The sequence below is a fragment of the Bacillus sp. NPDC077411 genome, assembly GCF_044543425.1.
GTDB classification, from domain to species: domain Bacteria; phylum Bacillota; class Bacilli; order Bacillales; family Bacillaceae_G; genus Bacillus_A; species Bacillus_A bruguierae.
Genome location: NZ_JBITWA010000003.1, coordinates 57672 through 115342, shown reverse-complemented (window position 1 = coordinate 115342; position 57671 = coordinate 57672). Strand labels below are relative to the sequence as shown.

The 57671-nt window shown below is 35.2% G+C and carries 58 protein-coding genes and 4 pseudogenes (2 of these 62 cut by a window edge); 15 read left to right on the top strand and 47 right to left on the bottom strand.

Annotated features, from left to right (window positions below):
• A protein-coding gene (locus ACIGHG_RS06200) for an ANT(4')-I family aminoglycoside nucleotidyltransferase (RefSeq protein WP_413788883.1) crosses the window boundary here: on the top strand, nucleotides 1-18 show its final stretch. It extends 747 nt beyond the left edge of the window; the window shows 18 of its 765 coding nt (coding positions 748-765); its start codon lies off the left edge, out of view; its stop codon occupies nucleotides 16-18.
• A gap of 583 nt (nucleotides 19-601) precedes the next feature.
• Here ACIGHG_RS06200 and ACIGHG_RS06195 read toward each other — a convergent pair.
• From ACIGHG_RS06195 to ACIGHG_RS06185, 3 genes are read right to left on the bottom strand one after another with little or no spacing between them, the layout of a single operon-like run.
• Nucleotides 602-847 (bottom strand): DUF2164 domain-containing protein, encoded by a 246-nt coding sequence (locus ACIGHG_RS06195; protein WP_090913175.1) that lies wholly within the window; start codon nucleotides 845-847, stop codon nucleotides 602-604.
• A gap of 1 nt (nucleotide 848) precedes the next feature.
• Entirely contained in the window at nucleotides 849-1322 is a 474-nt protein-coding gene (locus ACIGHG_RS06190) for a peptidoglycan recognition protein family protein (RefSeq protein WP_336472464.1), read from the bottom strand.
• An 11-nt stretch (nucleotides 1323-1333) separates the two neighbouring features.
• Nucleotides 1334-2137, bottom strand: coding sequence for a protein phosphatase 2C domain-containing protein (locus ACIGHG_RS06185; RefSeq protein WP_336472463.1), 804 nt, complete (start codon nucleotides 2135-2137; stop codon nucleotides 1334-1336).
• A 154-nt stretch (nucleotides 2138-2291) separates the two neighbouring features.
• Here ACIGHG_RS06185 and ACIGHG_RS06180 point away from each other — a divergent pair, with 154 nt between their 5' ends.
• Nucleotides 2292-3101 carry a YitT family protein gene (locus ACIGHG_RS06180; RefSeq protein WP_396547607.1) on the top strand — a complete coding sequence of 270 codons (810 nt, stop codon included), beginning with the start codon at nucleotides 2292-2294 and terminating at the stop codon, nucleotides 3099-3101.
• 34 nt (nucleotides 3102-3135) lie between these two features.
• On the opposite strand, the pseudogene ACIGHG_RS06175 reads toward ACIGHG_RS06180, so the two are convergent.
• Nucleotides 3136-3510 (bottom strand): annotated as a pseudogene (locus tag ACIGHG_RS06175) (VOC family protein).
• A gap of 584 nt (nucleotides 3511-4094) precedes the next feature.
• Between ACIGHG_RS06175 and ACIGHG_RS06170 the strand changes: the two are divergent.
• Nucleotides 4095-5654 (top strand): PAS domain-containing sensor histidine kinase, encoded by a 1560-nt coding sequence (locus ACIGHG_RS06170; RefSeq protein ID WP_396547605.1) that lies wholly within the window; start codon nucleotides 4095-4097, stop codon nucleotides 5652-5654.
• A 278-nt stretch (nucleotides 5655-5932) separates the two neighbouring features.
• Nucleotides 5933-7057 (top strand): IS200/IS605 family element RNA-guided endonuclease TnpB, encoded by a 1125-nt coding sequence (tnpB, locus tag ACIGHG_RS06165; RefSeq protein WP_396547603.1) that lies wholly within the window; start codon nucleotides 5933-5935, stop codon nucleotides 7055-7057.
• Nucleotides 7058-7215: 158 nt separating this feature from the next.
• On the opposite strand, the gene ACIGHG_RS06160 is transcribed toward tnpB, so the two are convergent.
• The 6 genes from ACIGHG_RS06160 to hutP form a co-directional block, all read right to left on the bottom strand.
• A complete protein-coding gene (locus tag ACIGHG_RS06160) occupies nucleotides 7216-7782 on the bottom strand; it encodes an undecaprenyl-diphosphatase (protein WP_336472461.1) in 567 nt (188 codons plus the stop codon).
• Nucleotides 7783-8128: 346 nt separating this feature from the next.
• Nucleotides 8129-9100, bottom strand: a complete 972-nt coding sequence (gene hutG, locus ACIGHG_RS06155) for a formimidoylglutamase (protein WP_396547601.1) — start codon at nucleotides 9098-9100, stop codon at nucleotides 8129-8131.
• Nucleotides 9079-10350 carry an imidazolonepropionase gene (gene hutI / locus ACIGHG_RS06150; RefSeq protein ID WP_396547599.1) on the bottom strand — a complete coding sequence of 424 codons (1272 nt, stop codon included), beginning with the start codon at nucleotides 10348-10350 and terminating at the stop codon, nucleotides 9079-9081. The genes hutG and hutI overlap by 22 nt, the downstream gene beginning before the upstream one ends.
• Nucleotides 10351-10362: 12 nt before the next feature.
• Complete coding sequence (hutU, locus tag ACIGHG_RS06145) at nucleotides 10363-12021, bottom strand: urocanate hydratase (protein ID WP_090913155.1); 1659 nt, start codon at nucleotides 12019-12021, stop codon at nucleotides 10363-10365.
• A gap of 16 nt (nucleotides 12022-12037) precedes the next feature.
• A complete protein-coding gene (hutH, locus tag ACIGHG_RS06140; protein WP_336472457.1) occupies nucleotides 12038-13555 on the bottom strand; it encodes a histidine ammonia-lyase in 1518 nt (505 codons plus the stop codon).
• Between the two features lie 107 nt (nucleotides 13556-13662).
• Entirely contained in the window at nucleotides 13663-14103 is a 441-nt protein-coding gene (gene hutP, locus ACIGHG_RS06135) for a histidine utilization transcription antiterminator HutP (protein WP_336472456.1), read from the bottom strand.
• 395 nt (nucleotides 14104-14498) lie between these two features.
• On the opposite strand from hutP, the gene ACIGHG_RS06130 reads away from it, so the two are divergent.
• Nucleotides 14499-15449 carry a class I SAM-dependent methyltransferase gene (locus ACIGHG_RS06130; RefSeq protein WP_336472455.1) on the top strand — a complete coding sequence of 317 codons (951 nt, stop codon included), beginning with the start codon at nucleotides 14499-14501 and terminating at the stop codon, nucleotides 15447-15449.
• Between the two features lie 83 nt (nucleotides 15450-15532).
• On the opposite strand, the gene ACIGHG_RS06125 is transcribed toward ACIGHG_RS06130, so the two are convergent.
• From ACIGHG_RS06125 to ACIGHG_RS06115, 3 genes are all read right to left on the bottom strand, one after another.
• Entirely contained in the window at nucleotides 15533-16099 is a 567-nt protein-coding gene (locus ACIGHG_RS06125) for a DJ-1/PfpI family protein (protein ID WP_336472584.1), read from the bottom strand.
• A complete protein-coding gene (locus ACIGHG_RS06120) occupies nucleotides 16099-16674 on the bottom strand; it encodes an AAA family ATPase (protein WP_336472454.1) in 576 nt (191 codons plus the stop codon). Before ACIGHG_RS06120 ends, ACIGHG_RS06125 begins: the two co-directional genes overlap by 1 nt.
• Before the next feature lie 115 nt (nucleotides 16675-16789).
• A complete protein-coding gene (locus ACIGHG_RS06115) occupies nucleotides 16790-17482 on the bottom strand; it encodes an aspartate/glutamate racemase family protein (protein ID WP_336472453.1) in 693 nt (230 codons plus the stop codon).
• Nucleotides 17483-17739: 257 nt separating this feature from the next.
• Between ACIGHG_RS06115 and ACIGHG_RS06110 the strand changes: the two genes are divergently transcribed.
• Both ACIGHG_RS06110 and ACIGHG_RS06105 read left to right on the top strand, forming a co-directional pair.
• On the top strand, nucleotides 17740-18039 hold the full coding sequence (locus ACIGHG_RS06110) for a hypothetical protein (protein WP_090913147.1): 300 nt from the start codon (nucleotides 17740-17742) through the stop codon (nucleotides 18037-18039).
• 103 nt (nucleotides 18040-18142) lie between these two features.
• A complete protein-coding gene (locus ACIGHG_RS06105) occupies nucleotides 18143-18574 on the top strand; it encodes a DUF2621 domain-containing protein (RefSeq protein WP_336472452.1) in 432 nt (143 codons plus the stop codon).
• Nucleotides 18575-18720: 146 nt separating this feature from the next.
• Here the strand turns inward: ACIGHG_RS06105 and ACIGHG_RS06100 are convergent, their stop codons facing one another.
• The 5 genes from ACIGHG_RS06100 to ACIGHG_RS06080 form a co-directional block, all read right to left on the bottom strand.
• On the bottom strand, nucleotides 18721-20511 hold the full coding sequence (locus ACIGHG_RS06100; protein WP_396547596.1) for an ABC transporter ATP-binding protein: 1791 nt from the start codon (nucleotides 20509-20511) through the stop codon (nucleotides 18721-18723).
• The gene (locus ACIGHG_RS06095) at nucleotides 20511-21362 is read right to left on the bottom strand and encodes an ATP-binding cassette domain-containing protein (RefSeq protein WP_336472449.1); all 852 of its coding nucleotides are present in this window, start codon (nucleotides 21360-21362) and stop codon (nucleotides 20511-20513) included. The genes ACIGHG_RS06100 and ACIGHG_RS06095 overlap by 1 nt, the downstream gene beginning before the upstream one ends.
• Nucleotides 21363-21368: 6 nt before the next feature.
• Entirely contained in the window at nucleotides 21369-22247 is an 879-nt protein-coding gene (locus ACIGHG_RS06090; RefSeq protein WP_396547594.1) for an ABC transporter transmembrane domain-containing protein, read from the bottom strand.
• A gap of 284 nt (nucleotides 22248-22531) precedes the next feature.
• Nucleotides 22532-23038 carry a CcdC family protein gene (locus ACIGHG_RS06085; protein ID WP_090913143.1) on the bottom strand — a complete coding sequence of 169 codons (507 nt, stop codon included), beginning with the start codon at nucleotides 23036-23038 and terminating at the stop codon, nucleotides 22532-22534.
• Nucleotides 23039-23127: 89 nt separating this feature from the next.
• Complete coding sequence (locus tag ACIGHG_RS06080) at nucleotides 23128-23835, bottom strand: cytochrome c biogenesis CcdA family protein (protein ID WP_396547591.1); 708 nt, start codon at nucleotides 23833-23835, stop codon at nucleotides 23128-23130.
• 772 nt (nucleotides 23836-24607) lie between these two features.
• Here ACIGHG_RS06080 and ACIGHG_RS06075 point away from each other — a divergent pair.
• Entirely contained in the window at nucleotides 24608-25516 is a 909-nt protein-coding gene (locus tag ACIGHG_RS06075) for an EamA family transporter (RefSeq protein ID WP_396547590.1), read from the top strand.
• Nucleotides 25517-25601: 85 nt separating this feature from the next.
• Here ACIGHG_RS06075 and ACIGHG_RS06070 read toward each other — a convergent pair whose 3' ends face one another.
• The 3 genes from ACIGHG_RS06070 to alsR all read right to left on the bottom strand — a co-directional run bounded on the left by ACIGHG_RS06070 (nucleotide 25602) and on the right by alsR (nucleotide 29384).
• Nucleotides 25602-26177: an ABC transporter permease gene (locus tag ACIGHG_RS06070; protein WP_396547588.1), complete on the bottom strand. Its 576-nt coding sequence runs from the start codon at nucleotides 26175-26177 to the stop codon at nucleotides 25602-25604.
• 251 nt (nucleotides 26178-26428) lie between these two features.
• The gene (locus ACIGHG_RS06065) at nucleotides 26429-28318 is read right to left on the bottom strand and encodes an FtsX-like permease family protein (RefSeq protein WP_396547586.1); all 1890 of its coding nucleotides are present in this window, start codon (nucleotides 28316-28318) and stop codon (nucleotides 26429-26431) included.
• A 169-nt stretch (nucleotides 28319-28487) separates the two neighbouring features.
• Nucleotides 28488-29384: an acetoin biosynthesis transcriptional regulator AlsR gene (gene alsR, locus ACIGHG_RS06060; RefSeq protein ID WP_336472443.1), complete on the bottom strand. Its 897-nt coding sequence runs from the start codon at nucleotides 29382-29384 to the stop codon at nucleotides 28488-28490.
• Between the two features lie 322 nt (nucleotides 29385-29706).
• On the opposite strand from alsR, the gene ACIGHG_RS06055 reads away from it, so the two are divergent.
• A complete protein-coding gene (locus tag ACIGHG_RS06055; protein WP_368087040.1) occupies nucleotides 29707-29799 on the top strand; it encodes a putative holin-like toxin in 93 nt (30 codons plus the stop codon).
• Between the two features lie 305 nt (nucleotides 29800-30104).
• Nucleotides 30105-30311 (top strand): DUF3903 domain-containing protein, encoded by a 207-nt coding sequence (locus ACIGHG_RS06050; RefSeq protein WP_336472442.1) that lies wholly within the window; start codon nucleotides 30105-30107, stop codon nucleotides 30309-30311.
• 628 nt (nucleotides 30312-30939) lie between these two features.
• Here the strand turns inward: ACIGHG_RS06050 and ACIGHG_RS06045 are convergent.
• The 8 genes and pseudogenes from ACIGHG_RS06045 to ACIGHG_RS06010 form a co-directional block, all read right to left on the bottom strand.
• On the bottom strand, nucleotides 30940-32703 hold the full coding sequence (locus ACIGHG_RS06045) for an ABC transporter ATP-binding protein (protein WP_396547764.1): 1764 nt from the start codon (nucleotides 32701-32703) through the stop codon (nucleotides 30940-30942).
• A complete protein-coding gene (locus ACIGHG_RS06040) occupies nucleotides 32703-34454 on the bottom strand; it encodes an ABC transporter transmembrane domain-containing protein (protein ID WP_090913127.1) in 1752 nt (583 codons plus the stop codon). The genes ACIGHG_RS06045 and ACIGHG_RS06040 overlap by 1 nt, the downstream gene beginning before the upstream one ends.
• A gap of 126 nt (nucleotides 34455-34580) precedes the next feature.
• Nucleotides 34581-34805 (bottom strand): YneF family protein, encoded by a 225-nt coding sequence (locus tag ACIGHG_RS06035; RefSeq protein ID WP_035436970.1) that lies wholly within the window; start codon nucleotides 34803-34805, stop codon nucleotides 34581-34583.
• Between the two features lie 78 nt (nucleotides 34806-34883).
• Nucleotides 34884-35324 carry a sporulation inhibitor of replication protein SirA gene (sirA, locus tag ACIGHG_RS06030; protein ID WP_336472441.1) on the bottom strand — a complete coding sequence of 147 codons (441 nt, stop codon included), beginning with the start codon at nucleotides 35322-35324 and terminating at the stop codon, nucleotides 34884-34886.
• A gap of 204 nt (nucleotides 35325-35528) precedes the next feature.
• The gene (gene tkt / locus ACIGHG_RS06025) at nucleotides 35529-37529 is read right to left on the bottom strand and encodes a transketolase (RefSeq protein WP_336472440.1); all 2001 of its coding nucleotides are present in this window, start codon (nucleotides 37527-37529) and stop codon (nucleotides 35529-35531) included.
• A 939-nt stretch (nucleotides 37530-38468) separates the two neighbouring features.
• Complete coding sequence (locus tag ACIGHG_RS06020; protein WP_336472439.1) at nucleotides 38469-38897, bottom strand: hypothetical protein; 429 nt, start codon at nucleotides 38895-38897, stop codon at nucleotides 38469-38471.
• A 118-nt stretch (nucleotides 38898-39015) separates the two neighbouring features.
• A complete protein-coding gene (locus ACIGHG_RS06015) occupies nucleotides 39016-40221 on the bottom strand; it encodes an LVIVD repeat-containing protein (RefSeq protein WP_336472438.1) in 1206 nt (401 codons plus the stop codon).
• Between the two features lie 297 nt (nucleotides 40222-40518).
• Nucleotides 40519-40887 (bottom strand): annotated as a pseudogene (locus tag ACIGHG_RS06010) (ArpU family phage packaging/lysis transcriptional regulator); the annotation flags it as partial.
• 316 nt (nucleotides 40888-41203) lie between these two features.
• Between ACIGHG_RS06010 and ACIGHG_RS06005 the strand changes: the two are divergent.
• Nucleotides 41204-41416 carry a hypothetical protein gene (locus ACIGHG_RS06005; RefSeq protein WP_336472437.1) on the top strand — a complete coding sequence of 71 codons (213 nt, stop codon included), beginning with the start codon at nucleotides 41204-41206 and terminating at the stop codon, nucleotides 41414-41416.
• A gap of 45 nt (nucleotides 41417-41461) precedes the next feature.
• On the opposite strand, the gene ACIGHG_RS06000 is transcribed toward ACIGHG_RS06005, so the two are convergent.
• Complete coding sequence (locus tag ACIGHG_RS06000; protein ID WP_396547581.1) at nucleotides 41462-41773, bottom strand: hypothetical protein; 312 nt, start codon at nucleotides 41771-41773, stop codon at nucleotides 41462-41464.
• Nucleotides 41774-41935: 162 nt separating this feature from the next.
• Between ACIGHG_RS06000 and ACIGHG_RS05995 the strand changes: the two genes are divergently transcribed.
• On the top strand, nucleotides 41936-42247 hold the full coding sequence (locus tag ACIGHG_RS05995) for a hypothetical protein (protein ID WP_336472436.1): 312 nt from the start codon (nucleotides 41936-41938) through the stop codon (nucleotides 42245-42247).
• Nucleotides 42248-42908: 661 nt separating this feature from the next.
• On the opposite strand, the gene ACIGHG_RS05990 is transcribed toward ACIGHG_RS05995, so the two are convergent.
• The 4 genes and pseudogenes from ACIGHG_RS05990 to ACIGHG_RS05975 form a co-directional block, all read right to left on the bottom strand.
• Nucleotides 42909-43100, bottom strand: a complete 192-nt coding sequence (locus ACIGHG_RS05990; protein WP_336472435.1) for a DUF3954 domain-containing protein — start codon at nucleotides 43098-43100, stop codon at nucleotides 42909-42911.
• A 78-nt stretch (nucleotides 43101-43178) separates the two neighbouring features.
• A pseudogene (locus tag ACIGHG_RS05985) lies at nucleotides 43179-43265 on the bottom strand (cell division protein SepF); the annotation flags it as partial.
• 7 nt (nucleotides 43266-43272) lie between these two features.
• On the bottom strand, nucleotides 43273-43749 hold the full coding sequence (locus ACIGHG_RS05980) for a coproporphyrinogen III oxidase (RefSeq protein ID WP_336472434.1): 477 nt from the start codon (nucleotides 43747-43749) through the stop codon (nucleotides 43273-43275).
• A 148-nt stretch (nucleotides 43750-43897) separates the two neighbouring features.
• On the bottom strand, nucleotides 43898-44632 hold the full coding sequence (locus ACIGHG_RS05975) for a MerR family transcriptional regulator (protein WP_336472433.1): 735 nt from the start codon (nucleotides 44630-44632) through the stop codon (nucleotides 43898-43900).
• A 180-nt stretch (nucleotides 44633-44812) separates the two neighbouring features.
• Between ACIGHG_RS05975 and ACIGHG_RS05970 the strand changes: the two genes are divergently transcribed.
• On the top strand, nucleotides 44813-46396 hold the full coding sequence (locus tag ACIGHG_RS05970) for a bifunctional metallophosphatase/5'-nucleotidase (RefSeq protein WP_396547578.1): 1584 nt from the start codon (nucleotides 44813-44815) through the stop codon (nucleotides 46394-46396).
• 45 nt (nucleotides 46397-46441) lie between these two features.
• Here the strand turns inward: ACIGHG_RS05970 and ACIGHG_RS05965 are convergent, their stop codons facing one another.
• Together ACIGHG_RS05965 and ACIGHG_RS05960 are read right to left on the bottom strand one after the other, a co-directional pair.
• Nucleotides 46442-46681 carry a DUF896 domain-containing protein gene (locus tag ACIGHG_RS05965; protein ID WP_154709338.1) on the bottom strand — a complete coding sequence of 80 codons (240 nt, stop codon included), beginning with the start codon at nucleotides 46679-46681 and terminating at the stop codon, nucleotides 46442-46444.
• 45 nt (nucleotides 46682-46726) lie between these two features.
• Entirely contained in the window at nucleotides 46727-47383 is a 657-nt protein-coding gene (locus ACIGHG_RS05960; protein WP_090913100.1) for a YneB family resolvase-like protein, read from the bottom strand.
• A gap of 141 nt (nucleotides 47384-47524) precedes the next feature.
• Between ACIGHG_RS05960 and lexA the strand changes: the two genes are divergently transcribed.
• Nucleotides 47525-48145 carry a transcriptional repressor LexA gene (gene lexA, locus ACIGHG_RS05955; RefSeq protein ID WP_336472431.1) on the top strand — a complete coding sequence of 207 codons (621 nt, stop codon included), beginning with the start codon at nucleotides 47525-47527 and terminating at the stop codon, nucleotides 48143-48145.
• Nucleotides 48146-48169: 24 nt separating this feature from the next.
• Here lexA and ACIGHG_RS05950 read toward each other — a convergent pair whose 3' ends face one another.
• Genes ACIGHG_RS05950 through ACIGHG_RS05940 form a run of 3 tightly spaced genes read right to left on the bottom strand, consistent with a single transcriptional unit; the run spans nucleotide 48170 to nucleotide 49854 of the window.
• Nucleotides 48170-48988, bottom strand: a complete 819-nt coding sequence (locus ACIGHG_RS05950) for a DUF4097 family beta strand repeat-containing protein (RefSeq protein WP_336472430.1) — start codon at nucleotides 48986-48988, stop codon at nucleotides 48170-48172.
• Nucleotides 48989-48993: 5 nt separating this feature from the next.
• Complete coding sequence (locus ACIGHG_RS05945; RefSeq protein WP_396547575.1) at nucleotides 48994-49539, bottom strand: DUF1700 domain-containing protein; 546 nt, start codon at nucleotides 49537-49539, stop codon at nucleotides 48994-48996.
• A gap of 3 nt (nucleotides 49540-49542) precedes the next feature.
• Nucleotides 49543-49854 (bottom strand): PadR family transcriptional regulator, encoded by a 312-nt coding sequence (locus ACIGHG_RS05940; protein WP_336472428.1) that lies wholly within the window; start codon nucleotides 49852-49854, stop codon nucleotides 49543-49545.
• Nucleotides 49855-50077: 223 nt separating this feature from the next.
• On the opposite strand from ACIGHG_RS05940, the gene ACIGHG_RS05935 reads away from it, so the two are divergent.
• Nucleotides 50078-50905, top strand: a complete 828-nt coding sequence (locus ACIGHG_RS05935; RefSeq protein ID WP_336472581.1) for a peptidoglycan-N-acetylglucosamine deacetylase — start codon at nucleotides 50078-50080, stop codon at nucleotides 50903-50905.
• 101 nt (nucleotides 50906-51006) lie between these two features.
• On the opposite strand, the pseudogene ACIGHG_RS05930 reads toward ACIGHG_RS05935, so the two are convergent.
• From ACIGHG_RS05930 to ACIGHG_RS05895, 8 genes and pseudogenes are all read right to left on the bottom strand, one after another.
• A pseudogene (locus ACIGHG_RS05930) lies at nucleotides 51007-51093 on the bottom strand (hypothetical protein); the annotation flags it as partial.
• 285 nt (nucleotides 51094-51378) lie between these two features.
• Nucleotides 51379-53181 (bottom strand): ABC transporter ATP-binding protein, encoded by a 1803-nt coding sequence (locus ACIGHG_RS05925; protein WP_336472427.1) that lies wholly within the window; start codon nucleotides 53179-53181, stop codon nucleotides 51379-51381.
• Nucleotides 53182-53194: 13 nt separating this feature from the next.
• The gene (locus ACIGHG_RS05920) at nucleotides 53195-54382 is read right to left on the bottom strand and encodes a nucleotidyltransferase domain-containing protein (protein WP_396547572.1); all 1188 of its coding nucleotides are present in this window, start codon (nucleotides 54380-54382) and stop codon (nucleotides 53195-53197) included.
• 21 nt (nucleotides 54383-54403) lie between these two features.
• Nucleotides 54404-54856, bottom strand: coding sequence for a lasso peptide biosynthesis B2 protein (locus ACIGHG_RS05915; RefSeq protein WP_336472425.1), 453 nt, complete (start codon nucleotides 54854-54856; stop codon nucleotides 54404-54406).
• Between the two features lie 39 nt (nucleotides 54857-54895).
• On the bottom strand, nucleotides 54896-55195 hold the full coding sequence (locus tag ACIGHG_RS05910) for a lasso peptide biosynthesis PqqD family chaperone (RefSeq protein WP_336472424.1): 300 nt from the start codon (nucleotides 55193-55195) through the stop codon (nucleotides 54896-54898).
• A 3-nt stretch (nucleotides 55196-55198) separates the two neighbouring features.
• The gene (locus tag ACIGHG_RS05905; protein WP_396547569.1) at nucleotides 55199-56125 is read right to left on the bottom strand and encodes an HPr kinase/phosphorylase; all 927 of its coding nucleotides are present in this window, start codon (nucleotides 56123-56125) and stop codon (nucleotides 55199-55201) included.
• Nucleotides 56126-56283: 158 nt separating this feature from the next.
• Nucleotides 56284-56439 carry a paeninodin family lasso peptide gene (locus tag ACIGHG_RS05900; protein WP_139207593.1) on the bottom strand — a complete coding sequence of 52 codons (156 nt, stop codon included), beginning with the start codon at nucleotides 56437-56439 and terminating at the stop codon, nucleotides 56284-56286.
• A 14-nt stretch (nucleotides 56440-56453) separates the two neighbouring features.
• Nucleotides 56454-57671 carry the 3' portion of a lasso peptide isopeptide bond-forming cyclase gene (locus ACIGHG_RS05895; protein WP_336472422.1) on the bottom strand. It continues 723 nt past the right edge of the window, so 1218 of the gene's 1941 nt are visible here — the last part of the coding sequence; its start codon lies beyond the right edge, outside the window — the gene reads right to left on this strand; the stop codon is at nucleotides 56454-56456.

Here is a 57671-nt window from a genome sequence, read left to right as displayed (position 1 = left end):
GATATACCTTTTATTTGATAATTCATTAATTTTTCAACAAAAGCACTCTATATAAACACAAATTAAAAAATCGACATAAAAACTCTCTTTCTTTTTAGGTGAGCGAGAGCATCTGGTTATGCATAGAAACGGTCGGGGCCTTTTCCTACCACATGCAAGGTTTAAAACAAAAGGAGAAAGCAAGTAGCGGTCATGCTGTATTCTGCATAGCCGCTACTTATAAAGAAAAGCGGAAGCGGCTCGCTCAGAACAAGAGGGGGATGGAGCTTCTGACATAGAGGCGCTTTTTGCCTCGGCGGAAGACGCGAAGCCACCGACTGTTCTAGCCGCTGGAGCTGGATTATAAAGAAAAGCGGAGCCGACTGTTTAGGCCCGTTGGCTAAGGTTCTTTCACACAGAAGGTGTTTTTTACCTTCTCGTGTGGAAGGTTCTTAGACATGAGGGCTTAGGAGGCAGAGCTAGACAAAGATGTTGAAAAATCAAAATGGATATATAGTCAATAAACAAAACCTAAGTGATAAACACTCCTCGTGAATCAAATGGAGCGAGGAGCTTTTATCACTTGTCTTTAATATTACAAAGTACTGCTCTCCTATTTGTACTATTTGATTGGTTTTTCTAGCACATATAAGTCTTCTTCTAAATTTGCAAGTTTATCTGCGACAAGTTTTCTAGCATCGCCTATTGCTTGATTATATATATGTGGTCCTAGTTCTTTTATCATTTCTTCAATTAAGCGCTCCGCTTGAAAACGGCCGATCTCCCCTAGCTCTTCTTCTTTAAAAAATTCTTGAATATGTTCTACAAGTGTTTCTTTTTTCTCATTTGGTAATTTCATAAAAGTCATATTATACAGCTCCTTTTTCGTTATTTGATAGAATATGGCGTAGTTTTCCCATTGAAAAACGCGTTCCTGGGCACGTTTTTGTTACCCCATCTAATTCACGATGACCGAGAACTTGCTCACTATCTAAAGAAAATTGATACATGAACTGTTTACATAGCCAATGCAAAGAAATCATTTGTACTGGTATTGGATCATATACATCAAAATTACCAGATATACAAATCCCAATACTACTCGTATTATAACCTTTCGCATGAGCTCCTATATGCAGTCCTCTTCCTTCGTAAATGGTGCCATCTTCCTCAATAAAATAATTATATCCTATCCCGCTCCATCCTCGATTATTTTGATGAAATTCATGTGTCTTATATACGTCCCAGCCATCTTCCGCTGTGTGATGAATAATAATATGTGTAACAGCTTGTAATGGCTGCAACGGATCACGAAAAGATAAATGCGCTTTCTGAATGTGCATAGTCTCACCCTTTACAAATGAATGATAATTGCGGTTTTATCATCTGGATGGATAAGCTGTTTCGCTTCTAATTTTTCTATTATTTTTAAGTATTTCTTAATACCATGTTCCCACACAAATTGTGCACTTATTTCTAGCGGCCACTCGAGATGAAACAAACCATCTGAACAAATAAATAGATTTGCAATTTCTTGTCGTAACAGTTCTCCTTGCTGAATAAGAGAAATTGCTTCATTCATCCCATTTGCAACAGAATATCCGTTTAGAGTATTTGCCATGTAACGATTGTATCGTAATTGCTCTTTTTTATCAGTAAATATTGCTTCATTTGGAACAGAAAGCCCCTTTTTACGATCTTCCTCGCGTTGTTGCTTTGCCCGTTTACTAATGCCTTTCACTGTATCTTCCGTAAGTACTTTAACTGACCCGTCAACAAATTTAGCAACAATCATACAATCTCCAAGCTGCGCATATTCTATTGTTTTATCTGTGATATGAATAGCAGCAATGCAAGTACACCAAAGTTGATCCTTTTTTGCCATATCAATATGATATAATTGCATTTTTTCTTGCAGTAACTGATTTGCTATAGCAACTTCAGTTTGTAATGAATACATATTCGAAATCGATTCAAAATGTTGTCGAAACAAATGAGAGGCTAAGTATGCTCCGTTATGCCCATTCTCATCTTGAAACTCAATAAGCGGCGTTGCCCCATCGCAAACACCATATAATTTTAAAGCTTCATTACAAATTAGTGCATCTTCGCATTCTTGTTTTAATGGACTTGTTTGTTGAAAAAGCTGGACCTTCATATCCCTCTCCCCCTAGAATAAATCGCTTTCAATTTTCGAACTAATCTAATTTCCCAAAATAAACTGTTTTCCCTCAAATCTTACAATCTCATATATAATTTTGAATTATTGTCAGTTTGTATATATAGCATCTTTAGTGAAGGACGGGAAAGGTATGTATCGATTACTTGGAGTGATTTTAGGATCTTTAGTTGTGGCACTATCTTTTAATCTTTTCCTTATTCCACACAAGATTTTAAGCAGTGGGATTAGCGGAATCGCAATGATCATTGGAATCTTAACTCCCTTTAATACCGGATTAGTAAACTTTTTACTAAACTTACCCATTCTTATTTTAGGGTATATTGGACTTGGAAAACGATTTATTGGTTATACAATCATATCCGTTATTACACTTTCGGCGGCATTATATGTGATTCCTGTACATGCAGTGGCAACAGATGCACTACTTTCTTCTTTATTTGGTGGTGTAATTGCCGGGGCAGGTATTGGCCTTGTTTTCAACTGCTACGGTTCAACGGGTGGTTTTGATGTTATTGGTATGTTACTTTCACGTAAAAAAGATATTCAACTTGGCGGATTCTTAATCGCACTTAATGCTATTGTAATCGTTATTTCTGGATTTTTCTTCGATTGGGATACTGCCTTAAACAGTTTATTATCTATTTTCGTTACAGGGAAAGTAATTGATGCAATCCACACGAAACATCGAAAAGTAACTCTAATGATTGTAACAAGTCAAGCAGAAGAAATGAAAGAAAAGCTCCTTTCAAGTCTTGTACGGGGCATTACATTACTTGATGGAGAAGGCGCATACTCAAATGAGAAGAAACGTGTACTAATGACTGTTATTTCTAGGGAAGAACTAGCAGGAATGAAAACTATGATTTCTGAAATTGATTCGCAAGCATTCGTGAATATTACAGAAACTGTGGAAGTATTAGGATTATTTAGAAGAGGATAAAAAAACGAGGTGGCATTGTATCCACCTCGTTTTTTTATCTATTTTTCCGTTCCATAAATTCAATTCGATTCCCAAATGGATCTAATACATAAAACCTTGTAACATCAGGACGTGCTGTATCGACTATAACAGCGACTCCTTTTTGTGTTAATTTTTCTTGGAAATATTCAATATGTTGAACATAAAACGCCGGATGAGCTTTTTTTGCAGGAGAAAATTTCTGCTCTACTCCAATGTGTAATTCTTAACTCCCACAGAGAAACCAACAACCTCCCCGCTTTCTTAGTTCTGCAGGCTTTGGAATTTCTTCTAATCCGAGTATATTTCCATAAAACGCACGCGCTTTTTCTTCACACCCCTCTGGTGCTGCTAATTGTACATGATCAATCCCTTGAATCTTAAACGTCATAACAATCTCCTCCCCTTTACTATCCTTATTATACCAAAGATTGTTTTAACAATAACTTTCATACCTATTATGAAGATGTACAAGCAAAACGAAAGAACCTCTCATTTTTTAAATCGTGAAATAAAACTTACAATTCAAAAATATTAAATGAGAAATTGACTATTTATCCTTATCACGTCTATACTCTTAAAGGATATAACATTAGCAGCGTTATATCTCTAAAATAAAATATAAACACAAGTTATATAAATACAAAAGGAAAAAATCGACATAAAATCTTCTTTCTTTTTAGGCAGGCGAGAGCATCTGGCCATGCCTAGAAGCGGTCATGTTGGATTTTGCATAGCACCGACTTATATGTCGAAAAATTAATATATATAAGTAGAGAGAACGAGGAAATCTGGCTGCGCATAGAAACGATCAGTGTCCTTTCCTGCTCATGCAAAGCTTAAAACAAAAGGAGAAAGCACATGCAGGTCATGTCTTGCTCTGCCTTGCAGCCACTTATATGCAGGAAAATTAAAATGACTTTATATAGTATAATCATTATTTAAAATTATTATATATATGCGGAGGAATCATTGATGCAAAGGAAAAGATTTACGTCTGTTAAAAAAAGCATATATCTAAAAAGACGCGCTACTATTACAAAAAATAGAATGAAAGAGACAAGAAACACAAAACAGAGTAAAGAAAATTTCATATTAACAAAACAACAATTAGATTCACTTCTTAAAGACACAATAGATGCTATTGTTGTTCTTGATTTAGAGCTTCGTGTGATGAAAGTAAACAAAGCTTTTGAAATTCTTTTCGGCTGGACTGAACAAGAAATACTTGGAGAAATCATACCTACTATTCCGGATTTCTCAAAAGATAAATACAACAAACTATATCAAGATCTAGCACATAATAAACTGTTTACGTCGAAAGAAACAATTAGACAACAAAAAAATGGGAATTTAATACACGTCACTAATTTTATCTCCCCTATTGTAAACACATATGGAGAAGTAGTAGCGTTTGTAAGTAGCTTAAGAGATATCACAGAAAAAAAGAAAATGGAACTTGCATTAAAAGAAAGTGAAAAACGCTTACGGACTCTTATAAATGCAATGCCAGCGTTTATTCTTTTGAAAGATGAAGAAGGAAGATGGCTTGAGGCTAACGATTATGCAATTTCTAGTTTAAAATTTGAAAATGTACCGTATCGTGGTAAAAAAGATAGTGAGCTCATCCAATATAATGAATCCTATCGTAACTCCTTCTTATACTGTGAAAAATCCGATCAATATGCATGGCAGAAACAAGAGAGCATGTGTCGTGAAGAAATTATTATTCATGCTGACTCCACTCCTATCATTCTTAACATTATAAAAGTTCCTCTTTTTCATCCTGATGGATCGCGAAAAGGGATTGTCATTATGGGACAAGATATTACAAATTTAAAGAAAACCGAAGAATTATTAAAAAAATCCGAAAAGCTCGCAGTTGTTGGACAGCTAACTGCTGGTATTGCCCATGAAATACGAAACCCCTTAACCTCTTTAAAAGGTTTTTTAAAATTGCTAGAACCTGATATAAACGAAAACAACAAATGGTATGTTGATATTATGCTAAGCGAAATTGCTCAAATGGAATCTATTACAAATCAATTTATGGCAATGTCTAAACCACAAGCTATATCCATACAACCTTATCAAATCCAAACATTAATCGAGGAAGTGGTAACATTTATTTCACCAACAGCAATGATGCATAATACACATATCACCATGAATCACACGTCTTCTTTACCAGCAATTCAATGTGATGGAAATCAGCTCAAGCAAGTATTCATTAACATATTAAAAAACGCAATGGAAGCAATGCCTCACGGAGGGACTATTTCCATTCAAACAATGAACATAGAAAATCATTCTATAGTAATTAGCATTACAGATGAAGGTTGTGGAATTCCACAAGATCGCATTTCACGCTTAGGTGAACCTTTCTATAGTTTGAAGGAAAAAGGAACTGGATTAGGTTTAATGATGTGCTATAAAATCATTGAAGAGCATAATGGGAAATTACAAATTACAAGTGAAGTAAATAAAGGGACAACTGTAGATATTCGGTTACCTATATTCCGAAAAACGACATAAAAAAGAAGAGCAAACAAAAAATTCACTTTCCTGTTTGCTCTTCTTTTTTATCTAAAATAGGCGAGAATACTCCCACCTCAAGGAATGTGAAGGGCGTAGCCCAATGAGTAGGTGGGGGATGAATCGCCTTCGGATAAGGGATGGCTATTTATCATCTCGATTGTCCGACTGTTCGAGTGCTACTTGTAATTCTAAAAGAATTTTAGGAAATCGTAATACTACTGTTTGTTTTTCCATGTCTTCACCTCTAAAATAATATACATAAGGAGGTGAAAGTCATGATTGTTAATAAAGCATACAAATTCCGTATATACCCAAACAAAAAACAAGAAATTTTAATCGCTAAGACGATTGGGTGTTCTCGCTTCGTATTCAATCGCTTTTTGGCACGTTGGAATGACACATACAAGGAAACAGGAAAAGGATTGACATATAATTCTTGTTCAGCAGAATTAACACAGTTGAAAAAGAAATTCATATGGCTAAAAGAAGTGGACAGTATTTCCCTGCAATCCGTACTCAAAAACCTTGCTGATGCGTTCACTCGTTTTTTCAAAAAACAAACGGATGCACCTCGCTTTAAGTCTAAAAAGAATAAGATCCAATCCTATACAACAAAACAAACAAACGGAAATATTGCGATTGCAGGAAATAAAATAAAATTACCGAAACTTGGCTTTGTTCGTTTTGCAAAATCAAGAGAAGTAGAAGGGCGTATTTTAAACGCTACCGTTAGACGTAATCCAAGCGGGAAATACTTTGTTTCAATTCTTGTTGAAACAGAAGTGCAACTATTAGAAAAAACAGGTTCGTCTGTTGGTGTTGATGTTGGATTAAAAGACTTTGCTATCCTTTCGACTGGTGAAGTATTTGGAAATCCTAAGTGGTTTCGTACATTGGAAAAGAAGTTGGCTGATGCACAGCGGATTCTTTCCAAACGTGTAAAAGGCTCTTCAAATTGGAATAAACAGCGTGTCAAAGTCGCTCGCATTCACGAACGAATCACCAACGCAAGAACAGACTACTTGCAAAAAATCTCTACCGAAATTGTCAAAAACCACGACATCATTGGTATTGAAGATTTGCAAGTGTCAAATATGCTAAAAAATCATAAATTAGCGAAAGCAATAAGTGAAGTATCTTGGTCACAATTTAGAACTATGCTTGAATACAAAGCAAAATGGTACGGCAAACAAGTCATTGCTGTGTCTAAAACATTCGCTTCCAGTCAGCTTTGTTCTTGTTGTGGCTACCAAAACAAAGACGTTAAGAATCTAAATCTTCGTGAATGGGCTTGCCCTTCTTGTGGCACGCACCATGACAGGGATATTAACGCAGGACAAAACCTTAAAAACGAAGCCGTAAGACTTCTAACCGTAGGAACTACGGGGTTAGCCTACTAAGATAACCAAAGGATACTTTGGTGTTCGTAGGAATCCCCCACTTCAAACAGTCCGCAAGGACGTTAAGTGGCGAGTAGTTCAAAAACAACCCTCCACTAACTTTCTATAATTGGAATTTACTCTAATAAGATGATACATATTTCATATTCTACTCATGGTTAACGCATTCTTACAAAAGCACAAATTCGGTTGTAGCTATGCATAACACATGAAACAAAACAATTCCATAACCAGCGAATAACGTTCACCACAATACTAGTTATACTTCCAATTAATGCGCTTCCTATAATATCAGATGGATAATGCTGCCCGCTCCAAATGCGGGAGAATCCTGTTAAAAACGCTAATAACCACATAAACCATCCTAACAAACGATTATAAAACAAAATAGAAGTTGCCACGGCAAACGAGAGCATCGTATGTTTGCTTGGAAATGAAGAATTCATTCCTGATGGAATTGGAGGTAATATATGCACATTATGATTTACAAAAGGGCGAGGTCTAAAATAAAATTGTTTTATAAAAAAATGAATAAGTAACGTTGTACATGCAGAGATTATTGCCTGTATCGTAATTTTTTTATAGAAACCACTACGAAACCACATTAAGATTAATAAAAGAACATATACATAACGCGCCTTTTGAGAAATCATTATCATAATGGCATCTACAGATGGATAACGGCCAACCAATCGGTTAATAGCTCTAAATATTTTGTAGTCCATAAGAGTATCTCCTTCAATTTCACTTCAAATATAATTCTTATTATTTCCATATAAAAAAGAACTATGTGTTAGGCTCCAAATAAAAAAATGGCGTAACTATATAAATTCATTTTAATTTTTCAACATATAAATCGCCGCTATGCAGAATACAATATGACCTGTACTTGTTTGCTCCCTTTGTTTTAAACCTCGCATGTGGCAGGAAAAGGCCTTGACCGCTCCTATGTGCGGCCAGGTGCTCTAGTCTCCTCCCTAAAAAGAAAGGTTTTTTTTAACTTGTATATAGAATGAAAAAGAGCTAACTCGTTATTCCGTTAAAACGAAATTTCGAATTGGCTCTTTTTTCTCATATATTTACTTGCTTACGTACCGTTTCACGTGACAGTAAAAAACTCATAATGACCTGTGCTGCAACGCGGCTTGTCATATCACGGAAATCAAGAGTTGGGTCGATTTCCACAATATCCATACCTGTTACAAGTGGTTCTTGCCCAAGCACTGTCATTGCATCCAGTAATGTCGTGCTATCCATACCACCTGGGCCGATTGCTGGACAGCCCGGCGCAAATGCTTGATCTAATACGTCCATATCAACAGAAACATAAATAGATGTTACCCCTTGATGACGCAGTAATTCAATACTTTCTGTAATGATATCTTTTATATGACGCTCTCTCACATGTTGCATCGTATATACCGTTACTCCATGCTCTTTTGCATATTCATGATACGTATGAGCATTAGAAAAGTTTCGAATTCCTATTTGTACTAATTGCTTTCCTGTAATGACATCATTCTCTAGTAAACTACGAAACGGTGTCCCGTTTGACGGCCCGCCATCTTCTAGATTACGTAAATCATGATGAGCATCAAATTGAATAATCCCAACTTTTCCTTTACTGCTTGCAAACCCACTTATACTCGGAAAACTAATAGAGTGATCTCCGCCAAGAACAATCGGTACCATCTGTGGGTTTGATTTTGTAAGACTTTCTAGCGTTTTCGCAATGCGAACATGACTTTCTTTTATATCCGTAACGTGCATTGTAATATCACCGCAATCATATAGGACACTTTTTTTCATATCATGCTCTTCTGTAATTGCATACGTACTATACGCATCTAACATTGCTCGAATTGTTTTTGGTGCAAAGCATGCACCCGAGTGACTAATTGATGGTTTGGAAAGCGGAGCACCAATTAATGCCCCGCCGAAGATTTTTTCACTCTCATCCCAATTCTTAATGATATCACTCCATTTCGTTACTTCACGATCAATAAACTTTGCATTTTTCTTTAAATAGTGGTCTTGCTCCACGCTTCTTCACCTCGTGTATATGCAATATTCCCTTGTTTCCATACTGTATTTACATGGCTGACACCATAATGGTACGGTACATAGGCATAATTGTATGCATCCCACAATACGATATCTGCCTTACGCCCAACACGGATTTTCCCAGCAACATCACCGCGATTAATCGCATACGCTGAGTTTACTGTTACAGCGTTCCACACCTCTTCTGGTGTCATTTTTAGTTTTAACATTGCAATGCTCATAATAAGTTGAATATTTTCGGTCGGGCAACTACCAGGATTAAAATCAGTCGCTAAAGCTACCGCTACACCATCATCAATCATTTTACGCCCTCTAGCAAAACTTTCTTTATTTAAATAGAATGTTGTCCCTGGAAGTAATACAGCAACTGTATTCGAATTTGCTAACATTTCAATCCCTTTATCAGATGCCCCGACTAAATGATCAGCTGATGCTGCACCAATTTCTGCAGCCGCTTCTGCACCGCCAAGCGGATCAATTTCATCTGCATGAATTTTCACATCAAAACCAAGTTCTTTCGCTTTACGTAAAAATTCTTTTGATTCTTCAACAGAGAATACTCCTGTTTCACAGAAAATATCAACAAACTCTGCTAATTGTTTTTCTTTGATTTCTGGTAATAAATCGAGCATCCACTGTAAAAATTCTTTCGATTTTCCCTTATACTCTTTTGGCACTGCATGAGCTCCTAAAAATGTTGACACAACATCAATTGGATGCTGCTTCTGAACCTCTGCTGCAGCTTCTAATTGTTTCCACTCTGTTACATCATCTAATCCATATCCGCTCTTCGCTTCCATTGTTGTTACACCAAAAGATAACATGCGATCTAAATGGAATTTTGCTTTTTCAACAAGTTCTTCTTTCGTCGCTTTTTTTGTAGCATTTACAGTAGAAAGAATGCCGCCGCCTTGTTCTAAAATTTCTAAGTACGGAACGCCTTGTAATTTAAGAGCAATTTCATTTTCACGAGAACCACCAAATACAAGATGTGTATGCGGATCAACAAGACCTGGTGAAACCATTTTCCCTTTGCAATCCACAACTTCTTTTGCATGTAATTCTTTTGCTTCTTCCATTGTTCCTACAAAAGTGATCACACCATTTTCAATACCTACCGCACCGTTTTCAATGACAGGAAGCGTATTCATCGCTTCCCGCCGCAGTAATCCATCTTCTTGATCCATTGTTAATAATTGGCCAATATTTGTTAGTAAAATGTCTAACATCGTTTTCCCCCCTTACTTCATCATCGGAATGTTAACGCCTTTTTCTTTTGCTGTTTGCACCGCAAGATCATATCCAGCATCAACGTGACGAACTACACCCATTCCAGGATCAGAAGTTAAGACGCGCTCAATTCGTTTTGCTGCTGCTTCTGTTCCGTCTGCAACAATAACCATTCCCGCATGAAGAGAATATCCCATACCAACACCGCCGCCGTGGTGAACAGACACCCAGCTTGCGCCGTTTACACTGTTAATTAACGCATTTAAAATTGGCCAGTCAGCTACCGCATCACTGCCATCTTTCATTGCTTCTGTTTCACGGTTTGGTGAAGCAACAGATCCGCAATCTAAATGATCGCGACCGATAACGATTGGTGCAGATAATTCACCATTTGCTACCATTTCATTAATAATACGGCCAAATTTCGCACGCTCTCCGTATCCTAACCAACAAATACGTGATGGAAGCCCTTGGAATTCAACTTGGTCACGTGCCATACGAATCCAATTACATAAATGCTCATTATCAGCAAATTCACGTAAAATAACTTCATCTGTTTTATAAATATCTTCTGGATCACCAGAAAGTGCTACCCAGCGGAATGGTCCTTTTCCTTCACAGAATAGTGGACGAATAAATGCTGGAACGAATCCTGGGAAATCGAACGCATTTTTTAAGCCTTCATCGTATGCAACTTGGCGAATATTATTTCCATAATCAAATGCAATTGCACCGTTCTTTTGCATATCAAGTATTGCTTCTACATGCTTTTTCATACTTTCTTTTGATAATTGAACATAACGATCTGGATCCTCTTGACGAAGTACCGCTGCTTCTTCTAATGAATATCCAACTGGAACATAACCATTTAACGGATCATGTGCAGATGTTTGGTCTGTTACTAAGTCTGGTGTAATGCCGCGTTTTACAAGATGCGGTAAAATTTCAGCTGCATTCCCTAATAATCCAATCGAGATTGGCTCTTTCTTTTCTTTATACTCCTTTGCAACCGTTAATGCTTCTTCAAGAGATTCTGTATACATATCACAATACCTTTTTTCAATGCGGCGATCGATGCTGCGCTTATCAACGTCGATTGCAATAACAACCCCACCGTTCATTGTAACAGCAAGCGGCTGTGCTCCGCCCATTCCACCAAGACCAGCAGTAATTGTTAATGTTCCTTTTAATGAACCGCCAAAATGCTGACGTGCTGCCTCACCAAATGTTTCGTAAGTTCCTTGTAGAATTCCTTGCGTACCAATATAAATCCAGCTACCAGCTGTCATTTGTCCGTACATCATTAAACCTTTTTGCTCAAGCTCACGGAAATGCTCCCAATTTGCCCATTTTGGCACTAAGTTTGAGTTTGCTAGAAGAACGCGCGGTGCATCTTCATGAGATTTGAAAATTGCCACTGGTTTCCCAGATTGAACTAATAACGTTTCATCGCTTTCTAAATTTTTAAGAGATTCTACAATTGCATGATAGCTATCCCAATTACGAGCAGCACGGCCGATACCACCATATACAACAAGCTCTTCTGGCTTTTCTGCTACTTCAGGATCAAGGTTATTCATAAGCATACGAAGTGCCGCTTCTTGTACCCAACCTTTTGCATGTAATTCAGTACCTCTTGGCGCGCGGATTGTTTGTTTTACGTTTTCCATTGTAATCTCTCCCCTATTATAGTGTTGTATTTACATTTAAACGGTCCATTGTCCAATTTGTTGTTTTTAACCAATGAGCCGTGTTTTCAATATCTGTTGAAAAAATACGATCGTTTGTAATAGATGGTACAATTTGGCGAACTTGATGATAAAACGCTCTCGTTGACGTACTCATTTGTTCAACACCGCGATACTCAGCTGCTTGCATCGCACAAATTGTTTCAATCGCTAATACGCGGCGTACATTTTGAATAATTTGATGTGCATGACGCGACGCAATTGTTCCCATACTTACGTGATCTTCTTGATTTGCTGATGATGGAATCGAATCTACGCTCGCTGGATGAGCTAACGTTTTATTTTCCGAAACAAGTGATGCTGCTGCATATTGCATAATCATCGCACCAGATTGAAGACCTGGTTCTGGACTTAAAAATGGTGGTAAATCGTTTAACTGCGGATTGACAAGTCTCTCAATGCGGCGTTCAGAAATATTCGCAAGCTCTGCCATTCCTATTTTTAGGAAGTCCATCGCAAATGCAATTGGCTGTCCGTGGAAATTACCTCCAGAAATTACTTTTTGACCGCCCTCAAAAATAAGCGGATTGTCTGTTGCAGCATTCATTTCAATTTCTAATTTTTCTTTCACATAATTCAACACTTGCCAAGATGCTCCGTGCACTTGCGGGATGCAGCGAAGTGAATACGCATCTTGTACACGAAGTTCTCCCTGCTTTGTAACAAGTTTGCTATCATGAAGCACATTACGAATACGATTGGCAACTTCTACTTGCTCTTTATATCCACGCGCAAGATGAACGTCTTCATCAAATGCATCAATAATGCCTTGTAACCCTTCAATTGTCATGGAAGCAATTAATTCTGCTTGATAAGCAATTGCCTCTGCTTCTAAATAGGCAACAATACCTTGTGCTGTCATTGCTTGTGTTCCGTTAATAAGCGCCAAACCTTCTTTTGCTTCTAATGTAATTGGTTCTAATCCTTCTTTTGTTAGAGCGATCATCGTATGGACACGCTCACCTTTATAAAACACTTCTCCTTCTCCTAATAAAGCAAGCGCAAGATGCGAAAGCGGTGCTAAATCTCCGCTTGCTCCAAGTGAACCTTGCTGCGGAACAACGGGATGAATTTGACGATTTACTAGTTCAAGAAGCATATTTACAACAAGTGGTCTAACACCAGAAACTCCCTTCAGCATTGTGTTCGCACGCAGCACAAGCATAGCGCGTGACACTTCTTCAGAGAAAGGTTCACCAACACCACATGCATGAGATAGAATTAAGTTATGTTGAAGTGCTTTTACATCTTCTTTTTGAATAAGGACATCGCTAAATTTTCCAAAACCTGTTGTAATGCCATAAACGACTTTACCTTCTTCAACAATTTGTTCTACTGCTTGCCTGCATTCTGTAACTTTTTGCATACTATTTGGACAAGCAGTTACCTGCTCTCCTTCAAACAGTATTCGTTTCATTTCTTGTAGTGTTAATGAATGTCCAGTTAATGTAATCATGATTTTCCTCCTTTAAACAGCACAAGGGGACCTTACCTTTTTAAGACAGACTAATGTCCTAAAAAGTTGTAAGGCCCCCTTTTAACTAATTAACTATGGGCAGTTTTTTATATGTGATTAATACCTAATCCAATCGCCTCATGCTCTGATCCCTTCACAGGCGCACCTATCGTACCATATAGTGCAACAGCAATCCATTCGCCTTCTTTCTCACCGTCGTATGGCGTGCCGCGCACAATCGCAAATCGAAGCCCTACTGTACGAAGAACGTCTGCTAACTGAATTTGTCCTCTCGTTACTCCGTACAACGCTTCCATAATTGCATGGTAAAGCGCATGTGTTTCTCTGTAAACGTCTGTTTCAATAACATGGTTACTACGTGCAGCTGTTTCCATTGCAGCAACAACTTTTTGCGAATTCATTGAACCGACTTTGCCCGTACAATATTTCCAGCCCTTAGGAAGAGATAAAATCGGGCTCTCGTGTTCCTCCGCAAGTGCAAGCAGCATCGCCATGCGACCAATTCGTTGTGTTCCATGAAGAAGCATGTGACTCTCTCTTTTCTTTTGAATTGTTTAAATATTTCTTAATTTAAGAATATATGAAAACGCTTAAATCGTCAATGGTTAAATTATAATGATTTAGATAAATCGAAATTAAAAAACAGCATAAAACCATTCTTTTTCGGTGGGCGAGAGCATCTGGCCGTGCATAAAAGCGGTCAGGGCCTTTTTCTGCCACGTGCGAGGTTCAAACAAAGGGAGAAAGAAAGTAGCAGGCTCCTTTTTTCTGCATAGCAGCAATCTATATGTCGAAAGATCAAAATAGTTTCATATAGTTGAATAAAATTTGACCTGTAACATTATCAACTGTGTACACAATTTATTTACAGAAAAATTTCAAGCGTGCTATAGTCACACTAACAGTTTAGAGGAGGAGACAAATGGTCAAAAGAAAAGATATTCACTTTAGAATCTGTGAAAAATTATTAGAAAGATTTGATGCAGCTTTAACATATGAAGATCTTAACAAAACAGAGGTATTAACGCATGCCATTCAAAATTTTTGCATACAAGCGGAATCTCAAAAATTGAATGATGTAAAACGTCAATATTCAGTGAATGACCATTTACGAGTGCGAATCGATACACATCGGAGGTATGAAGAAAAACAAGTAGACTTAGACCAAAATGTAATTTCTCATTTACAATTAACTGGAACTGAGAAAATATTAGATATTGGCTGTGCGACTGGAGAATTTCTTATAGCATTACAACAACAGGGACATCAAGGCCCGCTTACAGGACTAGATCAATCCTCGACTATGATTCAAGAAGCAAAAAGGAACAGCAAAAACACAAAGAAACCTATTGAATGGATAGTTGGAAACGCAACAAAACTACCTTTTCCCGATCATTTTTACGACTGGATTGTTGCCCGTCACATGCTCTATCATGTAACCGATGTCGAAAAAACAGTTCAAGGGTTTAGAAACATTATTCGGCCAAATGGTAGCTTTCTCGCTACAACAAATTCCAATAACTCATTACCACGCATAGAAGAGATGTGTAACCGAATGTTACTAGCATTTGAATTACCTGAAAAATCACCTACAACTAGTCCATTTTGTTTAGAAAACGGTAAAGAGATATTAAGTTCGGTTTTTCCCGATGTTGAGGAAACCGTTATTCACAATGCACTTCTTTTCCATGAAGCAGCGCCTATTGTAAATTATATAGCAAGCATGTTCCCATCACTAAATATACCAGATGATTTGAACTTACATACAGAGATGAAAAAATGGTTACAAATTGAAATAGAACAGGTCTTATCACATCATAACGGTATATGGCGTGATCCGAAAGCTGTGGCGATTTATCGTTGTAGAAAATAATTGAATTTGTATATATGCTAGTAAAGCTGTCTCTTCTAAAGACAGCTTTCTTTTATAAAAAAGCTCCTTCTCTTGTCACTCTATTATTCTTTCAACACATTTTCTATCACGATATTTCTTTTCCCGCGATAAAAGTCGGATTTATGTTCTGTATATACCCCGCAATATTTAGCTATGGCAAGTCCAAAGTCAACAAATGCATGTCCTTGTGCTGTAATAATATTTTTATGATGAACTATACCTTCATATGTAAAATGAGTTTTAGAAAAACAATCTAACTTTCTATAATCTAATGTGACCGTATACGGAACATACTGTAGAATACCAGCAGCTGCTAATACAAATGGTCCTCCGCATATCGCAGCAATTAGCTTCTCTTGTTTATACATTTGACGTATGAGCTCAAATAATACTTCTGAATCTTTTACGTGCACTACATCGCCACCAGGAATAATAATTCCTTCATAATCATCTACACATATTTCACTTAATTCATAATGTGGTTGCACTTGTAATCCTGTTTCACTTACAACCATATCTTTCGTTAACCCAACTGTTTCCACTATATAAAAATCTTTCAAGACAGCAGTAGCAACTGTAATTTCAAATTCCGCGAAAGTAGGATAAATCAAAACCAATATTTTGTTCATCATCTTATAGTCTTCCCTAACCATTTTATAAAATCGTATTCTACTTCCTCTACTGACTTTACATCTACATTCAAATATGTAACTGGAAATTGTTCATACCAGCTTTTCTCTATTTCTATTAATTTCATTTGCTCTTCAAATGTGCTTCGTTGTCTTATATCAGATTCTTTTCTTTTTTGTAGTACTTCTGTTGAAGCTGTTAAATAGAAAATGGCCTGTGAGCGACATTTTCGTAGTTCTCTTAATTCATTTGACATTTCTTTTTCAATGTCCCAATCTTTCCCTATTAATTTTGGATAGTACAATGTATAAAACTCAATATCTTCTGGTCCACGATCAAAAATAGTAGTGCCATTAGATAGCTGCCGAAACTCTTCTATTTTCGCTTCGATAAAAAGTTTCTGATTTGTGATAAAACCTTCTTTCGTACCAATATCTAAATGCATTGCTTTTCTCTTTTCAACAATCGGATATGGATTTTCATATATAACCCTCATCCCTCTTTGTTCCAATCTTTTTGCTAATGTTGTTTTCCCACTCGCCATAGGCCCTTGTAATGAAATAATACGTTTCATTTCCCTCATCCTTTTTATCCAAAAGCTTCTTATCATTCTTTAAAGCTTTTAACCTAATCCTCACTTTTTGTTCACTCTTTGAGCCACTCCCTCCTTTCATATGGGTCGAATGCACTCAACCTTCTAAAGATTTATTAACAGCTTCAACAGCATGTATGAAAGTCGTATCAAATAATGGAACGCTAGAATCCTCTTGTTTAACTAATAACCCGATTTCTGTGCAACCTAATATAATTCCTTCAGCTCCGTTATAAACTAAACGCTCAATTACTTTTTTGTAGTAATCTCTTGATTTTTGAGACACTTTTCCTAAACATAATTCCTCATAAATCACTTTATTTACAATTTCTCTATCATTTTCATTTGGAACAATCACGTTTATACCATTTGATTCTAATCTGGATTTATAAAATTCCTGCTCCATCGTATATTTTGTTCCAAGTAAACCTACCGTACTAATTCCTTCCTTTTTTACTTGATTAGCTGTAGCATCAGCAATATGTAAAATAGGGATATTGATTTTTTCTTTTATGTCATCTACAACCTTGTGCATCGTATTTGTGCATATGACAATAAAATTAGCTCCACCTTTTTCTAATGAACATGCAGCTTCACCCAATATTTCACCAGCTTGTTTCCAGTTACCCTTTGATTGATAACGTTCAATTTCTTCAAAGTCAACGCTATATAAAAGGCATTTTGCTGAATGCAATCCTCCTAATTTTCTTTTTACTTCTTCGTTAATAACCCGATAATACTCTACAGTTGATTCCCAACTCATCCCACCAATAAGGCCAATATTTTTCATAATTTTCCTCCTTGTCAAAAATCTTCCTTGTTAATTATATATAATTTTCGAAATTATAAGCAATATACTTATCACCTTGTTTCCTTTTTCTATCTGTCTTATAATAAAAAACAGAGATTAAATTGAACGTATTTTTCCACTATGTAAGCTTGGAAGTCCAAGCTTACATTATTTTTTGCTTTTCCTTTTCTTTTAAAAGGAGTATACTGAAAAGGAACATATGTTCTTTTTACTACATACAGTAAGGAGTTTGAACAATGGTATACGACACAAAAGTACAATCATGGAACTACACATTGAAGCAATTACAAAAGCATTATACTGGAGCAGCAGTTGAAAATCGCAAGCAGTTTGAAGACATGGAACTAATGACTTTCTTTCAAGACAACGAATATATTGCCCTTCCTACACATATTAGCGGCTTATCAGCAGCACGCTTTACTTCTTACTCTATTTTCACTAACGATGACAAAGATCGCAAAGTTGGCACGCTTATCATTGAATATTTAGAAGATGATAATGACATATTATGTGTTGAACAATTATACTTCGTTTAACTCACCACGCTTGGTCACAATGACCAAGCGTTCTTGATTTCTATCAATTTCACTGCTTATAATACTAGTAAAGGAAAACTGCTATCATAAAGGAGGGTTCTATTTGCTCGAAGGGTGGTTCAGTTGGTTTATTGTCATATGGACGGTTATTTTACTAGGACTTATGTCCATTGGTGGATATTTTATGTTCCGAAAATTCTTAAAACGTTTACCAAAAGAAGATGGCATGTCTATTTTAGATTGGGAAGAGCATTACATTAATCAAACACGGCACTTATGGGATGAAGAGCAAAAACAATTATTAGAGGAACTTGTAAGTCCAGTTCCTGAACTTTTCCGCGATGTTGCAAAATCTAAAATTGCCGGTAAAATCGGAGAGTTAGCTTTAGAAGAGAAAGCATCGGAAATAACTGAAGATTTAATTATTAAAGGATATATTATAGCAACTCCAAAGCGAGATCACAAATTTTTAATTAAAAAGTTAAAAGAAAAGCAAATTGATTATTCTAATTACAGATCTTTGCTTGCAAAATAAGTTGTCCCCACCTATCTTCCTCGCTTCTCTCTCAATCTTGATGTTTGGGGTCTTACTGCCCACGAATAGCGGGATAAATCTATTCTTTACTTTATTAATAAAAAAAGATTGCCAATTCTACAGGCAATCTTTTTTCATTAAACTGCTTAATCTATAATATATTTTATTTCACTAGAAGTTTGTAGTACTTCATCTAAAATGCCTTGAGCTTCTATAACCCCATCCTTTAAAACAATAATCTGATCTGCCTTTTCAAGAATCATCCTCTTATTAGATACAATGACGCAACTTGCCTTATTGTTAGCAATTAACCTTGTCCACAGTAATGTTTCCGTTTTTATATCAAGTGCACTGGAAATATCATCAAAAACTAGAAGCTGTGGATCTCTCACAAACGTACGCGCAGCTGCGACTCTTTGAATTTGGCCCCCTGATAGTTTAGTTCCTTTTGATCCTATCATTGTATCTAATCCATTCTCTAATTTAGCAATATCCTTTTCTAAAACAGCAGATTTTATGGCTGCTTCTAAATCTACCTCTTCTTCTCGCAATCCTAAAAGGATATTGTTTTTCACAGTATCACTAAAAAGATTGGGAACTTGCGCGTTATATGCACTAATTGGCGGGGAAAAGAAGTGCTTTACATCATTAACTTGCTCTCCATTCCAATATACTTCTCCAGAGTCCATCGGTAAAAGTCCAATTAAGGATTTAATAAGCGTACTTTTTCCTGATCCTGTCCGTCCACAAATTACTAAAATTTCTCCTTTTTTTAATGTGAAATTTATGTTCTTTATTCCAGTTTCCAATCCACTATATAGATATGTTAATCCCTTTACCTCTAAAACTCTTAAATCCTTTTCTAGACCTTCATCATATCTCGTCACCTGACGTTGTCCATCCTTTTCATTAGAAAAATACTCTTGATTATTCTTTAAGAAGATTTCCTTATGTGTTACTAAATTTTCTGGTGCTTCTCTCATACTAACTTGATTCAGTATGTTACGATATCCAACTTTCGTTTGCTTAAAATAAACAATAAAGTTTCCTAATGACTCAATACTATCAGTAATAAAAACTAAATAGTAAACAAATATACTAAAATCACCAACAGTGAATTTACCAGTACTAATAGAACTTGCACACAAAAGTAAAATTACCCCTGTCCCTATATTTGATACATTATTATATATTGAATCTATTAATTGAGTTAACATAGAATCTTTAATCATTGCCTTATGTCTTCTTTGATTTAATTCACTTAAGTTCAACATAATATCCTTTTTAGCACCCGATGATTTAATTAACAATATAGATTCAAATATTTCTCCTATAGCTGCATTCACAGTTCCAGTTGCTTTTCTACCTTCTTCCCTATTTTTTTCGATATTTTTTTCAGACTTTTGAGCCAATAGAATCACGATCACAAGAGGTATAAAAACGAATACAGTGATTTTATCATCAATTAAAAATAAGATAACAATAGCACCTAACGCACGAATGCTTTGTCCTATTATTGTAGGTAACCAAGAAATACATGTTCCAATCTGCGACACATCATCCCTAAAAGAATTTAAAACTTCTCCTACAGGGGTTTCTATTGCTTTTCCACCATGTTTTTTTAATATAGAACTTAACATATTTCTTTTTAGTAATGTATTTATATAAAATCCATGTGTAGCCGTTTTGCTAAAATATACCCACATAATGAATATATGAACACATGCGACTACTCCCATAAGCCCTATTAGCTCATATACACCAAATATAGAAGTACTTTTCCCACCAATAACATCAAAAAATTCTTTAATAAGTATTCCTTCTATGATTGGTATACTCCCTATTACAAACTCCATCAAAATAATCACTGTGTAAAGAATTGGTTTATATTTGATCAAGCTCCATAAAAATTGACTCTCTCTTACGTTCTGCTCCATTATACAAGCACCTCTTCTACACCACGTTGAAGCAACTGATGATATTTCGTACTTTCGTCTTCTAAAAGTGTTTTTCTTTCCCCAAATTCGACTACTTTACCATTCTCAAGAAGTAAGATATCTTGCGCCCTATTAAGAGTTGAAAGTCTGTGCGCAATTATGATGCATGTCCTATTCTTTAAAAGTTTATCTAGGGCACTATCAATGAGCTGCTCAGTCGCAGAATCTACCCTTGATGTAGCTTCATCAAAAATAATAAGTGTTGGCTTCTTATGAAACACCCTAATAAATGATAATAATTGAGCTTCTCCAGATGATAAACTCTTACTACCTAGTTCTAAATAAGTATCTAATCCATTCGATAAGCTTTCATACCAATCTTGAAATCCTAATTCGTATATGATTTTTATAATATCCTCATCTTTAATATCTTTATTAAACAATGTTATATTATCTCTAACTGTAGCTGTTAATATTTGAACGTCCTGCGTTATATACGCTATATTTTTAGCAATCTCTTCTTCCCTTATTAAAGTTATATTTTTATTATTTAATAATATTTCTCCGCTTTTTATGTCATACATTCTTACAATGAGGCGAGCTAATGATGTTTTACCGCTTCCAGTATGACCTAAGACACCAAGAGTTCTCCCGCCATCTACTTGAATAGAAACATCTTTTAATACATCTATTCCTTCTTTATATTGAAAATCTACATTATTGAATTTTATATGTAATGGCTTTGAAGAATCTAATGTTTCTTCTCCATACTTCAGCGATGACTTTGTCATAAATAAATCATTTACTCTCACAAAACTTGCCCCTGCCACCTGCAATTCTTGAATATTCACTCTAATTTACTCAATTGGTCTTCTTAAAATCTGTGTATAATTAAATATTAAGTAAGCTGTTCCAATTGTTATAACACCTTTTGTCCATAAATATGTAGATACTGAAAAAGCGATTATCGTTCCAACAGCAAATATTGTGATTGTTACTGACCACATAGTAGCCCACGTTAATCTAGCCTTCCGAAATACAGGGAATATTCTCCTATTTAATTTATAAAAATTATCCATCACATACTCTCTCGCACCACTAGAAGCAATATCTTCTGTACTGGAGATATTCTCTCCTATAAATCCACTTAACTCTGCATTTACTTCACTCGATTTTACCCAATGATTTTCAGTCTTTGACTTTACCTTCCATAAAAGAACTATGGCAAAAATGGTAAGACTTATACCAATAAGAACATTTTCATAAAAGAGAATAATTAAAGTTCCTAATAAAAGGATGAAATTATTTAGTACATTTAAAAATATCTTTGAAAATAAATCAAATAATTTTGATACATCTCCATCTACTCTTTCTAATAATGCGCCTGGTTTATTTTCTTTGTGAAATGACATATCTAAATTTATACAATGCGTAATTAAATCAGTTCGTATATCATTAGTAGCTTTCCAAGCCACCTTCTCTCCTATATAAGTTATCAATAGACTAAGTCCTTGTGCCAGAAAAGCAAATAAAATAAACAGCAAAGCAGCAAATGTTAAATTTTTAGCCTCACTCCCTTTTGCGGCCTCATCTATAAAATATCTTGATATTTGAGGATTTATGAGCAGAAGTCCAATATTAACTGCTGATATCAATAACAGAAATGAAACTGTAAGTTTTTGTTTGCTTACATACTTCCAAAAGAAAGTCATATTTATTTTTTTATGCGTGTTCATTTTTCCCATCCTTTACATAACGAAAGTAGATGCATTCTCATGTTAAATCTACTTATACAGAAGAATACCCCGCTTTGCTTTTCAAAAAAATATAAAATTCTAAATATTCATTTTACAATATTAACATAAAATTCCATAAAATAAACTAAAAAATCATTTTCAAATCGGTATTTACTGAAGCTTATATACTTGTGGACATTTAATGTTCCAAAAAACCCTCAAATTTCAAAAAAAAAAACAGCGTCTATACTAGACACTGTTTATACATAGAAAATCTCTAATCTTTACGTTAACTTCATATCTTTTTCATTATAAAAATCTTCTTGTTTTTTCATTTCCTTTTGCAATTTCGTAAAGGAACGATACATTGCAATGCGCCAAGATATAATCATGGCAAACGCAAGTAGAAAGAACATGCCACTCAGTTGTCCTATATCAAGTGACTGACTTAAATATGATTTAAATACAATACGAACAACAAGTAAACCGATTAAAATAAAGACAAACGCTTTAGAGCGTTTTAAATAAATCTCTTGTCCACGTATTTCAAATTTTGACGTTTTAATAAGAAAAATTGAGAAAATTAATCCTACAGCAACTGCTTCTAATATTTCTGATGTTGTTAAGCGAAATTCAGGAAACAGATACATACAAGCTCCTGTACTCATAAAGATTGGTGGAAGCACAATTTTTTTCAAAGTTGCTGGTTTCTTTGCCGCCTTCAAACGAATAAACATGACTCCAACAGCCATACAAACTGCAAGAATACTTGATAAGAGAGCTAAATTCATTCGCACTCACCCTTTGTTTTGGAAATATCAAAAATATAGTATCATTATATGTATTTTTGTTAGCATTTCCAAATTTTCAACAAAAAAAACTAAAACCCTTTAAATCCACCAAATAAATTTGAAAAGAATATTGTAATTTTTGTAAGACCATTAAAATACAGTAATACACCCATCGCAATCATAATATAACCACCAATTGTAACGAACGATGCACTATGTTTTTTAATCCACGTCATCTTTGTAATAAAGAATGATAAAATAAAGAATGGAATTGCAAAACCGAGTATGTAGGTAATCATATATAACATCGCCGATTGTGGTTTTGTTGCAGCAAGCGCAATAACCGATACTAAAATTGGACCTGTACAAGGCGTCCACCCGGCAGCAAATGCAATTCCAATTAAAGTAGAGCCAAAATAACCACTCGGTCTACTTTTAAATGTAATTTTCCGATCTTGCATTAAAAATGTTGGTTTTAACACCCCTGTTATAACGAGACCGAAAGCAACGATAAAAATTGCTCCTAATTGACGAATTAAATTTTGATAATCCACAAAAAACTTCCCTAGAAAGCTTGTTCCAAAGCCGATTGCTATGAAAATAATCGAGAATCCAATTAAGAAAAATGCAGTATGCAACATACTCCGTTTACGAAGCATTGCATTCTCTTCCTTCAAATCAGAAATAGACATCCCTGTTATGTATGATAAAAATGCTGGATAGAGCGGTAAACAACATGGAGAAATAAACGATAAAAAACCTGCTCCAAATGCTAAAAAGATATTAATGTCTTGCATATTATGCCTCCTTTCTTCTTCAATTTATTGTAGCAAAATTCACAGCAAATACCATGAAAAATTCGTGAACATACTATTATCACTATGAAAATATTAAAATCTTATTCTTCGTATTTATGTATAAACCCTTTTGATTTCCCAACATATAAATTACTGTCATACAGAAAAAACATGACCTGGACTCGCTTTCTCCCTTTGTTTTCATCCTTGCACGTGGCAGGAAAAGGCCTTGACCGCTTCTATGCATGACCAGATGCTTTCGCCCACCTTAAAGAAAAGAAGTTTTTATATTAGTTTTTCAATTTGTATTTATATAGTTACTTTATATTTCACTTCATTTATTATTAGAAAATATTTTTTTACTATGAAAGTTATATTCATATCCACCTTATATTTTCAAGGAATTTGTTCTCCTTTTTTCATCATTATGCATAAATATCATACTTTTATTATTATTCTATAAAATTTCACACTTTTCTTTCAGTTGACCCTCCATTTTTAATTTTGTATACTTCCATCTAGCTAAGTTTGTTCGTTTTTGAACAGGATTACCATATATATAAATCCAACTCGACTTTCTAATACACAAGTCGCGCCATACTGAACAAAAAGTAACCTAATACTTTCTTCTTCTCTTTGTTTGAACATCGCATGTGGCAGAAAGAGGCACTGACCGCTTCTACACATAGCCAGATGCTCTCAACCATCTAAAAAGAAGAGGGGTTTATGTCAGGTTTTTAATTTGGATTTATATAGATAAGGAGGGATATAGATGCTTCGTTATTCATTACTCGTTTTATTAGGAGCATGTAGTTACGGTATTTTAGCAATCTTTGTTAAATTTGCATACAGCGAAGGATTTACGCTTGGAGAAGTAATTGGAAGTCAATATTTGTTCGGATGGCTCATTTTACTTACAATTACATTATTATTTTCTAGACATCGTGTACCATTAAAACAAATGATTATCTTATTTATTGCAGGAACATCAGCAAGTTTAACAGGTATTTTTTATTACAGCGCATTACAAACTGTACCTGCTTCTATCGCTATTGTTTTACTATTTCAATTCGTCTGGATCGGAATTATCATTGAAGCAGTTGCAACAAAAACATTTCCTTCTAGAGAAAAATTGATTTCTGTACTATTCTTGCTTGTTGGAACGTTTCTTTCAAGTGGATTACTTGAACAATCTACAGGAACCTTTGACATGAAAGGAATTTTCTTTGGATTATTATCAGCGGTAGCATTTGCTTTTTATATTTTTGTGAGCGGAAGAGTAGCGGTAGAAGTTCCGTCATTGCCTCGCGGTGTAACGCTTATGGCCGGTGCGTTAACATTAGTAATGATTACTTTCCCACCCACATTTATATATAACGGTGCACTTACAAATGGACTATGGAAATACGGATTAGCACTAGGCACTTTTAGTATTGTCATTCCAACTATTACTTTTACAATTGGAATTCCTAAGATCGGTTCTGGTTTAGCAACAATTTTAGGTGCTGCCGAACTTCCAGTTACAACAATCATGTCAGTGCTTCTTTTAAAAGAAGCTGTAGTGACTTCACAATGGCTTGGAGTTGCCCTTATCCTTATCGGTATTACCATTCCACAAATTGCTTATAAAATGCGCGGACGATATACAAGACAGCATACACATAAAAAATTGGCAGCATAAAAAACCGGACTTCTATAAGAAGCCCGGTTTTTTATTTATCCCGCTATTCGTGGGCAATAAGACTCCCACTGACGGAAGTTTCCCTTTATACTTCCTCTTTCATGTTATATAAATCTATAACAGTCAACTGATACGTGCATCGGTAACATTGTCCCATTGTCAGTGAAATTATAATAAGAAATAAAATAGCTGTATATAAAAGACCATATATTGTAATCGGTGCACTACTTATTCCGTGACAACCCGCTACTCTCAAAATAACAATAGTAAATAACTTTAAAAATAACATACCATGAAGAAGCCCTACTATAAGCGCTCCTCCCCCTATCACAAGTTGCTCATAGCATAATATAAGCCCTATTTGCTTTCGTTTCATGCCAGTTAATCGATACGATTGTAATTCTTTTTGACGCTTTTTCATAAAATGAGTATGTACATACAGTATGAAAAGACATGAAAAACTGAATGTTATTGTTGATCCATAACATAAAAAATTCATTAATAACGATTTATCCTTCATTGTCCCTACAACAGCTTCATTATATTGAATAGACACTAAAAGAAAGTATACACTCACACTACAAGAAATAAAAACAAAATGTTGTAAGCGTTCTGCCGCATGTTGCTGTATATTTTTTCTTACTAATTGAAATAACGACATAACAACTCCTCCGTACAACTTCCTATCCCAACATTAGTGTATAACATAACACATGTTTTCACATGGAACTCTAATAGGAATTGTTTCTAAGACTTAAGTCTTAGAAACATACATATATGAATTCGGTGTATGTATTAATAAGAAAATTATTCTTGTTGCACGAATTTTTAACACAAACAAAATAGCAGTGTCTTATACACATATTATATTGAAGTTAAAAACAGCGATGTTACTCAGTAACATCGCCGTTTTTATCGCATAATTTGCTTTTTCAATTGTTTAAAATAGTGTCTTCTTAATAATAAAAAGTAACATATATGAACGAGTAAAAATAGCCCGATGACGATCAGTGAAGAGCGAAGAATCGGTGTTGTAAATAATGTTTGCAATGTTGTAAAAGCAACACTCGTATGCAAAACAGCTATAACAATCGGGATAAAGAATAACGCGCCCATTTGCACCGTCATTATTTGTTTCATTTCTTCTTCATCCATGCCGAGTTTCAATAGTGATTGATAATATTGTTTATCTGTTTCTAAATCAGTAAACAAGCGGAAATATAAAAAGCTTACAGCAGATAAATAAAAAATAGCTCCGACAAACAATCCGATAAATAGAATAATGCTTGTCAATTCTTTAATCTTATTATAAGTGATCACACGTGATGAAAATTCATACTGCCCTTTTTGATTCAGTCGTTTTTCTAATTCTTCTGCTACTTGCGTTGTTCCTTCCCAACTCTTTACTGTATATCCTGTATAACTCACTGTTTTCTCTACTGCTGTCATTTGCTTTTCCATTTCATTGGAAACAACAAAAATCCCCCCAGGAAATACACCGCCTGAAAAAATATTTTGTTTCAACATAGAAGAAACATGAATTTGTTTCCCACCTTCTTGCAATGTTACATCTGGTTCTTTAGAATGATTAATAATATTACCTTCTATTCCAAAAGAAGGAACGCGAGCCGCTTCATTTCCCGTTAATGTCACAGTTTCATATCCGAGCCGCTTTGCAAACTTATTATAATCATCCTGACTCATAATTACAGCTGGTTGCAAATGGTTAGGAATAGATTGAAACTTCAACTTTGCACTTACTTTTTGGAAAATAACATTTTCCTTTTGAAAAGTATCTTCAATCTCCTTTTCATATTGCCCTTTCTGTCCTTGATGTTCATTATATGTAATCAAACTAAATGCAAATGGGATGTTCTTTATCGACTCGCCCTTTTGCGTTTCTATAAAAGCAGCAAACGTTCCAATGGCACAAAAAGCAACTGTCGACACAATCGTTACCATAAAAAACATACGTGCATTATCCTTCATGCGATATGCTAACATAGAAAATGATAATAAATTCGTTTTCTTCCAATAGATAGGCTTTGATTTCTTTAAAAACTTTATGATAAATACACTAAGCTGCGAATATAAAAAATACGTGCCAATCATTACAATGGTTGTAACGGGAAGTAACAACAACTGGATACTGCCAGGATTTGCTGTTATAGATAACATATATCCACTTGCTATTAAAATTGCTGCTACTATAGATAATAGAATAGAAGCTTTCGGTTCAGGTTTTGGCTTCTTATTCCCTTTTAATAACGCGATTACTTTTTTACTTTTCACAAAGAAACTTGTTGTAAAAGCAACAATAAAAAACAATGCTGAAAACACAACAGCTGTTAATTTCATTGCTTTCCATGGCATATAAAGCGGCAAACTTTTCAATCCCATTACTGTACTTGCTGACAGAAAAAATAACTTTCCAAATAAAAATCCACAAGCAATACCGCTAATAAGAGCACTTATGCCAACGAGCATATTTTCAAAGAAAATCATCCGTATTAATTGCCAATTTGTAATACCATGAATCACAAAAATCCCAAACTCTTTATTCCTTATTTTTAAAAATGAACTAACAGAGTAGAAAATAAAGAAAAACGAAAAGAAATAAATAATGTATTCCGCAACAAGCATCCCTTGCCGAATAGCACCTTGTCCATCTATATCAGGATGATAAATAAATAAAGCATATAAAAAGAAAATCATAACTGAAAATGCACTGCTTAAAAAATAAGCGGCATATGCACGTATGTTTCGACTTACGTTTTTAAACGCGAGTTGAGAAAACGTCATCTTCCTTCCCCCCCCATGTTTTTTGTACTTTCATAAAAATAGGTATTATCACGAGTATAACATCTCCTTCTTCTTTCCTCTTTTTTCACTATAATAAAAAAAGAAAAAGGAAAACATCGAACTTTCTTACATACAAGAGTACATTCTTACAGTTTTGTCATTTTTCTCGTCATTTTATAAGTTTGTTCATTGTCTTGTCTTTCGCTATTTTCAAAAACTCTTGTAATTCTGGATTTATATTTGCTTTTCGATATGCAACAGCTAGTTCTGCAACAATTTTAGAATCATGTATTTCTTTGTAGACAACTTCTGATTGATATAATTTATTTGCAGACACTGGTATTACCGTTATCCCAATCCCAGCAGCCACAAGCCCTATAACTGTTTGATATTCTGTTGCCTCTTGTACAATTTGCGGACTAAACCCCGCAGCACGGCATAATGAAAGAATATTATCATATAAAGTCGGCCAAACATTTCGAGTAATGAAAACAAAAGATTCTTTTTGCAAGTCTTCAATATATATTGCTTGCTTATTCGCAAGTGGGTGTGCTTTCGGTAAGCAAAGTGTACAAGAAATGTGTTGAACTGTTTCTAGCTGTAATAACTGACTTGTAATAGGTGGACGCAACATCCCAACATCAATTCGATTATCATGAAGTGCATCTACTTGTTCTGGTGTAGACAATTCATGTAGTACAACAGATACATTCGGAAATTTCTTTCGATATTCCCGAACAATAGGCGGCAAAATATCGTACATCGCTGAACCAACAAACCCAATAGACAGCTCTCCGATTTCTCCCCTTTGCGCTCTCTGGGCAACTTCGACCGCCTTATCAATTTGTATAAAAGCTTTTTTCACTTCTTTTAAAAACAAATCCCCTGCTTCTGTTAATTCTACTCTTCGTTTCGTTCTTGAAAATAATGTTACTCCCATCTCTTGCTCTAATTGTTGAATCTGTTGACTTAGCGGCGGCTGTGTCATCTGCAAGCGAGCAGCTGCCCTACCAAAGTGAAGCTCTTCTGCTACAACAATAAAATATTGTAAATGCCGTAATTCCATATAGAACATCCTTTTTTATTAATATATATAATAAATTAATAACATAAGAATTATATATTAGACAAATATTTTTTAAAAAATCATACGGGAAAATACCATTAGAGGCACATTGAAATATTTAAACTAATGTGGAGCCTTAGTTTAAGGGGAAATAAGAGGTAAGTACATGGGGTCACGTCACCAAAAGTAAAAAATTATACAGTGTACTTTTTATCCTTTTATTGGAATCTATTCTTTTGGAAATATGTTAAATAAAAATAATTACTTTTGTATAGGACAATCTTGAATCGGGGAAGGCTGAATGTAAGGAGGCGATCTATGAATGAGTACCTATGAGGCTTTATCTCTGATGCTTAGTTTTGGTATGCTTGTAATCGCTATTCTGAAATTTAAAGATAACGACAAGAATACTTGAACACGCTGAATATGCGTGTTTTTTTTGATGGCTAATATTATCTTGTCTATATACTATAAGGGCTATAGACCCATTGCTATCAAGCTAACAAGAACGAGTTATCCCAAGAGCAAAATGCACAAATTTTTCGTTCATACAAATTGCAGCTGCTCCAATCCAACGTTCCACACTTATCCCTCCCTTGCATATTATTCTGTATTCTACTTATTTTCCCCTCGAAAAAAGAGGAAAAAACTTATAATCTATCGAATATTTCCAACAACTTCATTGACAGCGCATTCCAAAAAACAGAAAGGAATGATTCTGTGAAAATTTCTAAGTATGTTGTGGATTGTGTATTTTGTGAGAAAAATCGAAGAACAAGACAAGCAACTGTGACTGTTTCTGCCTCTTCTAACCTATTAGCAATTCAAAAAATAACAGAAGAATGTCAGCGACGTTTCGGGAAAACATTATTATTAAAAACGGAAATTATAAAAGAAGAATTCATTGCAGAAACAACGAAAAGCTGACCAAAATGGTCAGCTTTCTATTTCCGATCGTACACAGGGAAAACATTTGCGTTTTCTTTCCGTACATATTATCACATGAAGATTAGGGGCATCCTCTATGAAATCGGAATTTTTCCATTATGTGCGTTCCATAATGGATATCGAACAATATTTTCTGTATAATCTACAACAAATTATCCAGAAAAAAGGGAAGATTAGTTCGCATTCTTAAAAAAGGGATAGGGATATTACCGGTAATACTTCAAACATTCGAACGTTACATCTATTATAATATAGTAATCTTCTTCATATCGGAAATATGTATTACATATATAATTAATATGTAATACATATTAATCTCTTATTCCTAGGATTAACAAACCCCTCTCTTTTTAAGGAGGGAGAGAGCATCTGGCCGTGCATAGAGGCGGTCAGGGCCTTTTTCTGCCACAGGCGAGGTTTAAAACAAAAAAAGAAAGCAAGTAGCGGTCATGGTGTATTCTGCATAGCAGTGACTTATATGTCTAAAAAATAAAATGAATTTATATAATAACGAGCAGCATTTGTAAGCAATGAATCGCAATACTCTCTCCTACTATAATCAAGTTATTTATACTATTTTTTAAGAAAAGCCTTCCAAACCTTGTTCTCACAAGGCTTTCTGAAGACTTCCTTTATTCTGCAACAAATACATATTGTAATATAACCCTTGTTGCGTCAGCAATTCCTGATGTGTTCCTTTTTCCGCAATTTGGCCGTCATGCATCACAAAAATTTGGTCTGCATCTTGAATTGTAGATAAGCGATGTGCAATTGCGATAGTTGTTCTCCCTTTTCGCATATGCTGCAGTGCTGTTTGAATAGCTTCTTCTGTTTCTGTATCAATATTTGCCGTTGCTTCATCTAACACTAATACTTTTGGATTTGTTGCAACAGTTCTCGCAAATGCTACAAGTTGTCTTTGACCACTTGAAAACGCCGCCCCTCTCTCAACTACTTCTGTATCATATTGATTTGGTAGCTGTTCAATAAATGTATTTGCCTGCACAAATTTTGCAGCTGTTTCGACTTCTTCATCTGTAATATTTTCATCGTACATACGAATGTTTTGCTTCACTGTTCCAGCAAATAAGAAAGCATCTTGCAATACAAGACCAATGCGTTTCCTTATCTCCTTTTCTTGAAAGTTCTCTAGTCGAACTCCATCAACTACAATTTCCCCTTCATTAACATGATAAAAACGCATCAATAAGTTCATAATTGTACTTTTCCCACTACCTGTATGCCCAACAAATGCAACGGTCTGCCCAGGTTTCACATGAAAAGACACATTTTTCAGCACATCGCGTTTTCCATCATAAGAGAAAGTAACATTTTTAAACTCAATTTCCCCTTCCGTCATGAAAGGAGTTCCATTCCCTTGTTGGACTGGTGCTAAATCTTTTTCATCCATTAAAAGAAACACACGTGATGATGATACAACCGCTTGTTGAAAGAAAGACAATTTCATCATCATTTCATTTACTGGATCAAAGAAACGATGAATGTAGTTCACAAAGGCATATAATACACCTACTTCAACTGGACTATGCATTGCATCAATCCCAAACAACGTGAGCACCAATACGATTGCCAAAATATGAACAAGATCGGTTGCTGGGCGTAAAAAGAGTGCATCTAACTTCAAATTACGGCGCCCTGCTCCGTAATGTTTTTCATTCACTTCTTCAAATTCTTTACGCATTCGTTTTTCTTGGCGGAATACTTGAATAATATTCATGCCTTGAATCGATTCATTCAATTTTGCATTTAAAACACTTAATTGATTGCGGAGTTCTAAATAAAAAACTGAACTTTTCCGACGATAAAGAGCCATAATCGTAATCATTATTGGGATAAGAAGTAACGAAAACAGCGCAAGTTTCACATTCAATAAAAACATAGATATTAAAATACCGATTAAAAATACAATATTTTTTACAAAGGTGGATAATACACTCACAAAGAAATCTTTAATTGCTTCTGTATCGTTTGTTATTCGCGAAACGAGCGTTCCAATCGGTGTACGATCAAAGAAGCTAAGCGATAAACTTTGTACATGCTCATACACTTCCACACGCATATCTTGCACAATTTTGAAGGCAATATTTTGGAAATACAATAAGTTCAAATACGTAAAGAGGACCTTTAATAAATGAAATACGATATAAACAATAAATAACGTTACTAATACATTTTGCTCAAAATTCTTCGGAACTAAATGCTCATCAATAAATTTCTTAATTAAAAAAGGACCCATCATTTCCGCTATAGTTGCACCCACTAAAAATAGAAACGCGAATGTCAGCAGTTTTTTATATGGCTTCATATATGATAATAGACGCCATAGATCACTTCGTTTTTTCCCCTGCATCATACTCCTCCCTTCTCAACTAACGATTCTAATTGCTGACTTTCATACATGTCTTTATACCAGCCATCTTGTTGCATTAAACTTTCATGCGTACCACGCTGTACAATCTTTCCATCATCAATAACAAGAATTAAATTTGCATGTTGAATCGCACTTAAGCGGTGCGCTGTAATAATAGTCGTTTTATTTTGTCGTTCACGTTTTAATGACGCCAAAATCGTTTCTTCTGTCTTTGCATCTACTGCTGATAAACAGTCATCTAAAATTAAAATTTCAGCATTGGTTAATAATGCACGTGCAATCGAAATACGCTGCTTTTGACCACCTGATAAAGAAACACCTCGTTCACCAACTACGGTTTCATATCCTTCTGGAAATTTTGTAATATCCTCATGAATACATGCTATAGTAGCAGCATGTGCAATATCTTTATATGTAGCACTAGGTTTTCCAAATGCGATATTTTCTCCTATACTCGCAGAAAATAAAAAATGATCCTGTGGTACATATGAAATTGCGGAACGAATAGCATGTAGTGTCATATCTCGAATATCAGTTTCTCCAATTCGCACGCCCCCATCAAAATGATCATATTCTCGAATTAAACATTTTAATAATGTCGTTTTCCCTGCTCCAGTACGACCTACAATCCCTAAAGTTTCCCCTTTTTGTAAAGAAAAATGAATGTCTTGTAGATTTGTTACTTCATTTTTCTTATACGAGAATGTGTCAATATCAAAATTGATATCACCACTTGCTATTTCTTCACTTGCTCCTTCTCTATTTACCACATCAGACACTTGCATAAATAAATTTTGAATACGATCATAAGAAGCACGGCCACGCTCCATAATATTAAATAACCAACCGAACGCTAACATCGGCCATACGAGTGTCCCTAAGTAAGCAGTAAATGTAATAAGTTCCCCAATCGTAATCTCCCCACGAACAACCAATACAGAGCCATAACACACTGCAATTAAAAACGAAAAACCTACAATTAAAGTAATTGTCGGATCAAATAATGAATCAATGCGAGCAACGAGAATATTTTTCTGTACCACCTCTTCTGATTTATTACGAAATGATTGTAAATCTTCTTTTTCTTGACCAAGTGAACGAATTACCTTCATTCCACTCATACTTTCCTGAACTTTATCATTGATTTCTGAAAAAGCCTGTTGCGCTTTATGAAAACGACGATGTAACAAAGTTCCGTAGTAGTTCGTTGCAATCGCTACGATTGGCATTGGAATTAAACTGAGTAACGTTAATTTCCAGCTAATTGTAAACCCCATCGCAACGAGAACACACCCGCCTACTGCTAATGAATCTACAAACGTTAATACTCCGGAACCTGCTGTTTGCTGCACTGCTTGAATATCATTCGTTGCATGTGCCATTAAATCACCGGTACGATGTTTTTGGTAAAATGATGGACTCATATTCGTAAAATGTTCATACAGCTCTCGGCGTAATTGACGGGCTAACTTTAAAGAAGAACCAAAAATCATCATGCGCCACAAATAACGCAAAATATACATCATCACCCCAGCACCAACTAAAATTCCTGCCCATTGCAATAACTTCTGAGTCGTTAATGAATGATTGTTAATTTCATCAACAATGATACCAATTATTTTTGGTGGTACGAGCTCAAGAAGAGCAACGCCAAACAATAAAAAAATACCAATTATGTATGCTCGCTTCTCTTGTTTAAAAAACCATGCCAAGTCTAAAAAAACCTTCATTATATACCTCCTATCCCAAATGAGCGATGTTTTTAGTTTATCAAAAATACTGAATGTTTTAAAGTTTAAAACATTTTTAGAAGACAAAATAAAAGGGCACTCCTCTTCGAGTGCCCTTTCTAGCGCTTATTTCAGTTGTTGCTTGTTCATCGCGCTCATCATTTGATTGATTTTCTTTTGGGATGGTTTTTGTCCCATTTGCATCATCATCATTTTTAACATTTGTTCATTAATTGGTGGATTTTTTTGTAAATAGTTCATCATATATTTGCGTGCGATAAAAAATCCTAACGCCACGCCTGCAGCTAGTCCTGCTAATACGCTCAATAGAACAATTACCCAAGTTGACATATATTTTCCTCCTTCATGTTGTCTACCTTACAGTGTACTAAAACCTTTTCAATAAGACAAGATTGTATTCGACATTTTTTATATATAAGTACGTACTTGTTTGAGAGGATTTAACCATCCATACTGTTTACTCTCATAATCCATCGCCAGAAATGTCATTTCACATTTTCTAAGCACTTCAAAAATAGCTGTTTCTAACTCAACATTTCCAGAAGTGTACATTCGGATATACTGCGATTTAATACTCACTTCACCGTATACATTTCCATTAGACACTATATGCATATAATCATTTCTTTCATATTTCTCATATGTCCGCAGTGCTTGTTCCATTTTATGATGTAATTTCATTACTTGTAAAGGCAACGTTATATACTTCATTTGTTTATACAGCACTTTCTTTTCTGAAAGGGAACGAGACTGTGCAAAACGAGTAAACAAATCAAACAATAAAAATTCACGACCGAAATACGTCTTCGTAATATCTTCTTGAATTAAGTATAGTTCATACGTTCTCATACTTTCCCTCCCGCATTGGACAACTTATTCCCTTCATTATATAGAAGTAAATATGCAATGATTGTCTGACTGCGGAGAAAGAAAAAACTTTTTCTGTCGAATAAAGCAAAACTTCCATCAGTAGGTTTTACTGCAAAAAAACAACGAAATAACTTCTTTTACATAGAAAAATCCCTCCATGCTGGAGAGATTTTTCTAAAATCATTATAGCATTTCTTTTACTTTGCGAACAACGTTTTCTACAGTGAATCCGTATTCTTCCATAATCTTTTCACCAGGAGCAGAAGCACCGAATGTATCGATTCCTAATACGTCTCCATCAAGGCCAACGTAACGATGCCATCCGAAAGTAGCACCCATTTCAATCGCGAAACGTTTCGTTACTGCTTTTGGTAATACAGATTCTTTATATTCAGCTGATTGCGCTTCATAGCGATCCATAGATGGCATGCTAACAACAGTTGCATCAATACCGTCTTTTGCTAATGCTGTTTGCGCTTCAATTGCTAAGCTTACTTCAGATCCTGCTGCAAGTAAGATTACATCAGCAGTTTCTTTCTTGCTTGGAGAAATTACATATGCACCTTTTGCAACTTTTTCATACGTATCGTCTTTTGCGCCTTCTAATGTTGGAAGATCTTGACGAGTTAAGATTAATGCAGTTGGTGTTTTTGTAGATTCTAACGCTAGTTTCCAAGCTGCAACAGATTCGTTACCGTCAGCAGGACGAATAACATCTACATTTGGCATTGCACGAAGAGCTGCAAGCTGTTCAATTGGCTCATGCGTTGGTCCGTCTTCTCCAACTGCGATACTATCATGCGTGAACACATATGTTACTGGCAGTTGCATTAATGCAGCAAGACGAATTGCTGGACGTAAGTAGTCAGAGAATACGAAGAACGTACCACCGTAAGTTTTTAAACCGCCGTGAAGTGCGATACCATTCATTGCTGCACCCATTGCGAACTCACGTACACCATACCAAATGTTTTTGCCGCTATAATCTTCTCTTGTGAAGTCTTTTTCTTTGTTCATATATGTTTTGTTAGAACCAGCAAGGTCTGCAGATCCACCAAAGAATGACGGTACAGATTCAGCAATTGCATTAATAATTTGTCCAGAAGATGAACGAGTTGCTGTTTTTGAACCGATTTCGTATGTTGGTAAGTTCTTATCCCAACCTTCTGGAAGAAGACCTTTCATTGCTGCTTGCAGTTCAGCTGCTAATTCTGGGTATGCTTTCGCATAATCATCAAGCATTTTATTCCACTCAGCTTGTGCTGATTCACCAGCATCTTGTACTGTTTTACGGAAGTTTTCATACACTTCTTCTGGTACATGGAAGTCTTGCTCAAATGCCCAAGCATATGTTTCTTTTGTTAACTTCGTTTCTTCTACGCCAAGCGGAGAACCATGTGAAGCTGATTTTCCAGATTTGTTTGGTGAACCAAATCCGATTGTTGTTCTTACTTCGATTAATGTTGGACGTTTTTCGTCAGCTTTTGCTTCTTCAAGCGCTTTCGCAATTGCCTCGATATCGTTTCCATCTTCAACACGGATTACTTGCCAGCCGTATGCTTTATAACGATCTTCTACACTTTCAGAGAAAGAACGATTTAAATCGCCATCTAATGAAATATCATTAGAATCATATAGCACAACTAGACGACCTAATCCTAAATGAGCTGCTAATGAAGATGCTTCAGCAGAAACGCCTTCCATTAAGTCTCCGTCACCGCAAATTGCATATGTATTGTGATCAACAAGATTATACTCATCACGATTGTATTTCGCTGCTAAATGTCTTTCAGCCATCGCCATACCTACAGCTGTTGCAATACCTTGTCCAAGTGGACCTGTTGTTGCGTCTACACCTGGTGTGTGACCGAACTCAGGGTGACCTGGTGTTTTACTTCCCCATTGACGGAAATTCTTTAAATCATCCATTGTTACGTCATAACCAGCTAAATGCAGTAAGCTATATAGTAACATTGAACCATGACCTGCAGATAATACGAAACGATCACGGTTAAACCACGTTGGGTTTTTTGGATTATGTTTCATAAATTTCGTCCATAATGTATACGCCATTGGAGCTGCCCCCATTGGCATTCCTGGATGACCAGAGTTTGATTTTTCAATCGCATCAATGGATAATGTGCGAATCGTGTTGATAGAAAGTTGTTCGATTGAATGTGTCATGCTATTCTTCCCTTCGCTTATATTAAAGTAAACGTTTTACACATTTATATGATATCTTTCCTTGCAAGATTATACAACATGTATCGACAAATATGTTGATGTTTTTTCGTATTTGTTCAAAAAAACGTACTATTTTCCACAATGTATAGGGTTCCAATCTGCTATACTTTTTTAGATTTTCACGCTTTTTTAAAAAGAATGTGGTCAAAAATGTGGTCAAATTAAAATATGTCCTGCATAACAAAAACTCTAACAAACAAATCATGTTTTACTGCAAATAATCCTTACATGTAAGCCATTATTATCTTTAAACATTACACCTGGAATAATACAAATATTTTCTCCATCACAATGAAATTTTATAGGCTTTTCAATATACCAAATATCTGGACAATTACAATACAACCGTTACATCTACGTATCGTTCTAATTCTTTTAGTATTCGATTTGCATTTCTAATGCCAACCATATCATGTACAAGCATTAAGTGCCTTCGCTTTGCAAACTTTAACTTACAAATTTTAGATAAAATCTCATTCCCTACTAGACTTTATCCTATGCTATTTTGTTTTCTTCTATTAATAAATATATATGTGTATAAAAAATAGGAGTAGCTTTTTATCGCCATCTCCTACATCAAGTCGAAAAATATGCAATTTGAGTATATGACGTGAGATAAATTGGCGCAAATAGATAAAAACTCATTTCCCTATGCGAAAATGATATTTTAGAAGGGGTCACCTTACATTGCCATCAACTTAAGAATTTAGAATTACCCTAAAACAATTTTTTTGTAAATTACTCAATTTTATCGTTTTGGGGCAGTATACTTTTGTTAACCTGATAGCGATGTTTTGAAAAAAGTTATACAGTTTAGTTTCTTTTTCATTAAAGAATTCTTTATGAGTTTTAATCAAAATTTTTTATAAATATAAAAGATTAAATAGACCAAGTATATGTGAAATAATAATTTTCCCAAGCATCCGTAATTTGTACGTTATAATACGCGCCTCTCATACCAGTAAATCTTGCATTTCCATTATAATATGGCCAACTATAAGTCTCAGTGAATGATTTCCAACTAGTACAGCTATTTGTACCAGCAGTGCATAATCTTACTTGTATTGCTCCTACATTCGCTGGTTTTATAGGTCCAGTTCCATCTTTATGATATCTATTAACACCATTAATCCAAATTGTTTTGTCTCCTGATGCCCAAACAGTACCAATTGTTTTTGTTCCCCACTGTGTAGTAAATCTCCCCATGTCCGCTGCTGATGCGTTTTGTAGTGGTGAAATAAACAAAAAACCTAATACCATCATTCCTATAATTCCCACAATTGATATCATTTTTTTGATTTTCCCCACGTAATTCTCCTCCTTTTTAAACATAGTTCATGCGAACTAATTCGTATGTCACAATGATAATTATATATCGGGAATTTGTAATTATTACCAAAACTAATTGTTTTATTTTAAAAACGTTTTAGACTGGAGAAGGCGGAGTAAAAACAGCTAATCCAGTAGGAGCATGTAAAAAGCCTGAACCAAAAACACGTATAGGAATCGGAGGAACAATAGGATCTGAAGGAAGGGAATAAATCGATACCGTGTTAGCCAATTGATTTGCGATATAACAAGGATTAGGAGGGAAAACAGGGACAGGAGGGGCAATCACCAATCCCATAGGACCATTTAGCTCTCCAGCGCCAAATTCATCTACATGTACAGGATCAGTAGGAGTGAAAACATTATACCGTTCTACCGTACTATTGCTAAAATTTGAGACAAAAAGTGTATTACCATTAATCGCTAATCCAGTAGGGTCATGTAACTCCCCTTCACCACTAAATTCAATTACATGTACAGGAAACGAAGGATCGGAAATATCAAAAATTGATCCCGAATTAGCGAATTGATTTGCGACATAGAGAGTGTTACCGGTAATCGCCAATCCAAAAGGACCATTTAATCCTTCACCAAAATCCCCACCCTCTACATGTATAGGATCCGAAGGAACGGAAATATCATAAATGGATACCGTGTTAGCGAATTGGTTGGCGACATAGAGAGTATTACCGGTAATCGCCAATCCGGCAAGGCCAGTTAACTCTCCCATACCAAACTTCTTTACAAAATGCACAGGAGCTGGAGGGACGATAGGAGCCGGAGGAACGAAAATATCATAAATGGATATCGTGTTATCGAATTGATTTGAGACGTAAAGCGTGTTACCGGTAATCGCCAATTCGGTAGGACCATTTAACTCCCCTGCACCACCAAACTCCCCTACAAGTACAGGACTCGAAGGATTGGAGATATCAAAAATGGATACCGTGTTATTGTCACGACTTGATACAAAAAGAAACACAGGAGGAAGAGTAGCTAATAAATCCAGAACGTTTTCAAACTTGAACTCTAGTAACATTTCCTTTTTGATAACGTCACGAAGGGTTCTTTGCACACTGGAGTCGATAGCAAGAAGATTGGATATCGTAACTATCGGAGGGGAAAGAGTAGTTTTCCCCTCCGGTAATGTTCCTAAAACAAATTGAAGCTTTTCAGCCTCAGCATTGACAATATGAGCCAGAGCTAATTCTTCTAGGGCAATGGAACTTAAAAGCAATGGAATGGTCTGTGCAGTAGTAATAGAAATAGTAGGTGTTATATTGGGGATGTTAGGAAAAGACAATATACTCATCCTTTCTAGGAAACCTTCAAATCATCTGATTCTATGCATAGATAGGTCTCCTATTTTTGTGATTTAAACGTTCATAAACCTGCAAGTTCATGAACAAAGAATGTATGAGTTATTCTCTTCATTTTATGTAACAAGCGTTTGGATGACTGAGTACTTGTCCTACTGTAGACGTACATTCTTTGTTGGAAAAGCCCTTTTTATTTTATCTATGGAACACTTGCGGTATGGGTAGAAACACAGATTATCAATCCAATAGACTTCTTCTCAAACTATTTATAAAAAGCACTTCCGTTCATTCATTCCAATCTCGTTATAAACCATATAATCAAAGATTTCTTCATCTTCCAAGTAACGTTTTACAATTATGTCCCGTTGATTCTTGCTAAAACGACTTAATGTCTTATCCACTTGAAAAGATAGGCGTTGTAGCCTTTCTTCTCGCTTACTCAATTCTACATTTTCAAGAGCAACATCTTCAGCTGGATTACCTGCCATATTTGTTGGCCCGTGATATCTCACTTCACAAGAAGCTGTCACTTTCATTTCATTTCTAATCATGCCAAATTGTCTATAAATCCGAATACTTTCAAGAACTGCTTCTATACGATCTTGTGTAGCTTTACGATTAATTTTCGGTAAGAATGTTAACTGTTCCATATATAAAACACTCCTTGTCTATTTGATAACAAACAAAAAGCGGACACCAAACCAAAGAGCATGATTGCTGCTCTTTATAGTTTGATGTCCGCTGGTTCTTCCAGTAGGACTAAAAATTTTTCATTATTATACCATTCATAATAACAAATGTTGAATACCACTTACACTAAATGGCTGTCAAAATGCTATTTCCTTTTGTTTCAAAGGATTATTTTGTTGAGTTTCAATATGCAATATTGCATATTCTGTACTTTCAATCTTTATACATGCGATAATTTATTTATAAAAATAAAAGGTATTAGTAAGGGTGATTTATATGGACAAGTTCCGAAAGAAGATGATTAAATCTTTACAAACATTTTGGGGATGCTTAGCATTCGGTGTATTAATGTTTGCTATCTTCATAATTATGAATTTAACAGGCACACCTTTAAATACATTAGGCTGGAGAGACTGGCTAGGTTCTGCAGTAGGCGCAGCCATTTTATCTACTGGGATGTTTACTTTAAGTAAATTTGATTTAAAATAAATATTCCGTCAATACTGTAGACAACCCATTTCTGAACCTGAGCAGTTAGCCTTCTTTGCTAGCTGCTCTTTTTAATGCATATAATTCCTTCTTAAGCTCCTCAATGCGCTCATCCCTAATTTGGACGTCATCTCTTAAAAATTCATTTTCCTCTTTTAACTTCATTTTTTCATTAAACAATTGGCGATATTCATGTATCTTTAGAAGGCTTATTTCTTCCTGTAACTTTTTAATTGCGTTTATTGCCATAAAAGCAATATCTTGAGCTTCTTTTTCGTACTCTTCACGAGTCATCATTCCACCATCTAAATTACCTCTTAAGTGCCATAACTCTGATAATATTTTATCGACTCTCAATCTAGTCACCCCATTCCTCTACAAAATGAAATTTTCATTAATTTCCGCTATGTTTAAACATCTTCTCATAACAGAACAATAGTTAAGTAATTTGTTAAAATATCTATCGTGATTCACATATATTTGGTAATATATATAGAAATTATTTTAGGAGGTTTCGTTTTGAAAGCAGTCGTAAAAGCTTTAAAATGGACTACAGGTATCTTCCATCTTTTATTAATCCATTGCTATTTGCTTCAGGGACTTATTTACCTATACGGGATACCACTACTTGCAATAATCACCTTGCATATCATTACAATCTTATTAGCAAAAAAAGAAGGCATGAAAACCTATGCTAATTATATAGGCATTCTTACGGCTCTAGTTGCATTCTTTCCTTACATAGAAATTGTTTTGCATATTATAGCAGCGATCTTTCTTCTATTAGATGCCTCTTCCACGAATATAAAAGAAGTTAATGATTCATACTAATAAAGTTTTTATTCAGACTTACGCTTTACTTCTTCAATCAGCCAAGATACGATATTAAAATCATTAGCTTCAATTCGTTTCATATCCATTCTCCTTTCCTGACAAAATAGCGTTTTTGTTTAGTTTTCTCTAAATAGATTTACTGCATCTTTACAAACGGCGATACTGAACTCTCCCTCGATACATTCAACTGTAGTTTTAAAATAAAATTTGATCAAAACATTTTATAAATTTTAAAAACAGTGATAGTATTAAATGCAAACGATACGGAGGTGTTTATATTTGGAAAAAGAGGTAAAGAAAGGTCTAATTAAAGTTATATCCATAACTGTTGTAGGCTTTATTCTTATATTATTAGTTCCGTTTCTTTTTCAATATTTACCAGATTTTTAGTGAATTATTGAGAAATGACTTTTAAATTCAAATAACGATTTTGTTACAAATTCACCTTTTGAAGATATTCGGTTAGGAAACACCTACAGAATCCTTCTAAGAAAACGAGGTTTTGTTTGTACATACCTTCACCTCTTACAAATTCATCGGCACTACAAGTCCAAACTCGCCCATTACAGTGTTCCGCTTCACCACATGTATGCATTACTACTTTGTCACCTTTTTTAACATTGCTTATTCTCCTTTCCTACAAAATTCAAAATTGGTATCAAAGTAACTGTGTTTTCCGCTCATCAACACGAGTTACTTTTCCATTTTTATATACAAATGATTGTTCACCGTGTCCGCTGTTTGGTGGATCTATCTCATGGATTTGTCCATCTTTCACTACATAAATCTTATTTTCTTTTAAATCTATTTCAGCTTTCATTTCTGCAATATTTCCTTTAATAATCCCCACTGAAACCACTCCCGTATACTATAATTACTTTATCGGAGTAAGTCGAGAGTAATCTCGGCTTTTTTATTTTGTGTAATCTCATAAATACTGCACAACATCTTCTGGGATAAATGTTTGTTCGACTGACAAGTAAAGCCGTATTGGAATCGGTTGTTTATTATCCCTTCCAAAATTAAATTCCAAAATGTAAAATATATCCTTCTTCACATTTCACTTTATAACATAACTTAACCAAAGATTGTAATTCTGCACACAGAGTATCTCGATTGAAAAATAGCTTTTCATATTCGCCATCATCACCATCAGTCCATTGAAATGATCCTGTAAGTTCCATTGTTTCAGGTGCTAATGAAAACAAATGAATTAGTGAACAAAATAAATTTACTGCTATATTTGCTCCTTCTTTCTCAATTTTAGTGATGCCATGATAATGAAGACCAAATCCATTCTCTCTTCTAGAAGGGTTATAAGTTGGAATCCAACGCAAGAAATCTATTATATATAAAATAAACTCATCACTTAAAATGACGTATTCTTCAACAGCTGTACCATCTTTATAAGAAAATCCCCTATTATTCCAAGAAAAATCTTCAGAACTTAACTCTCCCTTTTCATATGAAACAAAGATAAATTCATGTTGCATTGCCATAACATTCCTCCTCTCTTCTTAATTATATAACACCTGCTTTCTTTTCTTATCGTTTCGAACGCAATATTTTATCTAGCAATTAATAACCGTAAAAAAGGTCCTATCCTCCATTTGGAGAATAAGACCTTTCACCTTATAAGTGTACATTTTACTTCTTATTACGATCAGCATACACAGCCATTGCAACCTGCATAAACTTCGCTAATCCTTCACCGAATTGATCAATATTTTTTGTAAATCGTTCATCATCGACATACATTTGTCCTAAACCTTTAAACGCATCCAATGAGTAATGACCAAAATTCTGCAAATAGTTATACCATTCTTGAATTGCTTCTTGAGCCTGTTCTGATTCAGGTGAATCATTACGAAGTATTGCAAGCTTCCTATAAATCGCATTATATTCTTCTTGTTTCTCTTTCGTCATACTGCTCGCTGCTTTATTAGCCTTATCAACCGCTTCATTTCCCCATCTTTCACGTGCTTCTTGCTCATATGGATTTTGACTAAAATCAAAGCCCTCAAATTTTTCTTTGTTTGTCATTTGAATTTCTCCTTTCGAGTGTTGAATCGTCTTATCAATCGTCGAAATCACTTTGTCTAATCTAGAGCGCTTCTCAAGCAACATTTTACGATGCAAAACAAGTGCCTCTTGTCGATCAAATGAAGGATTATCGATAATTTCTTTAATTTTCTTTAAAGGGAAGCCAAGTTCTTTAAAAAATAGAATTTGTTGCAATGTCTCCAGATTATCATCGGAATAAAGGCGATAACCAGATTCGGTCGTCTCCTCTGGGGTTAATAACCCAATTTCATCATAATGATGCAGTGTGCGCACACTAATACCAACTAAATCTGCTACTTCTTTCACTTTCATTGTCATTGTTTTGCCCTCCCTTAGTACATACAATAAAGTATAACGTAACGTAAGAGTCAACACGAAAGGATAAAAAATTTCTAAAGTCGCAGTTGCATATATGTTTACTTCAAATGTAGATAATACATATGAAAACTAACTGTGATATTGCCTGCGAATGGATTATATAAAAGAAGGTTGATAACATTGAATCAAAACAACATTGTAAATGTAAGTATTTTATTAACGAGTGATATTCATGGTACGGTCTACCCGATACACTATCAAAATAACGAAAATGCAGAACTAGGACTAGCAAAGATTGCAACGCGCATTGCACAGGAACGCACCCAGAATGATCATGTTCTCGTAATTGATAACGGTGATTTCATACAAGGAACTCCGTTTACTTATTACTACACCAAATATATGCAGAATGAAGAAAATCCAATGTCGATTATCGCCAATCATATCGGTTATGATGCAGCGATTATTGGAAATCATGAATTTAACTACGGAATGGACGTATTAAACAAAGCTGTTGCTCATGCAAATATGCCTTATTTAGCCGCTAATATTATGAATAAACAAACAAGGAAACCTTATTTTGGAAATCCATATATAATTAAACATATACATCCAGATATAAAAATTGCTGTTTTAGGAGTAACAACGCATTACATTCCAAATTGGGAACAGCCTCATCATATTGAAGATGTAATATTCGAAAATGCACTCGAAACAACAAAACAGTGGGTTTCCTATATTAAAGAGCAAGAGCAACCACATTTACTCATTGTTGCCTACCACGGCGGTTTTGAACGTGACTTACAAACCGGAGAACCAACAGAGATTTTAACAGGGGAAAATCAAGGATATGAAATGTGTCAAGAAATTGAAGAAATTGATATTTTATTAACGGGGCATCAACATCGCTATATTGCTCATGCAAAAGTAAATGGTGTAACTGTTCTACAAACTGGATCCAATGGCCGTTCATTAGGGAAAATCTATGTCACTTTAACAAAGAATCAAAACCAGTGGATGATTGAAGAATGTCATTCTGAATTATTACCTATTGAAGGTATTCCAGCAGATGAGAAGGTGCTTTCACTTGTGTCGACATATGAAGAGCGAACGCAAGAATGGTTAGACCAACCTATTGGCTCCATTATTGGTGATATGTTGATTCACGATGCGATGCAAACTCGCTTACAAGATTGCGCCTTTATCGAATTCATAAATAAAGTACAGATGGATGTATCCGGAGTAGATATTTCATGTACAAGTCTGTTTCATAACGAATCTTCCGGCTTTCCAAACCAGATTACAATGAGAGATATTGTTTCAAATTATATTTATCCAAATACATTAAAAGTTGTTCGCGTTACAGGAAAAGATATAAAAGAGGCACTTGAGTTAACTGCTGAATATTTCTCGTTAGATACAGATAGAAATATCATTGTAAACCCTGCATATATAGAACCAAAACCGCAGCATTATAATTACGATATGTGGGAAGGCATTTCATACATATTAAACATTTCAAAACCAGTAGGGGAAAGAGTCGTTTCCCTACAATATAAAGGCGCTCCTATTCACTTTCATCAAGAGTATGACGTTGTCATGAACAATTACCGTGCAAGCGGTGGCGGAAATTATGCTATGTATCAAAATAAGCCCATTATAAAAGATATACCAATTGATATATCTGAGCTCATTGCAAATTACATATTAGAACGAAAAACAATCGAAGCGACAACGAATCATAATTGGAAAGTTGTTACATAACGAATTTTCCTATCAAATTAAACAAAGATGGGCTGCGCCCATCTTTTAATTTAACTTTGCTTTATCTTGTTTTTTTAATTCTTTTAACTTCTTCGGCGTAACGTCTTTACCTTCTTCATTAACGACTTTGATTGATTTCAATTCGTTTAACATATTTTGACGAAAGCCTTTTAAATATTGTTCACGGAGTGATTGACGCTCACGTTGCTCCTCTTCCGTTAAACCTTCTGCTTTAGCTTTTTTCGCTAAGAAATTAATGCGTTCAATGAGTTCGTGACTTAGCATCTCGAATCCCCTTTCTACTACAAACTGATTATTATCATACAATAGTTACTCTTGTTTATCAAGCAATTGCTTCGTATATTCCACATACCGGCGATGTACTGTTGCTTTTGATACATTATGACCAAAACCACGGAGCGTTGCTGCAATTTCTTCAAATGTTAACTCATTGCGGCGCAGACGAACAATCTCTTCAATAGGTACTTCTTTTTTCTCACGACCTGTGCTTAAATGCCGATTCTTCAAGTTTTTTTCGGGACGAAATCCATTTTCTACAGCTCGTTTCATTCCTCGTTTAATCTTTAAATTATGAATCTTTCTCTGGTATTCTTCTACTATACCAATAATATCAAGCACCATTGAATCTGAATCAGAAAGCTGCAATTCGCCATTATGTGCATGTGTATATACTTTTACTCCTTCTTTATTCAAACAATGCATTAAGGCAATTTTCGCATTCCCTCTTCCAAGACGCGTTTCATCTTGAATAAGGAGTACATCAACATGTTCATCACGAATGACATCTAGCACTTCTAAAATCCCATCTCGTTCGATACTATATCCGCTCGCTTTCTCTTCTACTACTCTTACAACATTCATGTCATACTGCCTAGCTAAATGCAATAATTCATCTTTTTGACGTACTAATGATGTTTCTTGCGCTTCTTTCGTTGTGCTCACACGTGCATAAATAATCGCATTCATTTCATACCCTCTTCTCTATCTCGCCTTTTACATCATATTTTACCATAAATGCAGCTTTTATTCGAACTTACGTTTGTAGAATGTTTTCTTGCATGTTATAATACAAATAAGAAAATTTATAGAAAACGAGGTGTGAAAAATATGGAGAAGTTAACGAAACGGCAACAAGACATTCTTGACTTCATTAAACAAAAAGTACAAGAAAAAGGTTATCCACCTTCCGTACGTGAAATCGGTCAAGCAGTCGGCCTTGCTTCTAGCTCTACTGTGCACGGACATTTATCTCGCTTAGAGGAAAAAGGATACATTCGCCGCGATCCAACAAAACCGAGAGCGATTGAAATTTTAGGAAACGACAATATCCAATCAGCTACGCAACCAGTCGTTCACGTACCGATTGTCGGAAAAGTTACAGCCGGCTTACCAATTACAGCAGTTGAAAGTGTAGAAGAACATTTTCCACTTCCAGCGAATCTCGTTTCAGGCTCAGATCAAGTATTTATGTTACGAATTTCTGGAGACAGTATGATTGAAGCAGGGATTTTTGACGGAGACTTAGTTGTTGTTCGCCAGCAGCAATCTGCATACAATGGTGAAATCGTTGTCGCCTTAACAGAAGACAACGAAGCTACGGTAAAACGTTTTTACAAAGAAAAAGATCATTTCCGCTTACAGCCAGAAAACTCTTCTTTAGAACCTATTATTTTAGATAACGTTTCTGTTATTGGAAAAGTAATTGGTGTCTATCGTCATTTACATTAAAAACAGACCAAATTTGGTCTGTTTTTAATTCGCTTCGATTGTCACAGAGCCGGCTGCTGTTTTCCCTTTAATCTGTATCTTTCCATTGCCTAAAGTAATTTCTTTATTTTCTTTCCCGAAAATCTGAACATCTCCTGCATGAGAAGCTCCTTTCACAACAGCATCTTTCGGCATTTCCTGCAGCTGAATACTGACATCTCCTGCTGCCGAATCCGCCTCAACACTATACTCTGGATTATGCTGCGTTATCTCTACACTTCCTGCCGCTGCCTCTGCATGCACTTTCCCTTCCACTTTATGAAGAACAACCTCTCCCGCACTAGATGACACTTTTACATTTTGCGCTTTCATTTCCTTCATTTCCACATCGCCCGCTGCTGAATGCACAGATATATCTTCGCCTTGAATATCTTGCACATGAATCGTTCCCGCTGCTGTCTTTGCTTCAATTTTATTATATACACGTTCAGGCACAATAACTGTAAGGCTTTCATCTTTCAAATCAAATGAAAAAAAAGAAAAATCGAATATATGCCTCTTTTTCGTTTTCACTTCCACCTGTAGCATTTCACCGTTCTCGTTTACATCTAATTTTCGCTTTTCCTGATCGCCGCTATACCGAACCTCAAACAAATCAGTCTTACCTTTTTCAATCACAACATCTCCAACATCTGTGTCAACATGAATGTTTTTAATTTGCTCATTTTTAAATTGTTTCTGTTCCAATTTCTTTGTTTCTGCTGATCCATTTGCAGTTTTCATAAAAAAGGCTGAACTTGTAAAAAATAAACCGATTCCCCCAACTGCAATACAAATAATTGCTATCAGCACAATTTTTTTCATCTTATCTACTCTCCTTTAATTACTTTTAAATTCCAATATGCGTACTTAACAAAAAGTGTTTTAAACCAAATCGTACAATAATACGCAGCAATCCCTAAAAGTAAACCAACACCGAAGAGTATAATAATGGCAAATACATCAGATAAAATAAAAATTTGAGCGAAAACAATTTTTGTTAACAGAAGAAGTGGTGATAAAACAAATACAACACCAACTGCCCAAAGCGTTAAAATAAGACTCCCAATCGCTAGTAACGGACCTAACACAACAACCAAATTTAAAAAACTGAGTCCAATAATTGCTACAATTGCTCTTGCCAAGTTAGAAAAAGTTGGATTATGCTTCACCTGCTCTATACGATGAGACGCTAACGTTTCCTTAGCAATTGCCTTAGGGGAACCAAGTGCTTTTATAATTTCTTCCTCTGTTTTCCCTTCTTCCATTCCAAATTGAAAATGTTCCTCGTAGTCATATAAAATATCATTCCGCTCTTCTTCTGGTAACTTCCTAAGATGTTCTGATAATTCTTGAAGAAATTTCTCTTTAGTCATCCCTTACACCTCTTCAATAATTTCTTGTACTCCCCTTGCAAAATCACGCCATTCTGTCACAAGTGCATTGAGCTGATCTGCTCCTTGATTTGTTAACTGATAATACTTACGCGGAGGCCCTTCCGATGATTCTCTTAAATATGTCTGAAAGTATCCTTCTTTCGTTAAACGACGTAACAAAGGATACACTGAGCCTTCAGATATTAAAAATTTATTTGAAATTTGCTGCACTAACTCATAGCCATAGCAATCTCGTTTCCTTACAAGTGCAAGAACACAAAGCTCCAATACCCCTTTTTTAAATTGAACATTCAAAGGTAATCCTCCTCTCCATCCAGTACTGTTCAATGCAAGATACCTTATTAATTATAATATATCATTCAGTATTGAACATCACAAGGTACTATTCCGTTTTTTTACAAAATAGAGAAAATCCCTCTCATTGAGGAATTCTTCATTCTCTCCTAACCAAACTACAATTATTGACATATAAAAGTTTTAAAGAGATTGTTATCTTTTCTAAGGAGGTATTTTAATGATGTACGATTTTTATCCAAACCAAATAGTAGTTCCCTTTCAATATGTTCCTTATTATAATATTCCATGCGACACTTCCTCTGTAAAAATTCCTTACCCACTTGTTCAAAATACATTTTATCCTTTAAATTACGTGGAGACCGTTCCTATCTCACAAAAGAGTTCAACAGTCAGGGGCTCATGGACTCCTTTTTCATGGGTAGAAAAATATGCATATGCGTTTGCAGGACCTTATAACAAGGCCGAAGTTGCTCTCACATTCGATGATGGTCCAGATACTCTCTACACTCCTCAAGTATTAGATAAATTGAAAAAACATGGTGTAAAAGCGACGTTTTTTCTATTAGGTGAAAATGCTGAAAGATATCCTAAAGTTGTAGAACGGATTGTTAACGAAGGGCATATCGTGGGAAATCATACTTATAATCATCCTAATTTAATAAAAGTAGGTGATAAACAATATCATGAACAGGTTTTAAATACAGAAAAAATATTACAAAAGCTAACCGGATACTCCCCTAAATTCTTCCGGCCTCCTTATGGAATTATAAATGAAAATCAAGTGAAGTGGGCTACCGAACAAAACTTTATGATTATTCAATGGAGTGTAGATACATTAGATTGGAAAGGCTTAAATGCCAAAGAAGTTACTAACAAAGTATTAGGGAATGCTTTTCCTGGAAGTATCCTCTTGCAACACACTGCACCAGGGGGGAATTTACAGGGGTCCGTAGACGCTCTCGACCGATTTATTCCTGACCTTACATCTAACGGAGCACGGTTCGTGACTCTCCCCAAAATGTTTAATACTTCAAAGCAAAGACTATAAAGTAAACTTTCCATCAAGAAAAAGTGGTTTACCCACAAAAATAAAAACCCCTCAACACGCTGCATGTTGAGGGGTCGGGTCTCTTAGTAAAGAGTCATATATTAATCGCGTTCCCATTGATGAACTTGCGTACGGAACATATCCCATTCAATTTCTTTCACTTTAATGAAATGTAAATGGACACCTAACGTACCGCAACTTACTTCACCTACTGTTTTTCATTTCATACCTATACTAATATAGCTCGTAAATCAACTATATATATTCATTTTAATTTCTCGACCTGCTATGCAGAATACAATATGTACTCCTTTTGTTTTAAACATTGCATGTGGCAGGAAAAGGCCCTAACCGTTTCTATGCGCGGCCAAATGCTCTCGTCCCTCCCTTAAAAAGAAAGGAGGTTTTTATGTCGGTTTTTCAATTTGTATTTATTTAGTTCTGTCAAGACGTGCTACTAATACCTACTATCTCTAGACGCTAACTTCTACCTGATTTCCTAACAGTTTACTAAACATACCTCTTTCTTCTTTTGCCAATTGGACAAAGGCTCCTTTTTGAACGATTTCTCCCTTGTCTATTACAAGCACTTGATCAGCATTGCGTATCGTTGATAAACGGTGGGCAATAACGATAATAGTCATCTTTCCTTTTAATCTTTCTAGAGCAGTTTGAATTTTCGCTTCATTTTCCGTATCTAACGCACTTGTCGCTTCATCTAGCACTAGAATCGAAGGTTTTCTTAAAATAGCTCGTGCTAGTACAAGCCGTTGTCGTTCCCCTCCAGAAAGCCTAACTCCGCGATCTCCAATGAATGTATCAAGCCCTTGCGGAAGTCTTCGTACAAATTCAGCAGCTGCCGAAAATTCCAGCGCCTCCCAAATTTGTTCTTCACTTGCATTTGGTTCAATCATTAACAAATTTTCTCTTATGCTTGCATTGAATAAAAATGGATCTTGCGGAACATAACTAATAGATTTTCTTAATGACAATAAATTATCACTTGTGAGCGGAGTACCATCTATTAATATTTGTCCTTTTTCTGGCTGCATGAGTCCCATTAAAATATCAATTAAGGTACTTTTTCCAGCTCCCGAAGGACCGACAATAGCCGTCATGCAGTTGGAAGGTATCTCGAAATTGATATTTCGAAGAGCATATAAGGATTCCTGCGAGTTGTAGCGGAAATACATATTCCGGCATTCAATTCCTTGTTCTATAGACATCGGTTTTACATCTTTGTATTGTCGTTCTATATCCTGCAGTTCCGCGGCTTTGTTGCATTCTTCCTGCAATTCGATTAAAGACTTAAAAGCAGGAACACTTGCAGCAAGTTGTTCCAGGTTAGACTGAATAGTTGTAAATCGCGGCCATAATCTAGAAAAAATAAGGATAATTAATATTAATTGCGCTGGCTGAGCTTGGAATAGTTTTACAGATGCAAAAACAAGAAATGCAATTAGAATAGACGATGTAACTTTATAAAAAAGTTGTGAGCTATTTTTCAATTTAATAAATGCCAGTTGCTCTTGCTCTATCTTTTGGCACCAAGTATGCAACCATGTATATCTAGACTCTTCCAACATATTACTTTTAATATCTTTAACTCCATTAAAATAGTCTGTTATACCCCCAAGATAACTTCTGGCTATCTCAGATGTTCGATTTCCTAGCGCTCTTGATTTTTTTATAAAATGTCTAGAAAAATAGGCAAGTACTAAACCAGCGAATAGTACAAAAATTGTAATCTTTACAGATAACCATAAGGCGATTCCAAACTGTATTAGTGTAAAAATAAGAGCAGTTAACATCTGAAAAAATAAATTTGTTCCATTTACAACGCGTCCTAATTCATCGGTCATTGCACTGATAAGATCAGACTTCCTCTTTTTCACAAAGAAAGTCCAATTAGCCTGTAATAAAGCACGATAAATTTCCAATCTTATATGATTTGTAAAATTTATAAGAATTTTTGTATTGCGAAGGGTAAGATTTTGCTGTAAGAGGGACTGAGCTATTACCAAAAAGATATAAATGCCTAAAATAAGCAACAAACTTATTGTTTCAGGAATATTGTGCAGAAATTTAAACATCTCTGGAACTGGAGTTGAACCATTATTTACCTTTACAACTCCACTGATACTTATCATAGGAATTAATAAAAGAATTCCTATTCCCTCCAAAAGACTGACTAAAGCCATCCCTAATAAATTTATATACAATATTTTCCCAGAAAAAGAATGTAACTTCTTTGCAAAATATAAGAGATGTTCCACTATTTTGTCCTCCTCATGATAATTCGTGCTTTCTTACTCTTCTCCAGATGCATAAAATAGGACGTAAAGGAAAGTACAACATATGAAGTTGCTTAGGTAACGGCAATGTTTCAGCATCAATTGGATAGGGATAAAGACAACTCATAGTATATAAAAACTTTTGCTGATAAGACATTAATGAAAATAAGTGACGACTATGGTACATTGCTACATCATCTGGAACTGGATCTGTATGTAAGTTCACCATTCTTTCCAAATAAAATACTGCTTCCTGCGCTAACGTCTTCGGACGGTTTCCAGATAACAATGGTTCCACTTCTTCAATTAATGGAGTTTTTAGTAACTGCGAAGTTAAAAACAATGCTTGACCACCTACATGGAAGTAATAATTTTTCTTCAATAACTTAATAGTTTTTTCCCAATCAAGTTGTTGCTTTACAATTTGATTAATGTCTACTAACCAACGCAGCCTTGACCAGCCATGACGTGCACCATGAGAAACTAGAAATAAAAATAGATCCTCTCTACCTAAAATGTAAACAGGGGTACTAGTAAGAGAACTTATTCTCTTTCGATTCCATAGTTCCTCAAAATGTGGTTCCTTTCCTGGACCAGGATTTAATCTCCAATGAATTTCGATCTTAATGTTCTTCTGAGGATGAATATATGTTATATGATGATGTCTCCATTTCCAATCATTTAAAACGCTAACAATATAATCATCTTTAACATAGCCAAGGTTCAATAAAAGTTCTTCCGCTCTATCGAGATTATGTAAAGAAATGAGAACATCCAAATCGCTCGAGGTACGTAGAGAAATATCACCATAAAGATCATCAGCAAGTACAGGACCTTTTAAAACAAGGAGACGAATTTCGTTTTCAGCAAACAATTTACTCATATGTTCCATTTCTGCACTTAAATGAAGCATTTGAAATGTATTCATCTTAAAATATTGATGTAAAGTTTGTATGACATGTACAGGAACCAAATTTCCATCCAATTCTTTCATCTTTGGATAAATGAACGAATACACACGGTGATGAATCGTTAATTCGAGAAATTTATCCCAATCAATGTTTGCAAACCAAGCCTTATCGATTTCTTGTAGCTCCGCAGCAGTTTCTCTTTTCATGATTTCCAGCTGCAATTTGAGCTCCTTAGGCACACATTTTAAATCAAGCCCACAACTATTATGCATGATATTCTCCTTCAAGATTTTTTAACCAATTTTTCTAGCAAATTTACTAACTACAGTGAACCTCTTCATTTCTTCTGCTCCAGTAATATAAAAAGGACCGCTACGCAACCATGCATGAGCAATCATATTTCCGTTTTCATCCTTCGCAGTTCCTAAATATAGTGTACTCTCCATTTGTCGTCTCTCTAGCATTTTCATACCAGCTATTGCCCTTACAAGACACTTACTTTCCCAAAAGGTATGACGGCTCATAATATGTATTGCTTCGGAAATATCTCTCAATACGAATTTATTAGACTCATTATAACTTAAAGATGTTTCATCCATAGGAACGCCTAATGTAGGAGCAATCTTAGAGAATGGCATGCCTTTAAGAATACGAGCCCATCCCAAATAAATATAAGCCTCTATAAATAAAAATATTGTTTTCATATCTAATGAAAGAAACGTTCGTATCTTTTTTATTATATTCATACACACTTCCCTACTTCTTATCTAGGATAAAATACTAGACTACTCGGCTGCATCTTCTACGATTTCAACCAAAGCTTCATCTAACAAGAGCTCTAAAAAAGAAATAACTTGCTTTTCACATGTAGATTGATCTATCTCATACTCTTGCATTAATTCAGTAATCACTTTGGTAACCGATATTGGTTTCTCTATAAGCTCCCATATAGTTCCACCTACTTCACCTAAATTGTAGTATTTCCCATTAGAAATACTTAACATCACTTTTTCTCCATCCATATCACTTACTATATTCCCTGGGACTTGTGCAACAAATTGATTTAATAAAAGTTTTTTTGACATCACTTATTCTCCTTTATTTACAGTGTTTATTACTAGGTCAACTAGTTGCGGAGCACTAAATCCAGACAACGGTCGACTTAATCGATAAACAGCAAGCTTATTTACAATATTTGTAGAGATGTGAAAGTGCCAGTCCATTAATCCTAAACGTGGAATAATAAAATTACGATAAGTTTGACGGAAAATGGTATGTAAACGTTCAAGTTTTTCAACTTGTTGTATTTCAACTATTTCGTTCTCTGTCTTCACTAGTTCAAATACACCCGCAAGTGGTACTGGGGTAGAAAAGTAATGAGAAGAAACTGGGACACTATATTTATTTTCTCTACCATATATTGATTTATATTGACTTTTATCCATACCAAAATTATCAAGACTCTCTTGCCACAGCTTTTGCTGTGGATAAGATGGTGTGACAAAAGGAACATTCTCATGAGAAAGAGATACAGCGATTACATCATCACTTAGAAGTTTATATCCTCTCTTTAAAAAAGCTGAAGCCAACGTCGACTTTCCAGCACCTGACTCACCTACAAAAGCATATGCTTTTCCATCAATTACTACAGCACTGCCGTGCAGAGGAAGTATTTTGTTTTGCATCAATACCACACCCATACACGTTCCAAGAATATAGAGACGGACCAAACTATCATCTGCACCATCAAGTGGGCAAACTGTTATCCTTTTTCCCTCTTGAGCGGAAAAAAAGCCCACCTCAGGAACATAAAACATCACTTGATTATCTTTAACAACATGTTTAAATGGTGCATCTACTAATTCAGAGGGAAAACTCGATATATTATCAATTAGAATTTCAATGTCTATTGAAACCTCTTGTTCATTTATTTGATGTAATTCCGGCAAAGGAATATCACTTAAAATTTTGAAATCAAAGGCTTTATACATAACCTTTTTTTCAGTTTCTAGCATTATTTTCACTCCAATATATCCATGGTTAAATTAAAGACCTTTATACAATAAAAAAGTATAAAGGTCTTTTTAGCATATACAAACTTAAAAATAAGAACATTTTACGAAGTTTCATAGATACACATTCAGCAAGATAAATTGTATATGCTACTCCTTACTCAGCTAGTAAAGCGGTTCCAAGTATTAGGATCTTTTGGATCAACAGGGTGACCAGGGTTATATGCTTCATCAGTATATGGACCATAAACTGTTGAAGCCATTGTCATGTTAACATCAAGTACTTCTAATACAGGTTGTTGCCATTCCTTTTTCATATTCTCACCTCCTTTCAAGTAAATTGTTGAATAAATCGATAAACAATTAAGCTACGCATTAAAATCTTATAATCAGGATCGATTGCACGTTCTAAAAGAGGCCCCTCTTGAGCTTTTAATAGCGCTTTCTTTATTGCTTGACCATCTAAAAATTCTAAAGCTTTTTGGTCTGTACTCATTCGCTCTAATTCTTCTATAAACATATTCCAGTGCGGACTCATTCGATGAACCCAATCTGCTCCTTGTACACCTCGAATGTGTTGATTTAATCGTACTTTATCAGGCAAATACTTTTCGGTAGATCTACGAATCAACGCACGATCCAATCCATTTTGTACATATTGTTCTTCTGGTACAGATAAACAATAACGAATCACACGTATGTCATTACTTGGATCGCGTTTCCACAATGAATAGTGCAATGACAATTTTGTTGCCACTGTATTACTTGCATTCCAGTGAAACAACTCTTCAAAGTGACTTTTTCTTTGTTCATATATGTTCGCTGCAGAAAACCATCCCGTTTCATCAATTCCATATTCCCTAAGTTTATTAAACACATCCATCTTTTTTGCAAAATCCGGATTAATTACCATCGGAAATATATACGACGTATCTGATGAGAATAGTCGATCAATAGACGGAAATGCCAACCTCGCAATGAATGGTAACCTCCGCAATCGAGCTCCACCTACATTTTTACTATATTGATGCAATTCTTGGGCTAGGCGAATCCACTTTAGCCTTTTTAAAAGAAGAGCATAATAATCCAGAGCTGATCCCCATGATATAGATAGATTTCCTCTTCCACCATTTAAAAGGACTCCAACGTCTTCCTTGTACCCTTCCTCAAACATTCCTTTCATCCAAAAAGAATTCTCAAAGAATTTATATGGCATCTCCATTATTCCGAGGAAATCCGTTATTTCAGAAAATGGATCCCTTCCCTTAAAATCTAAATAATTGTCTTCTATACCTCCTACATATCGTACCGTTTCTTTAATAAGCGGTCGCTCATCCGGCATTAGATGTTTAGGTGTAAAATCCTCAAAATCATTTGATGGTATGTAGCTAAATGTATGTAATGGTTTGTTTTCTTCACGTAAAACTTTGGCAGCAAAGCTCGCAATAGAACCCGAATCCAATCCTCCGCTTAACTGTGCTCCAACTTGTCGGTGAGTTCGTACTCGAGATGTAACAGCCTCTTGAAAAACTTCTTGAAATGCTTCTAC

What these genes read in the sequence shown, in the direction of transcription:
- ACIGHG_RS06195 (WP_090913175.1), bottom strand. Translation starts at nt 847, where the DNA reads ATGACTTTTATGAAATTACCAAATGAGAAAAAAGAAACACTTGTAGAA.
- ACIGHG_RS06190 (WP_336472464.1), bottom strand. Translation starts at nt 1,322, where the DNA reads ATGCACATTCAGAAAGCGCATTTATCTTTTCGTGATCCGTTGCAGCCA.
- ACIGHG_RS06185 (WP_336472463.1), bottom strand. Translation starts at nt 2,137, where the DNA reads ATGAAGGTCCAGCTTTTTCAACAAACAAGTCCATTAAAACAAGAATGC.
- ACIGHG_RS06180 (WP_396547607.1), top strand. Translation starts at nt 2,292, where the DNA reads ATGTATCGATTACTTGGAGTGATTTTAGGATCTTTAGTTGTGGCACTA.
- ACIGHG_RS06170 (WP_396547605.1), top strand. Translation starts at nt 4,095, where the DNA reads ATGCAAAGGAAAAGATTTACGTCTGTTAAAAAAAGCATATATCTAAAA.
- tnpB (WP_396547603.1), top strand. Translation starts at nt 5,933, where the DNA reads ATGATTGTTAATAAAGCATACAAATTCCGTATATACCCAAACAAAAAA.
- ACIGHG_RS06160 (WP_336472461.1), bottom strand. Translation starts at nt 7,782, where the DNA reads ATGGACTACAAAATATTTAGAGCTATTAACCGATTGGTTGGCCGTTAT.
- hutI (WP_396547599.1), bottom strand. Translation starts at nt 10,350, where the DNA reads ATGTTAGACATTTTACTAACAAATATTGGCCAATTATTAACAATGGAT.
- hutU (WP_090913155.1), bottom strand. Translation starts at nt 12,021, where the DNA reads ATGGAAAACGTAAAACAAACAATCCGCGCGCCAAGAGGTACTGAATTA.
- hutH (WP_336472457.1), bottom strand. Translation starts at nt 13,555, where the DNA reads ATGATTACATTAACTGGACATTCATTAACACTACAAGAAATGAAACGA.
- hutP (WP_336472456.1), bottom strand. Translation starts at nt 14,103, where the DNA reads ATGCTTCTTCATGGAACACAACGAATTGGTCGCATGGCGATGCTGCTT.
- ACIGHG_RS06130 (WP_336472455.1), top strand. Translation starts at nt 14,499, where the DNA reads ATGGTCAAAAGAAAAGATATTCACTTTAGAATCTGTGAAAAATTATTA.
- ACIGHG_RS06125 (WP_336472584.1), bottom strand. Translation starts at nt 16,099, where the DNA reads ATGAACAAAATATTGGTTTTGATTTATCCTACTTTCGCGGAATTTGAA.
- ACIGHG_RS06120 (WP_336472454.1), bottom strand. Translation starts at nt 16,674, where the DNA reads ATGAAACGTATTATTTCATTACAAGGGCCTATGGCGAGTGGGAAAACA.
- ACIGHG_RS06115 (WP_336472453.1), bottom strand. Translation starts at nt 17,482, where the DNA reads ATGAAAAATATTGGCCTTATTGGTGGGATGAGTTGGGAATCAACTGTA.
- ACIGHG_RS06110 (WP_090913147.1), top strand. Translation starts at nt 17,740, where the DNA reads ATGGTATACGACACAAAAGTACAATCATGGAACTACACATTGAAGCAA.
- ACIGHG_RS06100 (WP_396547596.1), bottom strand. Translation starts at nt 20,511, where the DNA reads ATGGAGCAGAACGTAAGAGAGAGTCAATTTTTATGGAGCTTGATCAAA.
- ACIGHG_RS06090 (WP_396547594.1), bottom strand. Translation starts at nt 22,247, where the DNA reads ATGAACACGCATAAAAAAATAAATATGACTTTCTTTTGGAAGTATGTA.
- ACIGHG_RS06085 (WP_090913143.1), bottom strand. Translation starts at nt 23,038, where the DNA reads ATGAATTTAGCTCTCTTATCAAGTATTCTTGCAGTTTGTATGGCTGTT.
- ACIGHG_RS06080 (WP_396547591.1), bottom strand. Translation starts at nt 23,835, where the DNA reads ATGCAAGACATTAATATCTTTTTAGCATTTGGAGCAGGTTTTTTATCG.
- ACIGHG_RS06075 (WP_396547590.1), top strand. Translation starts at nt 24,608, where the DNA reads ATGCTTCGTTATTCATTACTCGTTTTATTAGGAGCATGTAGTTACGGT.
- ACIGHG_RS06070 (WP_396547588.1), bottom strand. Translation starts at nt 26,177, where the DNA reads ATGTCGTTATTTCAATTAGTAAGAAAAAATATACAGCAACATGCGGCA.
- ACIGHG_RS06065 (WP_396547586.1), bottom strand. Translation starts at nt 28,318, where the DNA reads ATGACGTTTTCTCAACTCGCGTTTAAAAACGTAAGTCGAAACATACGT.
- alsR (WP_336472443.1), bottom strand. Translation starts at nt 29,384, where the DNA reads ATGGAATTACGGCATTTACAATATTTTATTGTTGTAGCAGAAGAGCTT.
- ACIGHG_RS06055 (WP_368087040.1), top strand. Translation starts at nt 29,707, where the DNA reads ATGAGTACCTATGAGGCTTTATCTCTGATGCTTAGTTTTGGTATGCTT.
- ACIGHG_RS06045 (WP_396547764.1), bottom strand. Translation starts at nt 32,703, where the DNA reads ATGCAGGGGAAAAAACGAAGTGATCTATGGCGTCTATTATCATATATG.
- ACIGHG_RS06040 (WP_090913127.1), bottom strand. Translation starts at nt 34,454, where the DNA reads ATGAAGGTTTTTTTAGACTTGGCATGGTTTTTTAAACAAGAGAAGCGA.
- ACIGHG_RS06035 (WP_035436970.1), bottom strand. Translation starts at nt 34,805, where the DNA reads ATGTCAACTTGGGTAATTGTTCTATTGAGCGTATTAGCAGGACTAGCT.
- sirA (WP_336472441.1), bottom strand. Translation starts at nt 35,324, where the DNA reads ATGAGAACGTATGAACTATACTTAATTCAAGAAGATATTACGAAGACG.
- tkt (WP_336472440.1), bottom strand. Translation starts at nt 37,529, where the DNA reads ATGACACATTCAATCGAACAACTTTCTATCAACACGATTCGCACATTA.
- ACIGHG_RS06005 (WP_336472437.1), top strand. Translation starts at nt 41,204, where the DNA reads ATGGACAAGTTCCGAAAGAAGATGATTAAATCTTTACAAACATTTTGG.
- ACIGHG_RS05980 (WP_336472434.1), bottom strand. Translation starts at nt 43,749, where the DNA reads ATGGCAATGCAACATGAATTTATCTTTGTTTCATATGAAAAGGGAGAG.
- ACIGHG_RS05975 (WP_336472433.1), bottom strand. Translation starts at nt 44,632, where the DNA reads ATGACAATGAAAGTGAAAGAAGTAGCAGATTTAGTTGGTATTAGTGTG.
- ACIGHG_RS05965 (WP_154709338.1), bottom strand. Translation starts at nt 46,681, where the DNA reads ATGCTAAGTCACGAACTCATTGAACGCATTAATTTCTTAGCGAAAAAA.
- ACIGHG_RS05960 (WP_090913100.1), bottom strand. Translation starts at nt 47,383, where the DNA reads ATGAATGCGATTATTTATGCACGTGTGAGCACAACGAAAGAAGCGCAA.
- lexA (WP_336472431.1), top strand. Translation starts at nt 47,525, where the DNA reads ATGGAGAAGTTAACGAAACGGCAACAAGACATTCTTGACTTCATTAAA.
- ACIGHG_RS05950 (WP_336472430.1), bottom strand. Translation starts at nt 48,988, where the DNA reads ATGAAAAAAATTGTGCTGATAGCAATTATTTGTATTGCAGTTGGGGGA.
- ACIGHG_RS05945 (WP_396547575.1), bottom strand. Translation starts at nt 49,539, where the DNA reads ATGACTAAAGAGAAATTTCTTCAAGAATTATCAGAACATCTTAGGAAG.
- ACIGHG_RS05935 (WP_336472581.1), top strand. Translation starts at nt 50,078, where the DNA reads ATGTACGATTTTTATCCAAACCAAATAGTAGTTCCCTTTCAATATGTT.
- ACIGHG_RS05920 (WP_396547572.1), bottom strand. Translation starts at nt 54,382, where the DNA reads ATGCATAATAGTTGTGGGCTTGATTTAAAATGTGTGCCTAAGGAGCTC.
- ACIGHG_RS05915 (WP_336472425.1), bottom strand. Translation starts at nt 54,856, where the DNA reads ATGAATATAATAAAAAAGATACGAACGTTTCTTTCATTAGATATGAAA.
- ACIGHG_RS05910 (WP_336472424.1), bottom strand. Translation starts at nt 55,195, where the DNA reads ATGTCAAAAAAACTTTTATTAAATCAATTTGTTGCACAAGTCCCAGGG.
- ACIGHG_RS05905 (WP_396547569.1), bottom strand. Translation starts at nt 56,125, where the DNA reads ATGCTAGAAACTGAAAAAAAGGTTATGTATAAAGCCTTTGATTTCAAA.
- ACIGHG_RS05900 (WP_139207593.1), bottom strand. Translation starts at nt 56,439, where the DNA reads ATGAAAAAGGAATGGCAACAACCTGTATTAGAAGTACTTGATGTTAAC.